At 37.3% G+C, this 57,671-nt stretch carries 28 protein-coding genes (1 of these 28 running past the window's edge); 12 read left to right on the top strand and 16 right to left on the bottom strand.

The window, feature by feature from the left end; translation table 11 throughout:
* From LV89_RS20200 to LV89_RS20175, 6 genes are all read right to left on the bottom strand, one after another.
* Positions 1-475 carry the 5' portion of a helix-turn-helix domain-containing protein gene (locus LV89_RS20200; RefSeq protein WP_109744738.1) on the bottom strand. 434 nt of this gene lie to the left of the window's left edge, so only the first 475 of its 909 coding nucleotides appear in the window; the start codon lies at positions 473-475; the stop codon falls past the left edge of the window.
* A gap of 77 nt (positions 476-552) precedes the next feature.
* Entirely contained in the window at positions 553-2,874 is a 2,322-nt protein-coding gene (locus LV89_RS20195; protein ID WP_109744737.1) for a glycoside hydrolase family 3 protein, read from the bottom strand.
* Between the two features lie 129 nt (positions 2,875-3,003).
* Positions 3,004-3,762, bottom strand: coding sequence for a cyclase family protein (locus LV89_RS20190; RefSeq protein ID WP_109744736.1), 759 nt, complete (start codon positions 3,760-3,762; stop codon positions 3,004-3,006).
* A 202-nt stretch (positions 3,763-3,964) separates the two neighbouring features.
* On the bottom strand, positions 3,965-4,720 hold the full coding sequence (locus LV89_RS20185) for an SDR family NAD(P)-dependent oxidoreductase (protein ID WP_109744735.1): 756 nt from the start codon (positions 4,718-4,720) through the stop codon (positions 3,965-3,967).
* Positions 4,721-4,933: 213 nt separating this feature from the next.
* Positions 4,934-6,217: a histidinol dehydrogenase gene (gene hisD / locus LV89_RS20180; RefSeq protein WP_109744734.1), complete on the bottom strand. Its 1,284-nt coding sequence runs from the start codon at positions 6,215-6,217 to the stop codon at positions 4,934-4,936.
* A 545-nt stretch (positions 6,218-6,762) separates the two neighbouring features.
* Entirely contained in the window at positions 6,763-7,641 is an 879-nt protein-coding gene (locus tag LV89_RS20175) for a helix-turn-helix domain-containing protein (protein ID WP_109744733.1), read from the bottom strand.
* Between the two features lie 152 nt (positions 7,642-7,793).
* On the opposite strand from LV89_RS20175, the gene pcaH reads away from it, so the two are divergent.
* The 5 genes from pcaH (at position 7,794) to LV89_RS20150 (ending at position 12,823) form a co-directional block, all read left to right on the top strand.
* On the top strand, positions 7,794-8,501 hold the full coding sequence (pcaH, locus tag LV89_RS20170; RefSeq protein WP_109744732.1) for a protocatechuate 3,4-dioxygenase subunit beta: 708 nt from the start codon (positions 7,794-7,796) through the stop codon (positions 8,499-8,501).
* Between the two features lie 79 nt (positions 8,502-8,580).
* Positions 8,581-9,120 (top strand): protocatechuate 3,4-dioxygenase subunit alpha, encoded by a 540-nt coding sequence (pcaG, locus tag LV89_RS20165; protein ID WP_109744731.1) that lies wholly within the window; start codon positions 8,581-8,583, stop codon positions 9,118-9,120.
* Positions 9,117-10,439 carry a 3-carboxy-cis,cis-muconate cycloisomerase gene (pcaB, locus tag LV89_RS20160; RefSeq protein ID WP_109744730.1) on the top strand — a complete coding sequence of 441 codons (1,323 nt, stop codon included), beginning with the start codon at positions 9,117-9,119 and terminating at the stop codon, positions 10,437-10,439. The genes pcaG and pcaB overlap by 4 nt, the downstream gene beginning before the upstream one ends.
* A 64-nt stretch (positions 10,440-10,503) precedes the next feature.
* Positions 10,504-11,640: a bifunctional 3-oxoadipate enol-lactonase/4-carboxymuconolactone decarboxylase PcaDC gene (gene pcaDC, locus LV89_RS20155; RefSeq protein WP_109744729.1), complete on the top strand. Its 1,137-nt coding sequence runs from the start codon at positions 10,504-10,506 to the stop codon at positions 11,638-11,640.
* Between the two features lie 4 nt (positions 11,641-11,644).
* Positions 11,645-12,823, top strand: a complete 1,179-nt coding sequence (locus tag LV89_RS20150; protein ID WP_109744728.1) for a 4-hydroxybenzoate 3-monooxygenase — start codon at positions 11,645-11,647, stop codon at positions 12,821-12,823.
* A gap of 1 nt (position 12,824) precedes the next feature.
* On the opposite strand, the gene LV89_RS20145 is transcribed toward LV89_RS20150, so the two are convergent.
* Together LV89_RS20145 and LV89_RS20140 are read right to left on the bottom strand one after the other, a co-directional pair.
* Positions 12,825-13,211 (bottom strand): HNH endonuclease, encoded by a 387-nt coding sequence (locus LV89_RS20145; protein WP_109744727.1) that lies wholly within the window; start codon positions 13,209-13,211, stop codon positions 12,825-12,827.
* Complete coding sequence (locus LV89_RS20140) at positions 13,208-13,447, bottom strand: hypothetical protein (protein ID WP_109744726.1); 240 nt, start codon at positions 13,445-13,447, stop codon at positions 13,208-13,210. The genes LV89_RS20145 and LV89_RS20140 overlap by 4 nt, the downstream gene beginning before the upstream one ends.
* Before the next feature lie 53 nt (positions 13,448-13,500).
* On the opposite strand from LV89_RS20140, the gene LV89_RS20135 reads away from it, so the two are divergent.
* On the top strand, positions 13,501-14,847 hold the full coding sequence (locus tag LV89_RS20135) for a 3-oxoacid CoA-transferase (RefSeq protein ID WP_109744725.1): 1,347 nt from the start codon (positions 13,501-13,503) through the stop codon (positions 14,845-14,847).
* 87 nt (positions 14,848-14,934) lie between these two features.
* Entirely contained in the window at positions 14,935-16,143 is a 1,209-nt protein-coding gene (pcaF, locus tag LV89_RS20130; protein ID WP_109744724.1) for a 3-oxoadipyl-CoA thiolase, read from the top strand.
* Positions 16,144-16,352: 209 nt separating this feature from the next.
* On the opposite strand, the gene LV89_RS20125 is transcribed toward pcaF, so the two are convergent.
* The 3 genes from LV89_RS20125 to LV89_RS20115 form a co-directional block, all read right to left on the bottom strand.
* Positions 16,353-17,051 carry a hypothetical protein gene (locus LV89_RS20125; RefSeq protein WP_109744723.1) on the bottom strand — a complete coding sequence of 233 codons (699 nt, stop codon included), beginning with the start codon at positions 17,049-17,051 and terminating at the stop codon, positions 16,353-16,355.
* Between the two features lie 107 nt (positions 17,052-17,158).
* Positions 17,159-18,361: a hypothetical protein gene (locus LV89_RS20120; RefSeq protein WP_109744722.1), complete on the bottom strand. Its 1,203-nt coding sequence runs from the start codon at positions 18,359-18,361 to the stop codon at positions 17,159-17,161.
* A 92-nt stretch (positions 18,362-18,453) separates the two neighbouring features.
* Positions 18,454-18,990: an RNA polymerase sigma factor gene (locus LV89_RS20115; RefSeq protein ID WP_109744721.1), complete on the bottom strand. Its 537-nt coding sequence runs from the start codon at positions 18,988-18,990 to the stop codon at positions 18,454-18,456.
* Between the two features lie 1,008 nt (positions 18,991-19,998).
* Here LV89_RS20115 and LV89_RS20110 point away from each other — a divergent pair.
* The 3 genes from LV89_RS20110 (at position 19,999) to LV89_RS20100 (ending at position 37,151) form a co-directional block, all read left to right on the top strand.
* Entirely contained in the window at positions 19,999-33,129 is a 13,131-nt protein-coding gene (locus LV89_RS20110; RefSeq protein WP_109744720.1) for an SdrD B-like domain-containing protein, read from the top strand.
* A 179-nt stretch (positions 33,130-33,308) separates the two neighbouring features.
* Positions 33,309-34,307: a PorP/SprF family type IX secretion system membrane protein gene (locus LV89_RS20105; protein WP_229201562.1), complete on the top strand. Its 999-nt coding sequence runs from the start codon at positions 33,309-33,311 to the stop codon at positions 34,305-34,307.
* Positions 34,308-34,631: 324 nt separating this feature from the next.
* Positions 34,632-37,151: a carboxypeptidase regulatory-like domain-containing protein gene (locus LV89_RS20100; RefSeq protein ID WP_109744718.1), complete on the top strand. Its 2,520-nt coding sequence runs from the start codon at positions 34,632-34,634 to the stop codon at positions 37,149-37,151.
* A 64-nt stretch (positions 37,152-37,215) separates the two neighbouring features.
* Here LV89_RS20100 and LV89_RS20095 read toward each other — a convergent pair whose 3' ends face one another.
* Positions 37,216-37,791: a Crp/Fnr family transcriptional regulator gene (locus LV89_RS20095; RefSeq protein WP_109744717.1), complete on the bottom strand. Its 576-nt coding sequence runs from the start codon at positions 37,789-37,791 to the stop codon at positions 37,216-37,218.
* A 114-nt stretch (positions 37,792-37,905) separates the two neighbouring features.
* Between LV89_RS20095 and LV89_RS20090 the strand changes: the two genes are divergently transcribed.
* Positions 37,906-38,490, top strand: coding sequence for an HD domain-containing protein (locus tag LV89_RS20090; protein WP_109744716.1), 585 nt, complete (start codon positions 37,906-37,908; stop codon positions 38,488-38,490).
* Between the two features lie 58 nt (positions 38,491-38,548).
* Here the strand turns inward: LV89_RS20090 and LV89_RS20085 are convergent, their stop codons facing one another.
* From LV89_RS20085 to purU, 4 genes are all read right to left on the bottom strand, one after another.
* Complete coding sequence (locus tag LV89_RS20085; RefSeq protein ID WP_109744715.1) at positions 38,549-40,294, bottom strand: tetratricopeptide repeat protein; 1,746 nt, start codon at positions 40,292-40,294, stop codon at positions 38,549-38,551.
* Positions 40,295-40,888: 594 nt separating this feature from the next.
* Positions 40,889-42,031, bottom strand: a complete 1,143-nt coding sequence (locus LV89_RS20080) for an amidohydrolase family protein (protein ID WP_109744714.1) — start codon at positions 42,029-42,031, stop codon at positions 40,889-40,891.
* Between the two features lie 370 nt (positions 42,032-42,401).
* A complete protein-coding gene (locus LV89_RS20075) occupies positions 42,402-44,123 on the bottom strand; it encodes a tetratricopeptide repeat protein (protein ID WP_109744713.1) in 1,722 nt (573 codons plus the stop codon).
* 464 nt (positions 44,124-44,587) lie between these two features.
* Positions 44,588-45,424 carry a formyltetrahydrofolate deformylase gene (gene purU, locus LV89_RS20070; RefSeq protein WP_109744712.1) on the bottom strand — a complete coding sequence of 279 codons (837 nt, stop codon included), beginning with the start codon at positions 45,422-45,424 and terminating at the stop codon, positions 44,588-44,590.
* 237 nt (positions 45,425-45,661) lie between these two features.
* On the opposite strand from purU, the gene LV89_RS20065 reads away from it, so the two are divergent.
* The coding region (locus LV89_RS20065) for a DUF11 domain-containing protein (protein WP_109744711.1) at positions 45,662-57,671 on the top strand (12,010 nt) is incomplete at its 3' end.

Below are 57,671 nucleotides of genomic sequence, written 5' to 3'. Positions count from 1 at the left end.
ATAAAAGACGTTCTAAAATAGACTCAATGTGTTTCTGAGTTTCGGGCGAAATATTGATGATTGGGCTTGACTGAAATTGGAAGAAAATATAATTTTCGTGAAGATAATTTTTAGGTAAAAATTGAAAAATCTTTTCGTCGAAATGACAAAAAAAACCTTCACAATCGTGACTTATTTTTTGATGTTGGGTAATTTGATAGGCTGGAAGAAAAAAAACGGATGATTCGCCAAATTCATAATTACTTAAGCCTTTACTTCTTTGAGAATTCCCTTTTTTTATATACAAAAAATCGCAAATAGTTTTGCGATGTGGAGGCAATGGAAATGTCATTTTATCGACAAAATTCTCTAAGCGATTGACATGAAAATATTGATGTTTGGTGTTAGAAATTACAGGTTGCCAATCAATGGTATGCGAGTGAAAACTCGTCATGTCTGAAGGTTTGAGCGTAGGTATTTTTTCAGTTTTATTCATTGTTTGGCAAGTGATAAATGGTTTTTAGCACGCAGATGAGACGAGTCTCATCTGCGTGCTAAAAAAGCCAATGAAAACTATTTCTTAAATTTCACAGTACGTTCGTCTTTGATGATACCTTTCCAGTTCATGCCAAAGCCGAAATCGTAAGAATTTCCTTCGCTATCTTTATAGCATTTCAAATCGTAAGGAACGTCTTCTGCTTGTTTTTCTACCGTAATCATATCGGCAGGCATTTGCATTGGAAGAAGTGCCGCTGGCTCAGATTTCCCTGCAACGATTTCTAAAATGGCTTGGTCTTGAACGCCAAAACTCAATAAAAGAGTAGATGAATTTTTCTCAATCTCGCTGAAAATCATTGGGTTAGTCGTATTAACTGAAACCACAACAGGCTTACCTTTCATCTTTTCTTTGGTTTCAGTTACCAAAGTCATATCTGTAATATTCGATGTTTTTGCTGTTTTGTTTTTGTAAGAACGGTTCGTGAAATTTTCCATTGGGTCACCACCTGCAATACTTGTTTCACGAGCTTCAGTAGCGGTATAATCTCCGTATTGCAAACTGATTGGAATGTATCCGTTTCCGCCATTTTTCAAATCTTCTTTGTCATAACCAATCGTTGCCGATGGGTTTTGAATAAAAACTAAAGCAAAATCCGCTTCATCAGCATTGTCAGTTACGTTGTAATATTTCTTAACGATGTCAATACTTACAGGATAATCCGTTGAAGCAGGAGATTCCATTCCTAAGAAATTATGACTTGCAGGTACAAATCTTTTTGGCACATAAACCGTCTTTTTAGCTACAATTGGCAAGGTAGAATGTTGATTTTTCAACATCACAATCGACTGTAATTGAGCTTCATAACCTGCTTTCATAAACTCAGGTTTTCCAACGGTCGCTTTGGTTTCTTCTACATTCAAATATGGGTTTTCAAAAACACCAACTCTGAAAATATTACGCAACAAACGCACCGCAGATTGTTCCATTCTGGCTCTCATTTTAGCTTCTCCGTGTTCTTTTACACCCATTTGGTAGGCTTCCATAACAGGTTTAGCATCATTATTTCCTCCGTATTGGTCAACGCCCGCCATCAAAACTTTGTAGTGACGTTCTGCCAAAGAAAGTTTTTCAACGCCCCATGATTTTCCGTCGATAAAAACATCCATTGCTTTGTGGTCGCCTGTAACGAGCCAGTCGGTACAAACTACGCCATCGTAACCGTATTTTGTTCTTAGTAAGTCGTTGATAATGTACTTGTTATAATTGTTTGCTACATTTTCGCCGTTCTTTTTATCCTGATTCCAAGAAATAGTATAGTAAGGCATTACAGCAGAAGCCATCCCTGTTTTACCTTTCAATTTGAATGCTCCGTTGATAAAAGGAATCAAATGTGCGTCAAAATTATTACCCGGATAAACCGCAAATTTTCCGTTTGCGTAATGTGCATCACGTCCTGCTTCGCCAGCACCGCCACCGGGCCAGTGTTTTACCATCGCATTTACGCTACCCAAACCCCAACCGTTCGCAATTTCTTTTGCTCCGAACGACGTTTGAAAACCGTTACAATATGCCTGAGCCATTTCTGCTGAAAGGGCTGGACTTTCGCCAAATGTTCCGTTAAATCTGCTCCAACGTGGTTCTGTGGCAATATCAACTTGTGGAGAAAGTGCCGTTGTAATACCCAAAGCACGATATTCAGCAGCGGCTACTTGTCCGAATTTCTCAACTAATTCTGGTTTAAAAGTGGCTGCCATTCCCAAAGAACTTGGCCACATCGAAATTTCACCACCCGAAGCCGCATCATATTCGGCTTTGGCTTTTGTGCCATGACGTGGGTCTGTACTATTGTTGGCAGGAATACCATTGCCCACACTTTCGCAATAGGCTTGTAATTTGTTATTCCATTTGGCAGCCACTTCTGGCGACTGAACCGTAGTAACCAACACATGGCGGAGGTTATCATCTTTCAAGAACTGTTTTTGCTGGTCAGTTAAGTCAGAAGGGTCAACTTCACCTTCTTTGTATGGCTTTCCGTTGTAAGTTCCTGCAAAATATCCTCCCGCACGTGCAGGTAAAGATTGATGCGAAGAATAAAGCATCAATCCCGCAATTTCTTGAACACTGAGTTTTGAAGCTAAATCTTTGGCACGTACATCAATGGGCAAACGCCAGTCCTCAAATTTATCTAACTTTCCGTTTTTGTTTAAATCTTTGAAGGCTAAGCCGCTGACTGTCAAAACTTTTATGCCTGAATTGGGCGAATATCCCAAGGTCTGCCCACCTTGATTTTTGATGATATTAAAAGTTCCGTTAGTTGTTTCTGTCCATTTCTTTTGGGCAAAAACGGGTTGCAAGCAACTCGATAAAATGAGGGCGGTAATAATACGTTTTGTCATTGGGTATGTGTTTGATTTTGAAATTATTATACTCCGTTGGAAGTACATAGTTTCATTTGATTTTATAATTTATTCGTTCGATAAAATTAACTTAAAATTCAACGAATTAAATTTTTTCTTCAAAAATCACTATTCAATAATGGCTACGGCTCTTGTCCAACCTGCACTTGCTGCTTTGATTTTGGCAGGGAAACAAGAAACTTTAAAGCCGAATGGAGGTAATTGGTCTAAGTTTGCCAATTTTTCAATCTGACAATATTCTTTTTCAATTCCGACATAATGAGCTTGCCAAATTACGCCATCTCTTGGATTGGCTTTGTAATCTGCCGCTTGAATATGCAAGGGAATATCCCAACCCCAACCGTCAGTTCCCATTACTTTAATGCCTTGGTCAATCAACCAATGTGTAGCTTTGGCGGAAGCCCCCACGTGGATTTTTACAAAGTCATCATCATGCAGTCTTTTGTCTGCATCGCAACGAATTAAAACAATATCAAAAGGTTTCAACGTATAATTAATCGCTGCTAATTTTTCTATTAAATCCTCTGGCTCAAACATATAGCCGTCTGGTTTGTCCGTAAAATCAAGCACAACGCCATCGTGAAAAAACCAATCTAAAGGCATTTCGTCAATGGTTCTTGATGGTTTGCCTTCGCAAGTTGGGTAATAATGGTAAGGAGCATCTACGTGTGTTCCGCAGTGACTTGTTACCGTCAGGAATTCGCCCGCAGGTCCATTTCCATTGATGAAAACATCACCTGCGATGCCTTCAAACAATTTTCCACCCATTTTTTTAGCTCCTTCTTTATGGTCTTCATAGACGATTTTGGTAGGAAGTGGCTCTTTAATTTCTTCTGAAATGGTTACAGAAAGGTCGATTATTTTCATATTGAGTCCCGTTTGGGAGGTTAATGTTTTTGATTTACAAGTAGTACAGGTTTTTAACCTGTCAATAATATCTAATTTTATCCAGTAGGACGGGTTTCCAACCTATCACGTCCATTTGACAGGTTTAAAAGCGTTTACCGTTTTGCGAACTTATCTTAAGTTTCCAACCTATCACGTCCATTTGACATGTTGAAAACCTGTCCTACTTCAAAAGCCTTCCACCATCAACTGTAATGATATTTCCAGTAGAAAAAGTCAGTTGCGTTGCGACGGCAAAAACGGCGTTGGCTACGTCTTCATTCATTGCAAAACGTCCGAGTGGTGTATTTTCCTTTTGATTTTGTAAAAATGCAGGGTCAAAATTCTTGGTATATTCACCTTCCACAAATCCGGGAGAAACCGAAACCACTCTGATTTTCGGAGCTAAAGCTCTTCCTAAAGAACGAGTCATAGAATCAATAGCGGCTTTTGAGGCACAATACGCTACATTTGAGCCAATTCCATAAATACCTGCAATAGATGAAATATTGACAATCAGAGCAGTATTTTCTTCTGATTTCATCAATAAATCTTTAAAAGCTCTATTCATGGCAAACGTTCCTCTGAAATTGGTTTGCATAATTTTGTCAATCCATTCATCGCTTAATGCTTCCAAATCATCATGGGGAACAGGCGTTGTGATGCCTGCATTATTCACCAAAACGTCTAATTTTCCGTATTTCTCAGCCACCAAATGTTTCAAAGCATTTACTTTTTCTGCATCGGTATTTGGAGCATGAAAAATCGTATGATTTCCTTCAGGCAAAGTGCTTAACAGAGCTTCTGCTTTTTGAGAATTTGAGTTATAGGTAATGACAACATCAAAGCCATTTTCTGCGAATTTTCTACAAATAGCAGAGCCAATTTCGCCTGCTCCGCCTGTTACTAAGACGATTTTTCTTGATGACGATTTTTCCATAATTTAAGATTTTGAAGAGTATTTTATACCAAAGTTTTGTTCGATTAAATATAGTGTTTAATAAGTTTTAAGGGAACTTCCCGAAAGTAAAAATAACTTTCGGGAAGTGAAGTCGGGGCTTTATACTTCTCGAAAGTTTCTTCCACTTTCGAGAAGTTCTTTCAGAAAATTAGACTTCCCTAATAACTTATTAAACAGTGTATTCAATCGAATTTACGAAATAGCTTTATATCTTCTCACTCTAATATCCGCTTGTTCTTGATGTCCTGCAAAGTTTTCAATAGCACATAATCTTGAACAATATTCACCAATCATAGCACTTGCTTCTGGCGTTCTTACTTCTTGATACGTACACGTTTTCATGAATTTTCCTACCCATAAACCACCTGTGTATTTTGCTCCGTGCTTGGTTGGAAGCGTGTGATTTGTTCCAATTACTTTGTCTCCGTAAGCTACGTTGGTATATTTTCCGAGAAATAAAGCTCCGAAATTGGTCATTTTTTCCAAGAAATAACGTGGGTCAGCAGTCATAACCTGTACGTGTTCGCTTGCAATGATGTCGGCTTCTGCTACCAATTCATCAATGCTATCCACCAAAATAACTTGTCCGTAGTCTCTCCAAGCGATGCTTGCCACATCAGCCGTTGGTAAAATAGTCAATTGGCGTTCAACTTCTTTGATAGTATCGTAAGCCAATTGTTCGCAATTTGTCAATAAAATAGCAGGGGAAGTTGGTCCATGTTCCGCTTGTCCGAGTAAGTCAGTGGCACAGATTTCGGCATCACTGGTTTCATCGGCAATCACTAAAGTTTCGGTTGGCCCAGCCAATAAATCAATGCCGATTTTGCCAAATAATTGTCTTTTTGCTTCTGCAACGTAAGCATTTCCCGGCCCCACAATCATATCAACTGAGTCAATTGTTTCTGTTCCCAAAGCCATTGCCGCAATTGCCTGTACGCCACCTAAAAGATAAATTTCGTCTGCACCTGCCAAATACATAGCTGCCACAGTTGCCGCTGGAATTTCGCCTTTGATGGGCGGAGTACACGCTACAACACGTTTCACACCCGCAACTTTAGCGGTAAGTACGCTCATGTGTGCGGAGGCAACCATCGGATAACGTCCACCCGGAACATAGCAACCTACGCTATTGACAGGTACATTTTTGTGTCCCAAGAAAACTCCGGGAAGTGTTTCGACTTCAATGTCTTTCAAAGCATTTTTTTGATGCGTGGCAAAATTTCTAATTTGTGCTTGGGCAAATTTGATGTCTTCAATTACCTGTGCTGGCAAACTTGCCATGATACCTTCGATTTGCTCTGGAGAAAGTCTAAAACTTTCGGGCGACCAATTATCTAATCTGGCAGACAATGCTTTTACGGCGGTATCTCCACCCGTTTTTACTTCGTTAATGAGGTTTTCAACGGTTTCTCTTACTTTTTTATCGTTCGACTCTGCTTCAAATAAAGCAATTGCTTCTTTGATAATTCGCTTCATAATTATTTTCAATTAAAATGTTTTGACAAGAATATTTTGAAATTATACTGGTAAATAACCGTTTGTTCAATAAATAAATCTGATTAGAAAAGCCTGTTTTTGGCATAAGTAGGACAGGTTTTAAACCTGTCTAAGCGTTTATTTAACAGATTAGAAATCTGAATTGCTTTTGTGCTTCCAAACCATTTAAAAGGCTTTTTGAACTTTATTATTGTAGTTGAACCAATAATTTCAAAAATGATAATCCAATAATGAATTAAAATGTCTTGCAAAATTCAATTTTAATCATTTAAAAGTCCAATACTTGTTTCTTGAGTTTTTGATAAGAAAAAGTTATTATGAAATTGGAGAGGAAGATTTAGATTTTGAAGTTGATTATAACTAATGCAGTCAGGGGTCAAACCTGACAGCGTTCACAAAAACTACTAAATAGGATTTCTAATTCTACTAAATAGATAGCCGATTAAAATTCAAATTTATCAAGTATTTAGGGTTATTTTACGAAGACCAATCCACCAATAACTAATTTCCAGTAACCAAATTCATTACTTATTACTATTCCGAAATTCACTCGGTGATAAACCCGTTTGCTTTTTGAAAAGTCGGGTGAAATAGGCGGGGTCTTTAAAATCTAAAAAATAAGAAATCTCAGCGATGGAATGAGATGTGTTTAAAAGATATTTTTTCGCTTCATTTACCAAATATTCATGTACAATTTGTAAGGCTGATTTTTGTACCAACGATTGACAAATTCTATTAAGATGCACCGCCGTAATATTCAGTTCTTGGGCGTAATCGTTGATAGATTTTGACTCATGAAGCGACTGTTTTACACTTTTTTGGAAAGCCTGAAAATACCCAATCGTTCTATTGTCCGACTTTGAAATTTGATTGTCATTTTGCAAACTCAAACGATACAGATTCACAAAAAAGAGTTGGAAAAAAGCTCGTAATGAAATTTGTTTCTCAAGATTTTCTGTTTGCAATTCTTCTTCAATTTTGTTCTTCAAATACTGCATTTCTTCAAAACTTTTGAGGTTTGTCTCGAAAGAAAAGTTCTTCAAATTATTTAAACCCAAAGTCACGTGAGGGGAATTTTTAAAGATATTTTCAAGAAAAGATTCTGAAAAAGTAAGCACATCGCCACAGATATTTGACTGAAACACAAAACCATGTAAAGTATTGGCAGGAATCATTAAAATGGAAGGCGTATTTAAGGCAATTTTCTTGTTTTCAGAAATCAATAAACCTTCGCCCGAAGAGAAAATGAAAATCTGAATTAAATCGGTGTGAAGGTGTTCGGTAATTTCCCAATCATACACTTTACTTCTCAATTCTAAGGCTTCGAGGTGGATAAATTCGGGTAGGGGCGATGACTGATTATCCCCATATAAACCTTTAAAATTGAGCAAATTATTATTCATGAATGTTTCAATAATGCAAATTCTGGTATTATTTCAATTCAAATATTGATTAAATGTTTGAATTGTGCAATTTTTATTTCAATTTATCCAACAAGAACCTTTTACAACCTTATACATTTGCATAGAATTCAAACCAAATAATTATTGAATCAATGAGCGATATAATTTATAATCTTTTTGATAGAGAAGTTCATCCTCCGTATTTAGCACCCGAATATAAATCGACTATTTTACGGTCGCCAACCAAGCCTTTGGTGCTTTTAAAACAGTCATTATCAGAACTTTCTGGGCCTGTTTTTGGTGATTTTAATTTAGGCGAATTTGACCATGATTTAACCAAAAATTCAATCGTAAACGGTCAGCCTTTGGGCGAAAGAATTGTTGTTCATGGTAAAGTAATGAACGAAAACGGTCGCCCGATTCCGAATACTTTAATCGAAATTTGGCAAGCTAATTCATGCGGGCGTTATGTGCATAAAGTTGACCAACATGATGCTCCGCTCGACCCTAACTTCTTGGGTGCGGGGCGTTGCATGACGGATTCGGAAGGAAATTATAAATTTTATACCATCAAACCGGGGGCGTATCCTTGGGGAAATCACCCTAATGCTTGGCGACCAAACCACATTCACTTTTCTTTGTTTGGGGCAAATATTACCAATCGTTTGGTGACGCAAATGTATTTTCCGGGTGACCCACTTTTACAATACGACCCAATTTATTTGGCTGTTCCACCCAAAGGACGTGATTTGTTAATTTCTCAATTCGACTTATCAATTACCGAACCCAATTTTGCCTTAGGTTATCGTTTCGATTTTGTATTGAGAGGAAACAACGCAACACCATTTGAAAAACAATAGTTTAGAATGACGAATTACGATTTATGAATGAAAATTAAAAATAATTCAAAACTCGTAATTCGTAAATCGTAATTCCAAAATGAAACAGACTCCATCTCAAACCGTAGGTCCATATTTCGCTTATAGCCTTACGCCTGAGCAATATTTATATAATTTCAAAAGTTTAGTGGGTAACATAATGGTTAATCCAACTGAACATCCAGAGGCAATAACCATTGTTGGGAAAGTCTTTGATGGTGAGAATAATGTCATTCCTGATGCCATGATTGAGATTTGGCAAAATGATGGTGAAAATCAACTTTTTGGCAGATTCGGAACAGGAACTGACTCGCAAAGTAGATTCATTTTTCATACTATCAAACCCAAGTCGGTGAATGGACAAGCTCCGTATTTATCGGTAATAATTTTCATGCGTGGGCAGCTAATTCATTCATATTCAAGGATTTATTTTTCTGACGAAGTAGCACTTAATGAAAAAGACGAAGTTTTAAATTCTGTTGAAAAAGAAAGACGGAAAACGTTGATTGCTCAGAAAAATGGGGCAAGCGGTTCGTCGTCAGGATACGAGTTTAATATTTATATGCAGGGCGAAAACGAAACAGTCTTTTTTGAAATATGAGCTTATACTCCGAAATATTCTATTCTAACGAAATCAACGAACTGTTTTCTGATAAGAATGTAGTGGCTACAATGCTACAATTTGAAGCCGTTTTAGCGGTTTCTCAAGCTAAGGAGGGAATTATTCCTGACTCGGCTGCTGAGATAATTGAGCAATGTTGTCATACTGATTTTATCGACTTTGAACGACTAAAGTCTGATATAAAATTGAGTGGAAACGCAGCCATTCCGTTGGTAAAACAATTGACGGGAATAGTTAAAAAGAAAGACGTTGAAGCGGCTAAATACGTACATTTAGGAGCAACCAGTCAAGACGTGGTGGACACGGCTACGGTTTTGCAAATCAAAGGTTTTATTGATTGGTTGGAGGAAAGAATAGGGCTTTTAGAACATCATTTGATAGCCATTACACAAAAGCATCGCAATACTTTTATGATTGGAAGAACGCTTTTACAACAAGCAAAACCAATCACTTTTGGCTTAAAAACGGCTTTATGGTTAGAGGGTATTGTTCGTTCAAAAGCAAGAATTGAAGAAGTTAAAAAACGAGTTTTAATGCTTCAATTATCAGGAGCAGTTGGTAGTCAGAATCAGCAAATAAGCCCAAGAGTAAAAGATATTTTTGCGGTGATTCTGGATGTAGAAACGGCAAATTCTTGGCATACCAATCGGGATAATTTAGCTGAGTTTGCGGCTGTTTTAGGAATTTTGAATGGAAGTTTGGGTAAAATTGCCAAAGACATTACATTATTAATGCAGACGGAAGTAGGTGAGGTGTTTGAAGGTGCCGCAGCAGGAAAAGGGGGGTCAAGTACGATGCCCCATAAACGAAATCCAGTTACATCAACGGCAATTTTGGCAAATGCTAATCGAGTACCGCATTTGGTAGCAACGATGCTTACTGGAATGACACAGGAACATGAGCGTTCGGCAGGACTTTGGCATTCGGAATGGGAAGTTTTGACCGATATTATGCAACTCACCGCAGGAACATTAGAGCGTAGCATTGAATTAATAGAAGGTTTGGAAGTAGAGGAAAACCGAATGTTACAAAACCTCGAAATCACGAAAGGTTTGATTTATGCCGAAAACGTTTCTCTGGCTTTAGCTTCAAAAATTGGGAAATCAGCGGCTCATGAATTGGTAGAAAATGCCTGTAAATCAGCCGTTTCGGAACGTAAACATTTGAAAGAAAAACTGATAGAATTATCCGTTGATTTATCCGAAAACGAATTAGACGAACTCTTCAAACCTGAAAATTCAATTGGTTTGAGTTTGGAAATTATTGATTCAATATTGGCAATAGGCTCTAAGCAATAGGCTTTAGGCATAAGTTTCAGAAAGTAAAAGCATATAACATATAGCGTACCGCTTAAAGCATAAGATGCAAACAAACTATAAAATTCAGGGAACACCCAACAGCCCAGTATTAGTTTTTTCTAACTCTTTGGGTTCTGAAATGATGATGTGGGACGAAGTAATTCCATATTTACTTCCTTATTTCAGAGTTTTACAATACGATACTCGTGGACACGGTGGAAGCGTAGAACATGGCGTTGATTCTCCTTATACGATTGCAATTTTAGGTCAAGATGTCATTGATTTATTAGACCAACTCAATATTCAAGAAGCCTATTTTTGTGGACTTTCTATGGGTGGATTAATCGGGCAATGGTTGGGTTTGAACTATCCAAATCGTATCAAAAAACTCATTGTGTGCAATACGGGAGCAAAAATTGGGAATGATGAAAGATGGAACGGAAGAATCACAACGCTAAAAGCAAACGGAATGCAAGCTATTGTGGACGACACAATAGAAAGATGGTTTACCGAAGATTTTAGAGTGAAAAATCCTCAACGAGTAGCCCAAACGCACGCCATGTTTTTGCGAAGTAATGTAACAGGATATTGCAATTGTTGTGCGGCTATTCGTGATGCAGATTTTAGAGAAGAATTACAAAAAGTGTCCGTTGAAACCTTAGTAATTACAGGCGATGAAGACCCCGTAACTAATGTAGAACAAGCCGAATTTATTGCCAATGAAATTCCCGCTTCTCATCTTAGAGTTCTTCATGCACGGCACTTATCGGCTACCGAATTACCGAAAGAATTTGCAGAAACTATCATTGAATTTATTGCAGGGCAAACCGTTTTTGAAAAAGGAATGCACGTTAGACGTACCGTTTTAGGCAATGCTCATGTCGATAAAGCTACGGCAACTATTAATAATTTTAATGCTGATTTTCAGGAATTTATCTCAAAATATGCTTGGGGGGAAATCTGGACTCGTCCCGAATTAGCCAAGCGAGAAAAGAGCTTAATAACGATGGCAATGCTCATTGCATTGAACCGTCCAGCAGAGTTTAAAATGCACGTAAAAGCTGCCTTTAATAATGGTGTAACTGTTGCCGAAATTAAAGAAGTAATTATGCAATCAGCCATATATTGTGGCTTGCCTGCTGCCAATGATGCTTTTCATTTGGCACTGGATGTTTTCAAAGAATTATCTATAAATTATTAGCAAGATGAATCAAATTAAAACCAAAGTCGGTATCATCGGAGCAGGACCTTCTGGGCTTACGCTGGCACTTTCGTTGCATAAAAACGGCATTGAATCAGTCATTATCGAAAATAGAAGCAGAGAATATATTGAAAATCGTGTGCGTGCAGGTTTGTTGGAGCATAACACCGTAGAGGTTTTCGATAGCCTTAATGTTTCAGATAGATTACATCAAGAAGGATTAGTACATCATGGATGTTATATTAACTATAATGGTGTAAGTCAACGGATTGATTTTCAAAAGCATACGCAAAAAGAAGTGACTATTTATGGTCAGCAAGAAGTAGTGAAAGATTTAGTAAAAGCGTGTTTAGAACGCAATATATCTATCATTTTTGAAGCTGAAGCTACTAAAATTACCGACTTAGAAACCTCCAACCCGAATATCTATTTTACTCAAAATGGAGAAGAAAATGTATTGACTTGTGACTTTGTAGGCGGTTGTGATGGCTTTCATGGATTGGCTCGTAAAACCCTTCCCAAAGACTCTTACAAAGAATATAAAATCGAATACCCTTTCAGTTGGTTAGGAATTTTAGCGTATGCAAAACCCGCTTACGACGAACTAATTTATGCCTATCATTCAAACGGTTTTGCGTTGGCAAGTTTGCGTTCAGAGAAAATTGTACGTTTGTATTTGCAAGTTTCCAACGATGATTCGATTGACAATTGGTCGGATGAAATGATTTGGGATGAACTCGAAAATCGCCTTGAAATGAAACTCAATCGTGGTGAAATCTTTGAAAAAGGCATCACGCCCATGCGTAGTTTCATGATTGATAATATGCAATTTGGACGCTTATTTTTAGCAGGAGATTCAGCTCATATTGTGCCACCAACTGGGGCAAAAGGCTTGAATTTGGCGGTTGCCGATATTCATAATTTAGCCAATGGATTGGTCGATTTTTATCAATCAGGAAGTGAAGAAGGACTAAATAATTATACTAAAAAGTGTTTGGCAAGAGTTTGGAGAGTGCAAGATTTCTCAAACTTTATGACTTATCTCTGTCATAAACAAACAGAAGAAGGAAGTTTTGAAAGCCTGTTACAAAAATCAAAATTTGATTATTTGACTATTTCTGAAGCATATCAAAAAACGATAGCAGAGAATTATGTGGGACTGCCTTTTGAGGTGTTTGGATAGATTAGACGTTACGTTCCATGATTTTCTCTACTGTGTTCATTTTCAATAGTTTAATGGTTTCTTCGCCAATTGATGTCAGTGGATAAATAACTCCATAAGCTAATTCAAAATGTTCATTCCAGTTATCTAAACGTGGATTAAATAAACGAATAAATTCCATATTTGGCAAAAGCATTGTGCCAATATCACTTCCTTTATTATTATTACAAGAAAAACAACTATATGCTAAGTTCTCTAATTCAGTTTTTCCACCATGTTTAAGACTAATGATATGGTCAATTTGATGAGGAATATAATTGACATCATCTTCTAAATGACAGTATTCACAACATTGAGTCGCTCTTTTAATCACAAAACTCCTATGAAGTTCAGAAATATATCTGCTCATACAAGTAATGTTTTTTTAGCTCTTTTTTTAGCCATAATAATAATATGATTAATTAGCATGAATTTATTCATTTCTTCTACTTCATCATCATTTAAAAAAGATGTTTGCTTTTTATACAGTAAATCTTCTACCCTTTTTTGAATAGATTCGGGTGCTTTGTATGCCAAAACATCTTCGGGTTTCGGAAATGAAGTGATGAAGTTAATAACCTCATCAATAGGACGATAAGTAACCATGATGCTGCTTTTTTTACTAAATTATTGAAATTAAATCAAAAACACAATCTTTAATGAAACAAGTTCCGATTATAGATTTAGAAACCGCCGCCAAAATGGTGAAAGATGGCGACACCTTGCTACAAGGTGGTTTTGGTATGACAGGAAACCCCGTTCACTTAATGCACGCATTGGCTGAAATCGGTACAAAAAACTTAACTTTTATTGGCAATAATACAGGAGAAGCAGGACTTGGCGGAGGGCGTTTATTAAGAAATGGACAACTCAAAAAGATGATTGGTTCATTTTTTACGTCCAATCCAGATGCCGTAAAAGCAGCTCAAAGTGGACAAGTAGAATATGAACTTCTCCCACAAGGAACCCTTGCAGAGGCGATTCGTGCGGGTGGTGCTGGTATTGGTGGATTTTACACGCCAACATCAGCAGGAACGTTAATTGCACAAGGTCGTGAAACCAAAATTATTGATGGTGAAGAGCAAGTTTTTATTAAAGGAATTCGTGGAAATGTAGCTTTTATTCGTGCTTGGAGAGCCGATACCGCAGGAAATTTACAATACCGAATGACCGAAAATAATTTCAATAAAGCAATGGCAACCGCTGCCGACTTAGTTATTGCCGAAGTGGAAGAAATTGTACCCGTTGGCGAAATAGCTCCCGAATTTATCCATACACAAGGTTGTTTTGTAGATTATTTAGTCGAAGCCAAAATCACGCTTGAAGATTTAGGTTCGTCAGCTTCTGTTTCATCTTCCAAAAAAGTAGATGAAAATAGGATGAACATGGCAAAACGTGCTTTGCAAGAATTACAAAAAGGAGATGTTGTGAATTTAGGAATCGGTATTCCAACCTTAGTTGCTGATTTAATTACTGAAGAACACGGTATTATTTTACATACAGAAAACGGAATGTTGGGTGTTGGTCCAGTCCCAACCGATGGAGGAGGAGCAATGGATTATCCCGTAAATGCAGGTAAAATTCCCGTAACAGCTTTGAAAGGAAGTAGCTATTTTGATAGTGCGGATTCTTTCGCTATGATTCGTGGAAAACACATCGATGTTGCCATTATGGGCGGTTTGGAGTGTGACGAATCTGCCAATTTAGCCAATTGGGCAGTACCTAATAAACCGCTTTTGGGCGTTGGGGGTGCAATGGATTTAGCCAAAGGGGCAAAGCGTTTAATCATCACTATGACGCACACAAATCCAGATGGTTCTGCTAAAATTGTGCCTTCTTGTGTATTGCCACTAACTGCCGCAGGCGTTGTTGATTTAATCATCACAGATTTAGCCGTTTTTGCTTATCCAGCAGGGAAATTGACACTAATTGAGTTGATGCCGAATGCGATTTTGGAAGACGTAAGAGCGAAAACGAGTGCCAATTTTATTGAGAAATTAGGGTAGTGTGTATTGCAAATTTGGAATAAAAATTAACTGTCGACAAACTTCCCGAAAGTTCTAAAACTTTCGGGAAGTTAATACAAGAAATCAATGAATCAATCATATATCATAGATGCCGTCAGAACGCCCATTGGTAGTTTTGGAGGAAGTTTATCAACTGTCAGAGCTGATGATTTAGCGGCTTTGACCATCAAAGAATTAGTCAAAAGAAACCCGAATATCCCCGTAGAAATGATTGATGAAGTCATTTTAGGCAATCATAATCAGGCGGGAGAAGACAACCGTAATGTAGCTCGTATGGCAACATTATTAGCGGGTTTGCCGTATTCTGTGCCTGCTCAAACGGTCAATCGCCTTTGTGCTTCGGGAATGTCGGCGGTTGTTGATGCGTCTCGAAGTATTCAAGTGGGTGATGCCGAAATCATGATTGCGGGAGGAATGGAACACATGACCCGTAGTCCTTGGGTAATTTCTAAAACTTCAAAACCATTCGGGAACGACGCTCAAATGTTTGATTCAAGTTTTGGTTGGCGTTTTATCAACCCCTTAATGCAAAAAATGTATGGAACAGATGCGATGGGAATGACTGCTGAAAACTTGGTTGAAATGTATAATATCAGCCGAGAAGACCAAGATTTATTTGCGTATAATTCACAACAAAAAGCTGCAAAAGCACAACAATCAGGTAGATTTTCCGAAGAAATAATTGGTGTAGAAATTTCTCCGAAAAAAGGAGAAACAATTGTTTTTAATAAAGATGAATTTGTAAAACCAAGTTCAACACTCGAAAAATTAGCAACTTTAAAACCTGCTTTCAAAAAAGAAGGAGGGAGTGTAACCGCTGGAAATGCCGCAGGATTAAATGACGGTTCAGCAGCCATGTTTTTAGCTTCAGAAAATGCTATTAAAACTTATAATTTAGCACCAAAAGCAAGAATTGTATCTTCGGCAATAGTAGGAGTAGAGCCTCGCATTATGGGAATTGGACCCGTTGGTGCATCTCAAAAAGCACTCAAAAAAGCAGGTTTAACCCTTGATGATATGGATATTATTGAGTTTAACGAAGCCTTCGCAGCTCAATGCTTAGCCGTTACTCGCAATTTAGGAATTGCTGATAATGACCCAAGAGTGAATCCAAACGGTGGGGCAATTGCTTTAGGGCATCCACTCGGAATGTCAGGTACTCGCATTATTCAAACCGCAAGTATTGAACTACAAAAACAAAACAAAAAATACGCTTTAATTTCAATGTGTATTGGCGTAGGAATGGGCTATGCCGTTATTATTGAGCGAGTTTAAATCAGTAAAAAATAACGGACTTATATACTTATTGACGCAAATTTAGCTTGCGTCAATAAGTATATAAGTCCGAAAAATAATGAAAAAGGGTTTGAAATGTTAAATAATATTTCAAACCCTTTTTACGTTTTCTACAAAAAATAAACGTCGTGGAGAATCTCTACGACGTTTACAAAACACTTAAACTCTATATTATTAAAACTTGATTTTTACTTCTTGTTTTTTCCAAATTGATAAGCTAATCCCACTCTCAATGCAACCCCTCCGTTCGATGTGGAATTATCAAAAGGTAATTGATAAGAAACTTCTCCAATAGCAAGTAATTTCTTAGCAAGTACATAATTTAAGCCAGTTCTTGCATACGCAAATCCTTGAACTCCTCTACGATTAAAATCATTATCAAATGGTCTTGAACCTCCACGTCTATCATCATCAAAACGCCCGAATCCATATCCATCTCTTCCAATACCCGCACCTGCTCCAAAAAACGGTTGCAATCTTCTACTTTTAAATGGCATCCAATTAATTCCTAAAGAAGATTGACCTCTTGAAAATGTAGTATTGTTGATTCTATTTCCTTGAAAATCAGCTACTAATGAAATTCTGTTTGAAAAGCCATATTCAATTCTAAGCCCAATTGTTCCTCCAACATTATCATTACTTGAATTATCAAATGCAATTACGCTTCCTCCCATCGCACCAATTCTGAAAAAAGCAGGTTTTAATGGATTAAATGGCGTATGTTTTTTAGATGAATCCTTTAATATTTTTCTTTCTAACACAGTTCCAAAAATCGGTTCTGGCTTATCCTCTTTTTTATTTTCTTTGACTTCTTGAGCTTGCGTATTGAACAAAACACTAAGCAATACAATGCCAGTCAAGGTCTTTTTTAGACTTGAAATATTCATTTTGTTGACTTTATGGTTAATGATTAGATATTTAAGAATTGAGAATCTTAAAAAGGCAAAGCCTTAAATAAACTTTTGAGATTGAATATGACTAATAAATATAGAATTTAATTGCCAAAACGATAACTTAATCCAACTTGTCCTCCCAAAACAGTTGTAGCATTGAAAATTGGATTTGTTTCATGCAAAAACTGAGATTGGAAGTATAATTCTCCACTGGCTACTAACTTTTTTGTCAAGAAAATATTTGCACCTGCGTTTAAACCCAATAAGTGCATTGTTGATTCTTGCTGAAATATTTTGCGAGGCTTCAAATAATCCTCGAACTCATAATCGCCAAAACCTTGTGTTGGAATTTGGATATTCCAACTTGTTCCAAAATATGGGCGGATTTTATCACTGAATAATAAATTGTATCTTAATCCTAACCCTATTTTATAGGATGAAAAACAAACATTTACTTTCTCTAATCTTGGATTACTTCCATTGGGTTTAGGGTTTGTTTTTGGTGGAAGTCCTAACTTATCAATATCCTCTTTTTTGTCAATATCAAAAGAGGTATTACTTTGTTGATAATCCAAGACAATTCCCCAACGTTCTTGCCCTTTCTTATTGTGATACCCCAGAACAGTTTTTCCTCCAAAAGTATTACCACTACCATTAAAAAAATCACCCATTGGTAATTGTAAACCACCCACAAGCCCTACACTAACAGATTTTGGAATTAACGAAAAATGATTTTCTTCTACAACCGAGTCTTCCGGAAAACTCTCACCTTTGTATTTAGAAAAGTCATTTGTTATGCCAATATTTGTTTTACTTAAAATTGGACTTTTTCCTGACAATTGATGAATGTCAACAAACTTTTCTCTTTCTGTAATTATTTGATTCTCAGTAGAGTTATCTCCATATTTTTCGTAATAAATATTGTTTTGATTATTGGTTAGTTCTGGATTTTGAGAAGTATTCTCATGGACTATCTGTCTAATAATTACCTGTTTATAAATCGTATCATGTATAATTATTTTTTGTGGACTAATCTCAGACTTATTTCGCTGTTGTTGATAAGCACTTACCAGTCTGTTTTCCAGTGTTTTGACTTGTTCTCGTGTTCTATTTAATTGATAATATAAAACACTTGATACCGCCAGCATGATTCCTCCTATGGCAGGCAACGCCCACATCAATTTTTTTAGTTGGCGTTTAAGGTCATGTCGTTCCAATTGTCCCTCCAACGCCCGCCAATCATTGTTGGCAAAGTTGGGGAGTTTTGAACTATATAAATTGTCAAAATCTTCTTGCTCCTCCATTTTAAGAGATATTTGAAATGTTGTGCATTGTCACTGTGATTTAATATTGAACCTGCTTAAACACGTTCATTTTTATTAATAACGTAAAACGCTCAATCTTCACTATATAAAATTAATTCTTGTAATTTTTTTCTTGCTTTGTGTAAATTAGAGAGGGATGTCCCAACAGTAATGTTTAACATCTCTGCAATTTCTTTATGTTCATATCCTTCAATGACGTGTAAATTAAACACTGTTCTATATGCAGGAGATAATTGCTGAATCAAATGCCCAATTTCTTCTACCGAAAACTTACCAAACAAATCCAATTCAAAACCTACATCTTGAGCCTCCAATAATTCAGCAGTAGGTACATTTTGATGAGACTTCCTTAGATGGTTGATGCAAGTATTAATCAGAATTCTTTTAAACCAACTCACAAAGGGGTACTCGGGTTTATATTGGTCAATATTAGTAAATACTTTCATAAAGCCATCATTCAATAATTCTCTGGACGTATCAATATCAGCTACATATCGTAAACATACCGACAGCCCAAAACGGTAAAAGCCTTCATAAAGCTCCCGCTGTGCATTTCGGTCGTTCTTACGACATTTTTTTAGAGTTTGTATTAATTGTTCAGTACCCATCTATACAAGATTACACGTTTTTTTTTTATGCTATTGCTTGTAAGATGAAAAAAAAAGATTTTTTTTAGAAATTATGTTGAATAAGTACAAAGCCACCTGGAAACAGTTCGTTTGAACACTTTTTTGTTTTTAAAATAGTTGAATTAATTTTATTGTGAAATTGTTTTTAAATTATTGATATTTAGGGGTTTATGTATATTTTTTTTGATTATATTCAATATTGAAGCCAATTTCCTTGCTATATTTTAAAGTTTCTGTGCTTTGGTACTTGAATAAAAGATTCTCAGCCGTTTTGTAAGCACTTGTTTTTGCGTCCCTACTTAAATATAAAATGATGAAATTTTATTACACGTAATTTTTTAATAGAACAACACGTCTTTATGTTGAATTTTAAAATTGTGTTTGCAATTGTAAAAAAAACTTCTTTTCTTTGTACTTGAAAGCATACAACCGTTAGGGAAAGCCTTCGCTCGCATATAAAACTTATATTTTTTCGTATTATTCCTTCCTTTACCTTAAAAGGTATCCTGCTTTTATTGTGCTTATTATTAAGGGCAATTTAAGGCTGTAACTCCCTTTTTATTTTATTAGTTATTCAGATTCTATTTAGAAATCTGCTGGTATTTTTTTGGCATAATTTTCGCTAAACCAGACAATTCTATTTTTGACTTAACACAAGCTATACGTTTGTGGAATTTAGTCATTGGAGATATTGAGTGATTATTTTTAAGTTAATAGGTGATATGCTTTTAAGGTATTAATTATCAGTGCTTTAGAAGCGTTAGGTCGTTTATTTATTGTAGCCAATTAAGAGAATTTTTCTTTTTGGCACAATTTTGGAGGATTATTTATGGAGTCATTGTACTATGCTATGATGTCTCAATTGTTTCTTTTGTACCTAAAACATCAAAAAGGTATTATTTTAGAATACTATTTTGGATACAGAAAAACACCTTAGCCCTAAATATATAATATGTTTAGAACATTAATTTATTAACAAAGCAACAGATGGAAGGAACTTCTACGTTCACTGATGGTGCAAGCAACCAAACGAACCTTACTATTTCATTACAATCTTTACCTAAGAAAAGTGCTTTTCTTGTGGCTAAAGACTTGTTCAGGAAAGTCAAGAAGCTATTTGTTCAGGAAGAAATATCTGAACCAGTAGTTGAAACTGTATTTATAGAAGAATCAATAAATACAATTCAGCCACAGCCAAACGCAGTGGTTGAATCTGCTATTCCTGCTGTTGTGGTTAAGAAAAAATCACAATTCTCGCATACAAATTATCAATTAAACATACAGCAAATGAATCTTTTTACTTACCTGAGACGAGCGATTACGAGTAGTGAGGAGTCGCTTAGTGGGCAGTTCTTGGAGAAATTTAAGAACTTTCTATCGGTAATAGTCGGTACCGCCCCCGATAATAATGCCCCTCTTGGCTCCGTCAAGCGGGATTTTAGCATTTTATCGCATTTGGGTGGTTCACAACTACTCAGCAGTAAATTATTTAACCAGCAAGGCATGAGAACTTGGATGGGCGTAGTGTTTTTGACGCTTTTTACAGCGTTTGGGGCATTATCCCAAGCCGTTTCATTGACTACCAATCCTGATTTATCGGTTAAAAAGACGATTGATAATCAGAGTCCAGCTTTGGGTGCTGATGTTACTTATACCATTAAAGTAAACAATGCGGGTGCAGCAGCTACGGGTGTTGAACTTACAGATGTATTACCAGTTGGTGTAACATTGAAATCTGTAAATGTTTCAGGTGTTGGAACAACATCTAATTCTACGGTTGGAGGTGTAACTTCTATTAAGTGGAATATTGGTAATGTAAGTGCTTCAGCAGACTTGACGATGACAGTTGTTGCAACTGTTACTTCTCGTGGTCTTTCATTTAATGTTGCACAGATTACAAAAGAGAACGAAGTTGACTACGATTCAAGTCCAAATAATAATGACCTCAACGAAGACGACCAAGACGCTGTATGTTTGTCAGTTGCAGATTATTTTTATAAAGGAGACGAATTTAAAATTGGATTGCCAGCAGGATATACAAATATTAATTGGACTGTAAAAGTTGGAACTGGTGCAGCAACTGCTATTACTGCAAGTACACCGGGTGTTTCACTTAATGCTGCTAAAGATACTTTAACAGTTTCAAGTATTACTGCTTATACAGAATTTGCATTTACAGCAACCAATAAAAATTGTCCAGCAACAGGATGTTGTCCAGCGAAATTTATTCCTGGCCCACTTGGTTCAATAGGAGATTATGTATTTAATGATATTAATAAAGATGGTATTCAAAATTCTGGAGACACTCCAGTGTCTGGCGTAAAAGTATATTTATACAAAGCTGATGGAGTAACAAAGTTAGATTCAACAACAACTGATGTCAATGGTAAATATTTATTCGATTCTTTATATACAGATAATTACAAAGTAAAATTTGTTCTTCCTGCGGGAAATACATTTACTACTTCAAAAGTTGGTGTTGACGGAACAGACAGTGACGCAGGTACTGATGGCTTTACGGCAGTGATTCCAATTGATGTTGAAGGAACAGGGAAAGCTAAAGATAACATAGAGGTTGATGCTGGTTTGATTGGCAACTTAGGTTCAATCGGAGATTTTGTATGGCGTGACGATAACTCAAACGGCATTCAAGATGCAGGAGAACCCGGAATTGAGGGAGTTGTCGTTAACTTATATAAAGGAACAACATTCCTTACATCAACTACTACAAGTGCTACGGGTAAATATAATTTTGGTAATTTAACTTCAGGAGCATACCAAGTAGAATTTATTGCTCCTACACAAAGCAAATTTACCAAAGCAAATCAAGGCACAGACGATACTAAAGATAGTGATGTTGGGGCAGCAGGAAAAAGTCAAATTATTAATATTGACGTAACCAAAGCTACAACCGATACACTTCGTAACAATCCTCAGATTGATGCAGGTATTATTCCATTGGGTTCTATTGGAGACTATGTTTTCAATGATAATAATGGTAACGGTATTCAAGATGCAGGTGATACGCCAATCGCAGGCTTGAAAGTTACTTTAACAGATAAGAATGGTGTAGTTATTTCATCTTACACAACAGACGTTGATGGTAAATATGAATTTATTGTACCAGCAGGTCAGTATATTGTGGTATTTGACAAACCAGCAGGTTCTACTTTCTCTCCAACAGGAGCAGGTACTACGGCGACAGATTCAGATGCAGGTACTGACGGAAAATCAGGAATTGTTACCATTGATACAACAAAACCAATTGGAGACCCTGCTCGTAATAACACAACAATTGATGCTGGTTTAATCCCGAACAAAGGAACAATTGGAGATTTTGTATGGGTTGATGCAAACGGTAATAATAAACAAGATGCAGGAGAAACAGGAGTTTCAGGTGTAACAGTTGAATTATATGACGGAACAGGTACTACGAAATTACAGTCAACAGTAACAGGTACTAATGGTCAATATTTCTTTACGGACTTAGCATCAGGTGCTTATAAAGTGAAATTTATTTTACCTTCTGGTAAAACATTCGTAACGCCAAATACTGGAACTTCTACTGAAGATTCAGATGCAGGTGTAGGTGGATTCTCAGGAGTAATTAATATAGATGTTACAAAACCACTTGGAGACATTGGTCGTAACAACTTAACAATTGATGCAGGTATCAAGGCTGATTGTAATATTAATGCAGGAACATTGGCAACAACAACGCCTAATTTATGCTTACCAGCAACAGGCGGAGTAGTATTGACGGCAACAGTGGCAACATCTCCAACTGTTCCAACAGGATATTCTGTTAAATATGTTTTAACACAAGGAACGAATTTAGTAATTCAGCAAATTTCAAACGCTCCAACATTTACTGTAAATGCAACAGGAAGTTATACAATTCATACATTAGTATTTGATGGTAACTCTGCCAATGGAAGCTACCTTGATTTATCAACTGTTGTTTTAGGAACTACTAAAGCAAGTGATTTAGCAAGTACAATTTCAACGAAAAATTTATGTGCGGCATTAGATGCAACAGGTGTTAAGTTTAATGTAAATCCAATTTCAAATGCACCAATAGCAGTTAACGAAACAATTTGTGCTGGAACTCAAGTCTCTTTAGGAGGTTATCGCTCAAAAACTAATAGCAGTTCAAAATGGTATTCATCTTTGACTTCTACTACTCCAATCAAGACAGATTCAATATTGATTGTTAGTCCATCATTTACAACAAAATATTATGTAACTAATACTGATATTGGAAGTACTTGCGAGAGTGCAAGAACTACTATTACAGTAACAGTTAATGCTAAACCAAGTAATCCTGTTGCGAAGTCAGCTATTTCAAATGATTGTTCTAAAAACTTAGAAACAGTTAATTTAGCAGATGCAATTACAACAATTCCAACAGGAAGTACAATTGAATGGCATGTGTCTAATTCTGTAAATTCAGCAATTATTACCAATACAACAACAGTTGGTGCAGGTACATATTATGCTTTTGCAAAATCAACAGCAGGATGTTATAGCTCAAGTGTATCTGTGACGGTAACAATCAATACTTGTAATTGTGTGAATCCAGCAACGGTTTCAGTAGTGCCTTTAGCGGTTATTTGTGGAAATACAACTACTCCAGTACAATTAACAGCAACGATTGGTGGTGGTGCAACAAGCGGAAAATGGACTTCAACAGGTACAGGAACATTTGATAATGCCAATAGCTTAACAGCTAAATTTACTCCATCGGCAGGTGATGTAGCTAACGGTACAGTAGAATTTACCTTTACTACCAACGACCCAGACGGAACAGATACGAAATGTAATGCAGCAATCGCTAAAACAACATTGACTATCAAAGCGAAGCCACAAGCACCTTATAACTTGAAGTGTGATACGTTAGTTTGCTTAGGCGAAAGCAGCAAGTTGTTTGCCGTTAGTCCAGGAAATACAGTAAGATGGTATTCTTCTTTAACAAGTAATACGGTACTTGCAGTACTTTCAACAGAGTCAGAAATGCAAGCAGGATTTATCCCAACTGCACCAAATGCAGAAGGAGTTTATACTTACTATGCAGAAGCAACAACGCCTGATGGTTGTGTAAGTGAACGTTCTTCAATTTCATTCAGAGTTAAGAGATGTTTTACAGATTTAGCAGTAATCAAGAAAGTTGTTGATGCACCAGATGCACAATCAGCTCCTTCTTATTTGTTAGGTCAGACGGTTTCGTATTCAATTCAAGCATTAAACATTGGAACAGCTAAGGCTACCGATGTAAAAGTAGAAGATATTCTTCCTGCAGGAGCTACTTATGTAAGCTCAACACCTTCAGGAGCTTATAATAATGTTACAGGCGTATGGTCAATTGGTGATTTAACTGCTGGTTCAGACAAATCAATATTGATTCAAGTAACATTCAATAAAGTAGGTAATACAGTCAATACTGCTAAGATTTCAGGTTCTAATGAAGACCCAACAAAATTAGACAATAATACTTCGACCGTAACGACCCCAGTAATTGACATCGCAGACTTGAGCTTAACTAAAACAGTAAGCAAAACAGAAGTCAATGTTGGCGAAACAGTTGAATACACAATTACGGTATTGAACTCAGGACCAAATACAGCGACGAATGTTGAGGTTAAAGATAAATTACCTGCAGGTTTAACTTTTGTAAGTTCATCTACATTAACAGAAAGTGCAGGTATATTGACAGGCACAGTAGCAAGCATTGCGAAAGGAGCTTCAACTAACTTTACTTTCAAAGCTAAAGTTACGGCATCTGGTAAAATCAAAAATATAGCAGAAGTTAGTAAGTCTGACCAAAAAGACCCAGATTCAACACCGGGTAATGCTTCAACAAAACCTGATGAAGATGATGATGATAGCGTAGAGATTAACGCTACTTTAGTTTGTAATCTTGATAAACCTACAATTGCTTGTGGATGTACTCAAAAATCAGTTTGCTTAGGTGGTAGCGTAACATTAACAGCAACTGGTTGTGAAAACTCAACATTTGTATGGAGTAATGGAAGTTTAGGAGCAAGTATTACAGTAACTCCTAAAACAAACCAAACATATACTGTTTACTGTAAGAAAGATGATTGTAAGAGCGAATCTTCAAATGCAGTAGAAGTGAAAGTAATTGTGGTTGATAGCCCATTATTATCAGCAGCACCAAGTAAGATTTGTGCAGGAGAATCTACAACATTAACAGCTAAAGGCTGTGGAGGAGTAATTGAATGGCAAACTTCACCGAAACAAACAGGTCCACAAATTACTGTAACGCCTACTGTTTCAACAACATATAAAGCCGTTTGTAAAGAGTACGAATGTGTTAGTGCAGAGGCAACAGTTGATGTAATTGTTACACCAGCTCCAACTGCTCCAACAATTGTATGTTCAAAAGGTGAAATTTGCCCAGGTGAAACAATCACATTAACAGCTATTAACTGTAATGGACAAGTGAAATGGAGTACAGGTCAGGAAACGACAACAATTACTGTCTTCCCAACTACAACTACTAATTATACAGCTACTTGTTCTGTAAATGGTTGTACAAGTGCTTCGTCAACTCCTTATGTATTGACAGTGAAACCAATTGCAGTACCAACTATCTCAACAGCAAATACAACAATTTGTTTAGGAGGTTCGGCTACATTAACGGCAGATGGTTGTACAGGAAAAATTACTTGGTACTATGGCGACAAAACTTTAACAGGTGCAACTGTAATCGTACAACCAACCACAACGACTACTTATTATGCTACTTGTAGCTCAACAGTATGTCAGTCTGAGAAATCATCACCATTAACAGTACAAGTTGTAAATCCAACTCCGCCAATTGTGAGTTCAGGAACATCAACAATTTGTTCAGGTTCATCAGTTGAGTTAACCGCAACAGGTTGCGAAGGTGGTGTAGTAACATGGTCTGATGGCCAGAAAGGTTCAGTAATTACGGTGAAACCATTAGTATCTACTTCATACACAGCAGTTTGTTCAATCGGAACTTGTGTGAGTGAGGCATCAATTAAGAGAAATATTACAGTTACAGATTTTGCTAAACCGACTATCACAGCAGATAAGTTAACAATTTGTGCAGGACAGTCAATTATATTAACTGCTAACGGATGTAACGGAACAGTGAAATGGTCAGATGGTGTAACAGGTTCTCCAAGAACAATTACTCCAGCAGCTGACGTGAAATATACAGCAACTTGTGAGTCAACAACTTGTAAGTCTGATAAATCAAATGAATTATCGGTTAAAGTAAATACAGCAGGTCCCGCACCAGTTGTTTCATGTGCTAAAACTGAAATTTGTGCAGGAGAAAGTGTAACATTAACGGCAGCAGGTTGTGAAGGTGGAACAGTTAAATGGTCTGACAATAGTACAGGAACATCAATAACTGTTAAACCAAGTGTAACAACTACTTATACTGCAACTTGTGTAACGAATACTTGTGAAAGCGTTAAATCAAACGAAACAACAATTAAAGTTAATCCAGCAGTTGTGTTGAACTTGACTGCTTCAGCAAGTAACGATAAGATTTGTTCAGGAACAGAAGTAACCTTAACATTAGCAGGCTGTTCAGCAGGTACAGTAACATGGACAGGCGGTTTGACAGGGGCAAGTGTTAAAGTAAAACCTACTGAAACAACAACATATACAGCTACTTGTACGGGAGTTGCTTGTGCAAAAGATGCTTCAGCAAGTGTGAAAGTGACAGTATTACCAGGTGCAACAGCACCAAACATTACGCCAACAAATACACAAATTTGTGCAGGTTCAGAAGTGACATTGACAGCTAATAATTGTAACGGAACTTTATTGTGGAGTAACGGTGCAACAACGGCAACAATCACAGTGAAGCCAAGTGTAACAACTATTTATTCAGTACAATGTAAAGTAGATGGTTGTGGAGAAGCTAAAACATCTGAGCCAGTAACTGTTAAGGTAGGAACTCCAGATGCACCAACAGTAGTATCTACTCCTCCAAGTGTATGTGCAGGTGGTTCAGTAGTATTAACAGCAACAGGTTGTACGTCAGGAACAGTTGTTTGGTCGAATGGTAAAACAGGCGTATCAATTTCTGAAACAGTAAATGCAACAACTACTTATAGTGCAGTTTGTAAATTAGGAACTTGTAATAGCCCTGAATCAAATAAAGTAACAGTAACGGTAATAGTACCAAGTGTACCAACTATTTCATGTGCTACAAGTACAATTTGTGCAGGAAGCTCAGTAACATTGGTAGCATCAGGTTGTGAAGGGACTGTGAAATGGTCAGACGGTCAGACAGGAACAATTATTACTACTGCTCCAACTAAAACAGTAGATTACACAGCAACTTGTACGATTGGAACTTGTACTTCAGCTCCATCAAGTGTGGCAACAGTTAACGTTGGAAACCCTCCAGCACCACACATTACTTGTAATGCAACATCAATTTGTCAAGGTATCCAAATTACATTGACAGCATCAGGATGTGACGGAACAGTAATCTGGAATGACGGTCAAGTAGGAAATGTAATTACAGCAAAACCAAACGCAACAACGAAATATACTGCGATTTGTAAATTAGATAAGTGTGAAAGTGGTAAATCAAACGAAGTTACAGTTACAGTAGGAGCAGGTCTTAGCACTCCTAAAACTAAAAACTTGACTAACGTTTGTCCATTCTTAACTGTTGATTTAGCATCAGGTGTAACATCAGGTTTATCAGCAGGTGGAATATTTGAATATCATACAGGTGTGTTACCATCATCACCATTGGTAACAAATCCAAATCCAAATGCAGTAGGAACAGGAACATATTATGTATTTGAAAAAACTGCTTCAGGATGTTATTCTGCTCCGGGTGTAATCAATACATATATCAACACAGATTGTACTCCTAAAGATTGTGCTAAAACACCATGTACTGTAAGTGCAGGTGCAGATGCAACAATTTGTGCAGAGAAAGTATATAAACTAAGTGGAACATTCGGCGGAGCTGCCACAAGCGTAACTTGGACAACAACAGGTACAGGTACATTTGATAATCCTTTATTACCAACTGCAACATATCGTTCATCATTGGCAGATGTGTTAGCAGGAACAGTGAAATTGATTATCACTACAAATGACCCAGACGGAAGCGGTTCATGTAAATCAACAGCAGATACAATGGTGTTGACAATGCAAGGGGTGAAATTCAAACCATTGGTATCAGTTAAAGGTAACTTAACTACTTGTGGAACAGATACAGTAACATTGACAGCAACAGCAGGAAACTACGGATATAAGTGGTTTAAAGTAGGCTCAACAACTGAAATTGCTTCAACAAGAAGTATCACAGTAAGTTCGTCTGGTTCATACTACTTCAAATTAGTAGATGCTAATAAGTGTTGTTCAATTGAATCTGATACTGCAACGGTTAATTACTTAACAGCACCTTCTGCACCAGTAGCAAATAGTGTGAAAATTGATAGAGGAACAACAGTTGACCTAAGCAAATTAGTGGTGAGTAATACACCAACAGGAGCAACCTTAGTATTTAAAACAGGTGCAAGTGCAGGTTCGACAAATATTGCAAATCCAAGTGCAGTAGGAGCAGGAATTTACTATGCTTGTTACAAGTCAGCACAAGGTTGTTTCTCAACAGCAACGAAAATTACAGTTGAAAATAAAACAGATGTTTCATCTCCAACTGACTCAGATATTGAAATCGTAGTAACTACTGAAAACAATATCGCTCTTGATAGTACAGTGAAAGTAACAATCAAGGTTACTAACAAAGGACCAGCAACAGCGAAAGGAGTATCAGTATCAGCACCGATTCCAGCAGGATTAACGTTTGTTTCTCAAACAGGTGGTTTAGTAAGAAATGGTAACTTATTAAGTGGTTCAATTGATAGCTTGATAAGCGGAGGAGTGAAAACTTATACATGGATTGGTAAGATTTCTGGAACAACAACTTCAGTAACAGTTGGAGCAACAGGAGGTTCAAACAACCCAGACCCGAATCCGAACAATAATAATGGTAGTAACCCAGGTGGTTCATCTACGGTTACTGTTCCATCACCAACTTCGGCTGACCTTGTAGTTACAATTACAACTGATAAAGTAAATTATGCAGTTGGTGATACCGTAACAACAACGATTACGGTAAGAAATCTTGGACCTGCAACCGCTAAAAACGTAACAGTTTCAAGTACAATACCTGATAAATTAACTTACGTATCACAAACAGGTGGTTTAACGAAAGCAGGAAGTGTATTGACAGGTAAATTAGATAGCTTGGTTAAAAATGATGTTAAAGTTTATATATACAAATCAGTTCTTAACGGAGCAGGTCCAGTAGTAATAGGTGGAACAGGTACTTCGAATAACCCAGACCCTAATCCGAACAACAATAACGGAACAGGAACAGGTGGTTCAGTAACGATTAACCCAACTTTACCATCAGGTGCTGATGTGATTGTAACAGTAACGACAGATAAGTCTAACTACTCAATTGGTGATATTGTAACAACAACTATTACAGTTAAAAACCTTGGGCCACAAACAGCAAAAGGAATTAACGTAAGCTCAACACTTCCTTCAATCTTAGAATACATCGGTCAGACTGGTGGATTAGCGAAAGCAGGAAGCGTATTATCAGCATCAATTGACAGTTTAGTGAAAGACGGTGTGAAAGTTTATACTTACACGGCTAAAGTAACAGGAAATGGTACTGCAACGATTACAGCATCAAGTACAAGTACAACAACTGACCCTAACCCTACTAATAACAGTGGTTCTGGTGCAGGAGGTGCAACAATCGTAGTAGGTTCAACACCACAAACAGGTGCAGATGTAGTCATTACTATTACAACTGATAAGGCATCATACGCTAAAGGTGAGACGATTACAACAACCATTACAGTTACGAATCTTGGACCACAAACTGCGAAAGGTATTAATATCGCTTCGGTAATTCCAGGAACATTTACTTATGTATCTCAGACTGGTGGCTTAGTGAAAAATGGTAGCTTGTTAACGGCAACGCTTGATAGCTTAATTAAAGGTGATGTGAAAGTTTATACTTACACTGCTACTTTAAATACAGATGTTGAAACAACCATCGCAGCAGGAGGTACAAGTATCACTGCTGACCCTAACCCAGGTAACAACAACGGTTCGGGAGCTGGTAAAACGATTATTAACGTAGGTAAAACGAATAGTACAGTAGCTGATGTAGCAGTTGTGATGACTTCTGATAAAACAACAGCGAAAGTAGGTGAGAATGTTAACTTCTTGTTGACACTTACTAATAACGGACCAGCAACGGCTAAACAGGTTGTATTAACGAATTCAATTCCAACGGGAATGACATTCGTATCAAGTTCAACTGGTCAGACGCTTACTTCGGGTGCAGTTATAGTAAGTCTTGATTCATTAGAAAAAGGACAAACAAAAACGTATGCTTATGTTGCTAAGATGAATGTGAAATCTAATGTGACGAATACGGTATCAGTTAGTTCATTGTTAGACAACGTAGGGCCTAATAACTTCTCGTTCGTAACAATTAATGGAGATACAACAACAGTAGTAACACCTCCAGCAGGAACAGGCAAACTTGACTTAGCATTAGCATTTACCGCAGATAAGCAATTAACTGCCTTGAATGACGAAGTAACGTTCACATTAACTGTGAAAAACAACGGGCCAGCAATAGCAACGAATGTAGTGGTTGACAATTTGTTACCTAAACATTTAAGCTTCGTTTCAGGTGACCCTGCTAAGAATGGAGATACATTAAGAGTAGCCATTATCTCTATGCCAGTTGGTTCATCGCAAGTATTTACTTACAAAGCGAAAGTGTCTAAAGATACCATTATCTATAACACTGCTAAGATTACGAAAATAACACCGACAGACTCAGTCTTGACGAACAATGTTGCCACAGTAGTTTTAGTACCTGCAAGCGATACAACTTATGCTGACTTAGGTGTCTTAATTACGGCTAACAAAGCAACTTATAAGAAAGGTGAAAATGTAACATACACAGTAACATTGACAAACAATGGAGCTGGTAAAGCGAAAGATGTGAAATTGTGTAATCCATTACCAAGTGGCTTAACATTTGTGTCAGGAACTGGCGTAGTGAAAGCAGGTGATAGTTTAACAATTGCAGTAGATACCATTAGTAAAGGACGTACACGTACATTTACTTATACAGCTACTCCATCTAAAGCAGGTACATTTACAAATACAGTGAAAATCTGTAATACAAGCAAGGTTGACTTAATTACGACGAATAACTCAAGTACATCAACTATCACAGTTAGTGATACTTCAGTAGCGGTTGATTGTAAACTTGGCTTAGCAATGGCAGTAATTGATACAGCTAAAGTTTCAGAAGGAGTTTATAACGTAACTTATCGTTTGATTGCTAAAAACTTCTGTAATGATACATTGAGAAATGTAACTTTAACGAGCAACTTAGCCAATACATTCAAAACACCAGTAACGTGTGAGATTGTAGGAAAACCAAACACAGGTGTAAGTACAAACTTGATTGTAAATGATGCGTTCAGTAAAACAGATTCAAGTTTAGTGAAAGTAGGTAGCTTCATGTTACCAGGTGCTTCTGATACAGTGAAATATGTAGTGAGAGTTACCTTGAATGGAAATAAAGGACCATTCTATAGCCAAGCTACCGTAACAGGTAAGAAACCAGACAACACTGTTCTTACTGCAAAATCAAGCGATGGCTCTAATGTAAACGGAACGCCAAGCAGAACGGTATTACGCTTCGACTTACCAAATACTCGTATCGGTGTGGCGAAAGAAGTAGTTGTAACAGCATTGAAAAATGACTCGACAACATTCTGGACGGTACCATACAGAATTCGTATTGTGAACATGGGAGCAAATAATATCACTAAATTGAGCGTGAAAGATAGTCTTGATGCAGTATTCACAGCTAAGGGAGCAGTACTCGTTGGAACACCAATTCTTATTGCAACACCTGGCTTGAAAGCGAATCCAAACTATACAGGTAAAGGTACTAATACAGACTTGTTACTTCCTGAAGAATCAACATTGTTGAAAGGAGATACAGCAATCATTGACTTAACAGTAAGAGTAAATACTGCGGCGTCAACAGACCCTGAAAATATCTTTAACAACGTAGCAGTTGGTACTGCAACAGGTACAGATAACGCTACTTATAAAGACATTTCAACAAATGGTAATAATCCAGATACAAATGGAGATAAAGACCCGTCGAATGACAACGTAGCAACACCAGTACAGTTGAAAAATGTAAATAATAGCGAAGTATCAATTGGTTTAGCATTAGCAGCAGTAACTGATACGATTCCATTAGCAGATAGCACTTACAATGTAACATTAGTAATGACCGCTAAAAACTACGGAAAAGTTAACTTAGCTAAGGTTCAATTATGTACTAATATCGAAAACTCAATTGGTAAGCAAGTAGAGTCTTGGAAATTAGTTGGAACACCAAGAGTTGTGAGAGGAAATGCAATTATCAGCTCAAGCTTCAACGGTAAAGCTGATTCAACATTGACTAAAACAGATAGTACATTCTTAGCAGTAGGAGATAGTATTGTGGTAGCTTATATGGTTAACATTAAACGACCAGTAAATGACACAATCTTCACACAAGGAATTGCTAAAGCAGTAAGTGCAGTTGATGGAACTAAGTCAACATCTGATATTTCAGTAAATGGTATCAATCCTGACCTTAACGGAGACGGTAAACCAGATGAAGCAGCTCCAACACCAATTATTTTCAAAGGTGAAGTAATATTGTCAGAATTGTTTATTCCAGAAGGATTCTCGCCAAACGGTGACGGTGTCAACGATAAGTTTGTTATCCAAGGTGTTAATAAGGATACAGAAAAAGTAGAGTTAATTATCTTCAACCGTTGGGGTGGTGTAGTGTACGCAAGTCAAGATTACAAAAATGACTGGGCAGGTGCATCTAACCAAGGTGTGAAAGTTGTAGGAGATGGTCAAGGCTTACCAGATGGAACTTACTTCTACTCTGTAACTCGTTCAAATAGAGCTACTGGAGAGAAAATAGATGTAACTCCGAAAGTAAGATACATGACAATTTCAAGATAGTAATTAAGAGTAAAACCCCTGACAAGTCTAAACGCTTGTCAGGGGTAAATAAAAGGGAAAGTCCATCAAGGAAAGGCGTAGTTTTATATTTCACAACTCAAAAAGAAATAGAGTTACCATTACTGGTGAACTGCCCCTATCCTTACAACAACATTAAAATCATTTAAACATTTTATCACATGAAACTCCAAGGTTTGCTTTCAAGAGTTCGATACATGACAGCACTGGCTTTTGCTACGTTGGCAGGTGTTCAAACCGTTCATGCACAGCAAGAGGTTCAATACTCGCAGTATATGTTCAATATGTTGGCAGTAAACCCTGCGTATGCGGGTAGCAGAGATGTATTGAGTATGACGGGTCTATATCGCCAACAATGGGTAAACATTGATGGTGCTCCAACAACTCAGTCTTTCACTATTGATATGCCAATCAAGAAAGAGAAAGTAGGGATTGGTTTACAAGCTTACAATGACCAAATTGGAGTTTTCAAAAATACAGGAGCGTATCTTTCGTATGCTTATCGTGTTAAAGTTTCTCAAAGAACAACCCTTTCAATGGGTGTACAAGGTGGAGTAACAAACCTTACAGGAAATTTAACAGGTGTTCAACGTACATTAAGTGGTACAGATACTGACGCTGCCTTTACTGGTGATATCAGTAAATGGCTACCAAATGTAGGTGTAGGTTTGTATTTGAGTAATGACCGTGGATACATCGGTTTATCTTGCCCAAGCCTTATTCAGAACCGTTTGAAAGATGGAGAAGCTACCAAATCAAGTGATGCAGTAGCTCGTCAAGAACGCCATTTCTTCTTAATGATGGGTTTTGTACTTCCTTTGGGACGTTCATTAGCCTTAAAACCATCAATCTTAGCAAAAGCAACTCGTGATGCTGCCGCTTTCGACTTTAACCTAAATCTTTGGATTAAAGACCGTATTGCACTTGGTGGTTCATGGAGAACCAATAACAAAGATTTTAATTCGCCATTTAACAATCTTAACGGAGATGCAGCAATTGGTATGCTTGAAATTCAAGCAACTGACCAATTCCGTTTAGGTTATGCCTATGACTTTATGCTCAATGGTTTGAGAGGAAAACAAGGTGGTTCGCATGAAGTAATGCTTCGTTATGAATTCGGATACCGCAAAGCTAAGATTCTTACACCAAGATACTTTTAATCAGTTAACAGTAAACAGTTAGCAATTAACAGAAAGCACTTTATCAGGAAATAGATTAAATTGTTAGTAGTAACATAGAAGAGGTATCAGTAAGCGGACAAACATTATTAACACTAATTTGTGAGTAAGAATAAGGTTAAAGTTTTGGAACTTATCATTTAAGATTCAAATTGATGATAACTGATAACTGATAACTGATAACTGATAACTGATAACTGATAACTGATAACTGATAACTGATAAGCGGAACGCCGCCCGCTGTAACTGATAATATACAATAACCCCCACCCGCCTTTAATAACGTAGTAAAACTTTCTTAAAACGATGATTAATTTGAAGAAAACTGGACTAATGCTTATGCTGGCATTGTTGGTAGTTGCCCAAACTTTCGCTCAGTCTCTTAAAGATGCAGAGTATGAGTTTAGTAAAATGAGCTACCTCAACGCCGCCGAAATGTTCGAGCAGGTTTTGAAAGGAAAACTTTCAGATTCAGAAAAGCAGTCGGCTCGTTTGAAATTGGCGTATGCCTATCGTCAAATTCGTGATACACAAAACGCTGAACGTGTTTACAGAGAATTAATCAGTGGAGGTTCAGAACTTTCAGGTGATGCCTCGAAAGCATATTTGTATTATGCCCAAGCTTTAGCTTCAAATGGTAAATACAAAGATGCCCAAGATGCTTATGAAAAATACTCAAAAGTAGAAGCTGCTGACAAGCGTAGTGGTGGATTTCAGAAACTCTATAAAAATGTAGAGTCTTTGAATAAAAATGCTACTTGCTATAAAGTAGATTATCTTTCTATCAACTCTGATAAGGCTGATTTTAGCCCAATGTATTATAAAAACGGCTTAGTTTTCAACTCTGGACGTACAGAAGGTACAGGATTGAAACGTGTTTTTTGTTGGGATAACTCTCGTTTTTTAGATATGTATTATCTAAGCGATATTAGCCAATTAACATCTTCTGCTGCGGGTTTAGGTGGTGCAGATGCTAATAAAATTAAATCAAGAAGTACAGAAAGAACCGTTGGCTCTGACGAATATACAGCTCCGACAGCCAATGATACCAGAACCGTAGGAACTTTTGGTGGAACAAATATCTATCAAGGATACGGCTACTCTGAAACTCCAGCAACAAAAACATCAGTTTTTAGTAAATCTCTTAATACCAAATATCACGAAGGTCCAATGACTTTTACAAGTGATGGGAAAAAAGTGATTTTTACGAGAAACAACTTTAATAATGGTAAATTCAAAACGTCTTCTGATAAAATCAATAAGTTGAAAATTTACACAGGAGATGATAAAGGTGTTGGACAATGGGGAAATATCAAAGAAGTTCCATTCAATAGCGATGAATATTCTACTGGACACCCTTCATTGACGAAAGATGATAAATTAATGTATTTCGTTTCTGATATGCCAGGAGGTTTTGGTGGTACAGACGTTTATGTGGTACAGTATAACGGTGGAAGTTTTGGAACACCTGTAAACTTAGGCCCAGAAATTAATACAGCAGGAAACGAAATGTTCCCATACGTTGACGAAAGAGGAAACCTTTATTTTTCTTCTGACGGACATCCCGGACTTGGAGATTTAGATATTTTTTATGCACAATTAACAGATGGTTCAAAGTTAAAAGGTAAAATTAAAAACTTAGGAACACCTGTAAATTCAAGCAAAGACGATTTTGGTTTTATTGCTGATGGTGAACGTAAAGCAGGATATTTATCTTCAAACCGTAAACGTGGTGGAACTGATGATGATATTTACAGATTCACTCGTGAGTGCGATGAAAAACCTGATTGCCAAGAAATTCAAGTAATTGTTTATGATGTAGAATCTAAAATGCCTTTGGATAATGCAGACGTAGCAATTATAGTTGATGGAAATACAGAAATGAAAAAAACCGACTCTAACGGTACATTTAAAGTATGTTTAGAAGAAGGTAAAGACTACGAGTTTAAAGCAAGTCGTGAAGGATATGTTTCAAATACGGTAAATTTCTCTACCAAAACAGAAACCGACCAAACCACACTTGACATTCCGTTATCAAGAGTTAAAGAAGTGGTGGCTGACAGTACCGCTAATGCAGGAACAACCACAACAGATGGTTCTTCAACGGTGGCAACAACTACCGATGGTGGTACAGTTGTCGATGGAGCTACTCAGGGGTATCAAGGAACAACAGGAAATGCTATTCCATGTCCAGCTACCAAAACTATTCGTGGTCGTGTAACTGCCAACAAAGACAAACGTCCTTTAAGTGGTGTAAATGTTACCTTGAAAAACGAATGTGATGGTTCAGTTCAAAGTTTTGTAACAGGTGAAGACGGACGCTATCAGTTTGATATTTGCGAAGGTTGTGACTACTCAATTGAAGCCGCAAAAGAAAACTTTGGTTCTCGTGGAAACAAAATCAAGAAATTGGGCAAAGGTGGACCGAAAAACATCAATGCTAACTTGAGTATGTTTGAAGAAGGAGACGTTGTAACGATTGAAAATATTTACTACGATTATGGTAAATGTAACATTCGCCCAGATGCTTCTCGTGAGTTAGACAAATTAGCAATCATGCTGAAACGTTATAAAGGTATGAGAGTTGAAATTCGTTCACATACTGATAGCCGTGCAACAACTGAGTTTAACCAAAAAGTATCAGAAGGACGCTCGCAAGCTGTTAAGAAATACTTAGTTAAACGTGGTATTTCAGCAAGTCGCTTAGAAGCTTCAGGATACGGAGAATCTCAATTATTGAACGAATGTGCCGATGGCGTAGAATGTACAGAAGAACAACATTCAGCAAACCGTCGTACAGAATTCAAAGTAATTCAATTGAAATAGACATTGTACAGAATAATACAAGCAAAACGCCTCATATCGAAAGATTGAGGTGTTTTTGTTTATATTAAAATAGATACCTCTCTTTCAAATCATTAAGCGTTCTGTTCAAACTTCTTAATGTAATTCCTAAATAATTAGCAATATCTTGTTTGGGAATGACATTAATAAAATCAGGGAAATCTCTTTTTAAACGTAATAAATTGGACTCCACAGGGTGTGATTGATGATAGGAATGTCTAATGGCTTTATATTGGATTTTAGAACATAAAGCCCTTAGAATTAAATGATTAAATGTTTTGTCGCTATCAAGTAGTTGCATGAAAATATCTTTCTGGATTTTGAAAACCACTACACTGGTGATAGCTTCAATATTTGCTACCGTTAAATGACTATTGATAACTTCAATTTCCCCAACAATTTCACCCTTCCCGAAGAATTCTTCGATAAATTCCTTTCCATTATCTTCTATTAAAAAGCATTTAGCGATGCCTTCTTTAAAAATATAAACATAATTTACCCGCTTATCGTGTGAGATAATGGTTTCTTGAGGAATATAATGCTGTTCAATTACTACATCGTGAGGTTCAATCTGATGAAGTTTGATGATATAATTTAATAATTCTTGGTTTTGTCGTATCATTTTGGGGCTGTTTGGACAATTGTCCTTTTTGCGAAATGAAATTAGCTGTTCTTTTGTAAAATAATACCAATGAAAAAGGCATTCATTGAAATTTAAAGATAAAAACAAACAACAATGCACTCGGATAATCTATCAAAACAGATAAATTTCATCAAAGAGATTGATAAAATTAAGTACATTCAACGAAGAACGAAGCTATTTAATAGCAATCGTCATGAAAATGACGCCGAACATAGTTGGCATTTAGCAATGATGGCAATTGTATTGGCAGAACATTCAAATACACCGATTGATATACTGAAAGTAATTAAAATGGTGTTGATTCATGATATTGTTGAGATAGACACAGGCGATGTTTTTTTACACGATACCACGTTGAACCATACCAATACAGAGGCTGAAACGATTGCCGCAAAACGTATATTTGGGTTGTTGCCACAGGAACAAGCAGAGGAGTTAATTAGTATTTGGGAAGAATTTGAAGCAGGACAAACTAATGAAGCCAAATTTGCAAAATCAATGGATAGATTTGAGCCTTTATTGCAAAATGCGTCGAATCAAGGAGGGACTTGGGCTGAATATAACGTTAGCTATGACAAAGTATTTGATACTGCCAAGGGTATTAAAAAAGGCTCTGAAACGATTTGGAATTATACAGAAAACTTGTTGAATGAATCAGTTGAACAAGGAATTTTATAATACAGCCTTTAGCCTGTTTTTTGTTGGAACAGGCTAAAGGCTATGATTGAGAATTCTGTTAAGCTTCATGAATAGTAGTAATAAACTTACTGAGGCTATCTTCTGCTGATAAATTGAGTTTCTTTTTGATTCGCATACGTGCTTTTTTGACAGCGTCAGGGGTAATATTGAGTAAATTCCCGACCTGTTTGGGACTAAGATTGATTTTGATGTAAGCACATTGCCGTAATTCCAATTGTGTAAGATTGGGAGAAAGCTGACTTAAAATGGTGAAAAATTGAGGGTGAACTTGTTCAAAATGAATTTTAAACGTATCCCATTCGTATTGATTTTCAGTATTTTGAGAGACAATTTTTAAAATTGCTTTACTATCACTTTCTGAGATATTGGGCATCTCTTGAAGTTTTTCTTCTAATTTATGCTTAATATTTAACCAAAGAACATTCTTTTGGTCAGCAACCATCGCCATAGAAGTCAATTCTCGGATATTATTATCAATCTCAAATTGCATTTTTTCACGCTTTTGCTCTTCATTTTTTGCAGTTTCATCTAATAATTTAAGGTTTAATAAATTGTTCTTTTGTTTTATGTAGAGCATTCTAACCACCAAACCCAATACACAAAATAAGGTTGCTGATAAAATTAGATATTGGCGTCTGCTACCTTCCACTCCATCCAACTGAAGTTGTTTTTTTTCTAAATCAAATCTGTGTTGTAAACTCTGGACATTTTTCACTTTTTCTTTTGAAAAAAGTTTCTCTTTAAGATTATGATAATTCTTTAGAGCTTCAACACTCTTTTTGTAATCGCCTATTTTATAATAGATTTTAGATAAAGTATTTTCAAGTTCTGATAAATTTTCAGAATTCCCTGTTTTTGATACTTCTTTATAAGCTTTGAGTGTATATACTAATGCTTTTGAATATTCATGACGAGCCAAATAAATAAGCCCAAGAGAGGTATTTATACTGCCTACAAAATCAAAAGCAGGTGTTTTTTCAACTTCTTTTTGAATACTTAAACATAGTTTTTCTGCTTCATCCAACCGATTTAAATGAATAAGAATATTTGCCTTTTCTTGAAAATTCAAGATAGAGCAAGTTTCTTTATTTTTGATGCCAAGCGGAATTGCTTTTTCCAAATATTCAAGTGCTTCATTTAGTTTTTTTTCACGCCTTTTTGTTTCAGCCATCGTTGAGTATAGGAGCCATAAACCATGAATATTGTTCGTTCTTTTTGAAATTCTTACCCCTTCATTAAATACCAAGTATGCTTCACTGTAATTTTCAAAATAAGAATAGTATTCCATTAATTGAAAATAAATAATGGGTAGGTATTTGTCAGGATGGGTTCTATGAGCAAATGTTCGTGCTTCATTGAGCATATCAAATGCCTCTATGGTTTCGCCTACAAACAAATAAGCATCTATCAAATGTGTGTAAATGGCATAGGTTTCATCATAAAATTCTGTTTCAAGAGCCAAACTCAAAGCTTTTTTATAAAGTTGTGCCGCCTTTTCTTTTTCATGTAAATGTTCCATATAATACCAACCTAAATAATGAATGCCCTTTATCTCTCCGAGGTCATATTGATTTAGCTGAGCTTGTTTTATCGAATGGATTAATAGGTTCAACGCTTTTACAGTATCAGGAGGTGCCAAGTATCGGGCGTATTCAATTGCAGCGTTAATTTTGTTGTTTCCTTCAGCTTTTTGATAGACTTGAAATAAACTATCTTTTGTGCTTAGAGCCAACCCTGAAGACGAAAAAAACAGGATAAAAGGAATGATTCTTAGGTATTTCATAAATTTAAGTATGGGATTGCAAGAAATTATTGACATTATTCATGTCAGAAGTAAGTTCGATAAATACTAAAAAATTTCCAAAAAAATACGAAATAATTTGATGGAATAGGTCTTTAAGTGTTAAGTGTTTGTAAATGAGTGGATTATAGTTGTTTTTAGAGAATGAAATGAGGCAATATATTACCTGTCCTCTTTTTGTCCCCTGTATTTCCCCTAATTGTACCCTACTAAATATTGATTTTCACCATTTGAATAATATAAATTTGATTTAACAATCGTAGGTGGTTTGGGGGAGCAGTTATCTTTGACTTAACCATTTTTCGATTGAGTATGTAGAGTAGCGGTTCTACTTACTAAATTCAACGAAGCGATAGTGTGGCGGCACTATCGCTTATTTTTAGTCTTAAAACTACGAAGTTTCCATAAAGCTATAAACGGGTTCAACATAAAAAAGTCTCGTTAAAGAATACAGAATTTCTTTAACGAGACTTTTTATGTGTTTTTGGCAATAGACTTCCTACGAAAGTATTTTATGATTGAACAAAGATGTTTTTTACGACTTAAAATATTTTCGTAGGAAGTCTAATGAAAAAATTACTCAGGAAATTTACTTTTATCTAAGCCTGGAATAATTTTTAACGCATTTTTGTAATATATCTTTTTTAGAATTTCATCGGATAATCCAATTCCGTACATTCTCCAGAAGGCATGATATTTTTTATGATAAGGGAAATATTCGTCTTCCGTTTCTAAAACTCTAAAGTAGGTCTCGTATTCATCTGGAATGTAAGAGTCTTTCCCAAATAATACCCTATCCTGACGTTTTTCGAAGAACTTTTTAGCAGCTCTTGGCTGACGTCCCAACTCGGCAATAACCGCCCCAATTTCAGCATACATATTTGGATATACGTCCATTAAACTATCCAATTTTGCCAAGTTGTTCGGATACCAACCCATGTGAGCATTAATAAAAATCGTTTTAGGGTGTTTTCTGAAAACGTTATGTTGTTGTTCTATCAATTGTTCCCAAGAATAATCCCCTTTGTTGGTTTCTCTTTTACGTTCTTTATGAGTTTTCAATTCAAGCCAACGTTCATTGTACGAGTCCACAGGTTGCCAAAAAGGAGCAGGGTCAGCCGTGTGAATAATTACGGGAATGCCCAATTCGCCACATTTTGCCCAAATTGGGTCAATTCTTGGGTCATCCACAGGTACAATTTTATCTTTATCCTTTACACTAAAGCCAAGACTTTTATAGATTTTTAATCCTTTTGCTCCATGATTTTTTACGTCATCGTTCAATTTAGCCACCGCTTTTTCTGTCCAACCCGCTTCATCCATTTTCGAGAAGTCAACATTGGTAAAAATAGTAAAGCGATTTGGATAATTCTTTTTGGTAAATTCTATTTGATTGTATAACGTTGCGTTACTTCTTGCTTCGTCAGCACCCCAACCACGTCCGCTCAGGTTAACCATCATTCCCATATTGAGTTGGTCCATTTCTTTCACAAGTTTGGCTACTTTTTCTGGACTTTCCATTTCCCATTGGTGGTTGTGGACATCAATAAAAGGAAATTTTGCTTTTTTTACAGAATGTTGAGGTACAACCAATGTTGATTTAGGTTCGTATTCTTCAAAAGTTATGGTACCATTATTATCACCAATTTTAACATTTTGAGCCAACGTTGGTACAATTGTTCCCAAGGCGATGAGAGAGGTAAAAAGTGTTTTTTTCATTCGTGTTATTTTTTGGCTAAAGAAAGAGTTTATGTTGAAGATATTTTAAAAATTAGACTTCCTGCGAAAGTGTTTTATGATTGAAAAATGGTATATTTTCGAGTGAAAATAGCGGGAATTTTGAAAGCATAGCAGAGAAATGGGGGATGCCCAATCTTGAAAAATTTTCGCTATTTGTAGCCGAAAAGATGTTGTTTTACGACTTAAAACACTTTCGCAGGAAGTCTAATAAATATTCCATAAAAACAGGACTACTGAAAGACCGTTTTTTCTTTTAAATGTTGCAAATTTAGTCTATATTTTGAAATTTGATAAGTCATTAATAATCAAACTCATGGTGATACTAAATCCTAATCCCTTTCCTTAACAGCTAAGCCATTTTTAGATTAGCTATAAATTTAGACAAATTGTCTTCTGTGGATAAATTGAGTTTTTTCTTAATTCTCATACGTGATTTTTTGACAGAATCAGGCGTGATATTCAGTAAGTTACCCACTTGTTTGGGAGCTAAATTTATTTTGATGTACGCACACTGACGTAGTTCCAATTGTGTAAGAGTAGGGGCTATTTGACTTAAAGTAGTAAAAAACTGAGGGTGGACGCTTTCAAAGTGAAGTTTGAAAGTGTCCCATTCGTGTTGGCTATCATTATCTTGAGAAATGATTTTGAAGATAGATTTAATTTCTTGTTCCGAAATGGAGGGCATTGCCGACAGTGTTTCCTTTAATTTTTGTTGAACGTTTTTCCAAAGGATATTTTTTTGGTCGATAGCCATCGCCATAGAAGTTAGTTCTCGGGTTTGGGTTTCCATTTCAAATTGCATATTCTCTCTAATTTGTTCTTCATTTTTAGTGGTTTCGTTCAACAGTTTTACTTTGAGTTCGCTATTTTTCTGGGTAATGATAAAAACAATCGTTCCGAGCATCAGCGTTAAAAACAAGATAATTGAAATCAGAATATATGCCTGTTTAATTCGTTGTTCTGCCTCAATTTGTTTTTGTTTTTTATCCATATAGTGGCGATATTGTACATTTTGAAACTGCTTGATTTTATCTTTTGAAAGTAATTTTTCATTGAGTTCTATAAAATGACTGCTATGCTTGAAGGCGTTTTCAAAATCTCCTAATTTTTTGTAGATAATAAATAAGGTACTATCCAATTTTATCAGATTCTCTTCATTGCCTGCTTTGAGTGTTTCTTTGTAAGAGTCTAATGAATATTTTAGGGCATTTCCATAATCTTTTCGAGCCAAATAAATATTTCCTAATGAGGCGTTGTTTGTCCCTACAAATTCAAAAGATTCGATGGTTGACATTCTTTTTTGGATACTCCTACACAAGGTTTCTGCTTGGGTGAGTTGATTTAACTTTATCAATAAATTTACTTTCGACTGTAAGTTCAGAACATTATAGTATTCTTTTGTTTTGATACCTACTTCAATGGCTTTATTCAGATATGCAAGAGCTTGATTTATGTTTTTCTGCTGAAGTTTTATCTCTGACATCGTTGTGAGCAGTAACCAAATAGTGTGTAAGTCGTCAATTTGTTTTGATAAAAGCATTCCTTCGTTAAAGGTTTCGTTTGCTTTTTTGAAATCTCCCACACCTCCATAACATTGGAGTAAACCTGCATAAATAGGAGGTAAATATGTATGCAGGTTAGCTTTTTCAACGAAATCTTTTTCTTCGTTTAGCACATTAATCGCAGTTGTAAAATCTGATAAAAATACATGAACATCTTTTAGGATGGCATATACCCAAAACGCCTCATCATAGTTTTTATGTTTCAGTGCCAAATTGATGGCATTTCGATATAGTGGAATGGCTTTATTGGGGTTATGTAAGTTTTCAAAATAATACCAACCCCACCAATGATTAGCCCTGATTTCGCCTTGAGGATATTTATTTTTTTGTGATTGAGATAAAGCTTCTCTGAATAAAAAGATAGCTTTTAAAGAGTCGGGAGGAGGTAGTTTACGGGCAAAATCTATCGATGCCTCGATTTTTATATTGCCTTTTGCATTGAGATATACCGTTTTGATACTATCAATTGACTGATAATAAGCAGAACTACTTATGCTACATAGAAGCATAGATAGGAACGTTAAAAAACATTTCATATTCAAAACGAAAGGTTGAAATAATACCAGAAAATATGCTCTTGTTTTAAATGAAGTAATTTAGAGATAAGCGAAATGTTGATTTTAAAGTTTGTAAAAAAATGATAGAAGTCCCCCTTTTGTCACCCCATCAGATGGAGGTATTTAGAGGTAATACAATTAACTTTGATTTAAGTTATTTATGATTACAGAAAGTGTAATTTAACTAAAAGAGTAAAGATGATTATTTCATTATCTTTTACTGGAGTTGGGTAGAGTGGCGGCTCTGCCCGCTCAAATAAAAGGAGCAATTGTGTGGCGGCATAATTGCTCTTTTTATTTGGGGTATAAGTATTGGTAAGAATTAAGCGGTTTGCCGCTACGATTATGTTTGACTATGTTACAATATTTTGATTAACAGGGAGTGCCAACACTAATGCCCAACAACTAAATCCTACTTATTCAAAAATAATGGTTTTGTTTCCATGAATAAATACCCTATCCTCTAATACTAATTTTAGGGCTTTTGCCAAAACAATTTTTTCAACGTCACGTCCTGCTTGTGCCATTTCTTGTGCATTTTTTGTATGATTTACTCGTGTTACATCTTGAAAAATAATGGGGCCTTCATCCAAATCGTCAGTAACAAAATGTGCGGTTGCTCCAATAATTTTTACACCACGTTGGTAAGCTTGTTTATACGGATTTGCTCCGATGAAAGCAGGTAAAAACGAATGATGGATATTGACGATTTTCTTACTGAATTTCTCGGTGAACTCAGACGTTAGAATTCTCATAAATTTGGCAAGAATCAAATAGTCTGGTGAATAACTTTTTACTAATTCTTCAATCTGTTTTTCATGTTCTGCACGAGTGATATTTTCGGCAGGTAAATAATGAAATGGAATATTGAATTTTTCAGATAAGTCACGCAACGTATCATGATTACCGATAACTGCTAAAATATTAAAAGGTAAATCTTTGAATTGGTTTCTCACCAACAAATCAGAAAGGCAATGGTGTTCTTTGGTTACTAAAACAACAACATCTTTAATTTGTTTTGTGGTAAGGTCAATATTTGAATTGTCGGGAAGAATTCCTCTTAAACCATCTTCAATTCTCTCAGGGTCACAATTACCAGAAAAAGCAATACGCATAAAAAACAGATTATTTTCTACGTCCACAAATTCATCTGTTCTTTCAATATTTAGGTTATTAAAAAATAATACCCCCGTGATTTTATGTACAAGTCCTTTCTCATCTGGACAGTCAATTCTTAAAATATAATCAGTCATTTTAATGTTTTAAGTGATTCATTTTATAAAGTTTACAAAAATCCGAAATTTCAAATCATTTCCGCACAATTATTTACTTTTTATCATTCAATCATCTCATAAATTATGGGATACAGTCATTCTATGAAAAGAGACTCTATACTTAAAAAGGCTTTTTTGGCATCATTTTGGTAATCCTACGATTAAGTGCTATGAATTTTTATAGACTTTTCTCATAAAACGCTGAAAATCACCGCCATGATTAAAGTAGTTCCCCGTCCCGCAATAGCGATACTTTGTAATTGCTTATTTAGAAATACCTCAAGAAAGGCTTTAGTATTTAGCCTTGCTGCATTTTTATGTGTATTTTTTCCTTCTATAATTCAAGCTCAGAATTGTACGGTTAATGCCAATGTTGATGCGTCCTATTGTGCCAATCAAACGGTACAATTAGCGGGAACTGCCTCTTCTGCGGTAGCTGGTTATACGCCAATGATTACATGGACACAAGTTGGAGGTCCTTCGGTGGTCATTTCAAATCCTAATATTGTTAATCCTATCATTCAGGGAGCAACACCCAATCAGACTTATACATTTCGTCTGACGGCTGTTTGTGAAGATGAAGAGACGGTTTTTGATGAAGTTAAAATTACTGTAAAGCCCATTTCAATAGCTAATGCAGGGGCGGATGCAACCTATTGCCCTGGTACGTATAGTGTTACAGGAAATACGCCTCAAAATTCGGGAGAAACCGTAACATGGGCAATTATTGGAAGTAATAATGCAGGCGTTTCGTTAAGTAGTACAACGATTTCAAACCCATCAATTACGCTTTCACAAACCAGTGCGGGGTCAACAACATTAAGATATACTATTACAAGTACCAATGGATGTATTGTTACTGATGATGTCATTATTACTAATCGTGGTGGGGTACTTACCGTGAGTGCTGGGGCTGACCAAAATATTGCGTCTAATGTAGCGTGTTATTCAGTTTCTACTTGTGCCAATTTGAGTGGAACTTTTGAAGGTAATGGAACTGGTGGGCAAACAACGGTATGGTCGCAGGTGAGTGGCCCAACGATTGCTACATTTTCAAATACTGCTATTCGTAACCCACAAGTTTGTAATTTAAAACAAGGAACTTATGTATTCCGTTTAACGGCAACGGGCCCATGCGTAAATGGCTCGGATGAGGTAACTATTGTAGTACCTGCTCCATCACAGTCAATTACACAAGCAGGAGCAATGCCTGATATTACCTTTTGTGATGGTCGTACTTCTGTTGTTTTGAATGGAACAGTACCTTCGTTCACAGGAGAAACCGTAGCATGGACAATTATAAATAATGGTGGAGGTTCACCAGTGATTGTATCACCAACATCGCCAACAACTACTGTAACAGGTTTAGCTTCGGGAGCCTATTATCAATTTAGATATACTATTACAAATGCCACAACGGGTTGTTCAACCACGAATACTGTTCAGTTATATAATCAAACAACGCCTTCAATTAATGCAGGTACAGACCAAGTGTTGGCTTGTAATGTAACTTCGGTTTCATTGCCATATACCCAAAGTGGAGGACTTTATACGCAATATCAAATTATTTCAGGACCAGCAGGTGTAATGGCTTCACCTGTGAATGCTACCAATAGTCCGCAAGTAATTTCGGGATTAACCGTAGCAGGAGAGTATATCATTCGATTTACAAGAAACTCTTCAGCAAGTTCAACTTGTCAGACGGCAACAGATGATGTTAAAGTAACTATTTCAATAACGCCTTCGGGTTCAAATGCAGGGACAGACCAAGTAGTAGCCTGTGGTGTAACAAGCACTACTTTGGCAGGAAATACGCCTGCCGCAGGAAAAGGAAAATGGTCGCAAGTTTCAGGGCCATCAGTAGCCGTATTTTCAAATAATACGTTAAATACTTCGGGCGTATCCAATTTATTAACAGGCGATTATACTTTTAGGTGGACTATTGATAACGGTATAAACTGTCCGAAAACGTTTGATGATGTTTTGGTAACAGTTCGTGTACCACCACTGGCAGATGCAGGAGCAGACCAAGTGCCAGTTTGTATTGGTACATCGGTACAATTAAAAGCCAATGCTCCATTGAGAAGACAATTAGGAACTTGGTCAGTTGTCGGACAATCGCCATCAGGTACAGCACCCGCATTTACCAACGTAAATGACCCTAATGCAAAACTGACCAATCTTGTGGCAAATACTACTTATCAGTTGCAATGGACAATGGTAAGTACGCCAGCAACGGGTTCGGGTGGTTGTGCAACGGCTTCGGATATTGTGGTGATTACGACCAATAGTTCACAAGGACCGGGTGATGCCAACGCAGGAGTTGATATTTGTGCTGCTACGGGTAGCACTTCAGTAACCTTAGGAGCTTCTGCACCTGCTTCTGTTACCACAACAGGTACATGGACAAATGTAAGCAAGCCCGCAGGAAGTGCTACGCCCACTTTTAGCCCCAATGCAAACCTCAGAACTGCTCAAGCTCAAAATTTGCAAGCAGGAACGTACAAATTTGTGTGGACAATTACCGACGGGGTTTGTTCTTCAAATGATACCGTACAAGTAACGGTAAATTCGGCAATGCCAACGGCATCGGCAGGGGCAACGCAAACACTTTGCGGAACTTCGGCAACGCTTGCAGGAAATAATGCAGGAGCAGGTATTGGAACTTGGACACAGGTTTCGGGCCCTTCGCAGGCAAGTATTACCGATGACAATAATCCAACAACAACTGTAAATAGTTTAGCTCCGGGCGATTATGTTTTCCGTTGGACGATTACAAATGGTTCTTGTTCAAATGGAACGCAAGCAGATGTAACGATTAGGGTTTCTGAGCCAATCAGTGTGGCAAATATTGCTGCGGCAAGTGTACAGGTTTGTCCAACGGCAAGTAGTGTAAGCATAACTGCGGACGCTATAAACTCAGCCAGTACAGGGGCGTGGTCAATCGTTGGAAATGCTCCGTCTGCCATTAGTTTTTCAAGTAATACATCGCCAACAACAACCGTTTCGGGTTTAATACAAGGAAATTATAAATTAAGATGGACGGTTTCGGGAGGAACGAACTGTGCCATTACTTCTGACGACATTGATGTTTATGTTCAGGAGGCTTCAATTGCAGGTGCTGACCAAAATGTTTGTTTGAGTAATTCGACCACTTTAACAGGAAATGGCCCTTCGGGAACTTGGACAAAAATTTCAGGGCCGGCTACACAAACAATTACACCAACGGCTTCGCCATCTAATGTGGCAGTTGTTACAGGTTTGACTACGGGACAATACGTTTTTGCTTATACAATTATCAAAAATGCGAATGCTACTTCTTGTCCTGCTCCAACTGCCGACCAAGTAACTATAAACGTTTCAGCCGCAGGAAGCACACCAAACGCAGGAGCAGATAAACAAATTTGTGAAGGTTCAGCAATTAGTTTGAATACTGGAGATGTAACGCCTAATCCTGTTCCAGCAGGACAAACAGGTTTATGGACGATATTGTCTCAACCAACAGGAAGTTCAAATGCTACTTTAACAAATCCTACATCACCAAGTGCTACTTTAAATATTGGTTCAACAAGTAAATATGGTTTGTATTTATTAAAATGGACAATTACTAACGGAACTTGCGTAATTGGCGATGAAGTAAGAATTGAGAATTTCCAAACGCCAACCGTAGCCAATGCAGGAGTGGATAAAACGGTTTGTCCGCCAACAGTTAAAATGACTGCCAACGTACCAACCGTTGGACAAGGTATGTGGACTTTGGTTTCAAAAACACCAACAACTTTACCAACGCCAACGATTCAAAACCCACAAGTTGCCACCACTGATATTACAGGTATTGATGCGTCGGGTAGTTATGTTTTTAGATGGACTATTTCAAATGGCCCTTGTACAGTTTCGACAGATGATGTTACGATAAATGTTCCAGACCCTGCTCCAACAACTGCCAATGCAGGAATTGACCAAACAATTTGTAACGGAACTGCCGCCAATATTACAGGAAATACACCAACGGTAGGCACAGGAGCATGGTCAAAAACACCTGATTCGCCTTATTCTGTATTTTCTCCTGCTTCGGGTACAAGTCCTGCCACAACGGCATTGAGTTTATCCGCAGGAACTTATAAATATATTTGGACGATTACGTCTGGTCAGTGTATTTCTCGTGATACAATGATTATCAATAACTTAGCTGTGCCAAGTACCGCTAATGCAGGAGTTGACCAAATTGTTTGTCAGTTTTCACCCGTAAATTTAAACGCAACTGTTCCAACGGCAGGAACAGGAACTTGGACGCAAATTTCAAAACCTGCGGCTAATCCAAATGTAACTTTCTTATCGCCCAATTCGCCAACTTCGCAAGTGGTTGGAACAGATTTGGGTCAATATACTTTCCGTTGGACGGTTTCGACAGGCGTAAATTCTCCCAACGATTGCCAGACTTCTGTTGATGATATTGTAGTAAATATTGTGGCTTCGCCAACGCCAGCTTCGGCAGGGGCAAGTCAAGTAATTTGTGAAGGCTCAACCTTAACAATGGCAGGCAATACCCCCGCCGTCGGAACAGGAACTTGGTCGAAAGTGGCAGGGCCATCGGGTTCACCAGAAGTAATTACCAACGTCAATTCTCCAACAACCACAGTAACAGGTTTATTAGCAGGAACTTATAAATATCGTTGGACAATTGGAGCATCAGGGAATTGTACTTCTTATGATGAAATGACGGTAACGGTTCGTCCAAAACCAACGCTTTCATCGGCTACGCCTTCGTGTGTGGGTGGTGCAGGAACGGGCGTAATTACCGTAACAGGGGCAACCAATCCAACGGGCGGAACCTTGAATTATGCCTTAAATACAGGAGCATTTCAAGCCTCAAATGTATTCAATAATTTGGCCAACGGAGCTTATACCATCACGATAAAAGACGTAACAACAGGTTGTGTAAATACAACAACTGCCAATGTAAGTTGTAATGATAATCCAGTAATTGGTCTTTCAAAATCAGCAGGAACGCCTGTTTTAGTAACCAATGGCGTTTACGATGTGCCTTATACAATTACGGTGAAAAACTTGGGTAATGTTGCTTTGGCAAATGTTCAAGTAACAGATAATTTGAATACTACTTTTGGCAGCCCAATCACGTATTCAATTACCACAAAATCAACGGCTTCACCGCTAACTATTAATAGTGCTTTTGACGGAAATACTGTTCAAAATTTATTAACGTCCACTTCCTCAACCTTAGCAATTGGAGCAACGCAGACGATAACTTTTACCGTTAGAGTTAATCTGAATGGTTCAACGCAAACACTTTTCAATAACTCGGCTTCGGCAGGAGCAACCAATGCGAGTGTTACGGTAAGTTCGCCTTCGGATATTTCGAATAATGGTGGAGCAAATGCCATTGACCCGAATGGAAACGGAAATCCAAAAGATTTTGGCGAAGATACCCCAACGCCTGTAAGCATCGTCAATGGTAATATTGGTGTAACAAAATCAGCAGGAACGCCCACAAAAGTTTCAGATGGCGTTTATGATGTGCCTTATACGGTTACGGTAAAAAACATCGGAAATGTAACTTTGACAGGCGTGCAAATAACGGACGATTTATCGACTGTTTTCCCAAGTCCAGCTACTTATACAATTTCGCAAGCACCACAAACACTTGCCCCTTTGTCGGCAGAAAGTGCTTATAATGGTACTTCGGCATTGAATTTATTATTGGTAAATGCTTCAAATACTTCAACGTTAACGGCAGGGCAGGCTCGTGTCATTACGTTTACAGTACGAGTAACCTTGAACGGTTCGACGCAGACCATATTTAATAATCAAGTAACCGCAACAGGGACAAATCCAACGGGAGGTACAGTTTCTGATTTGTCAAATAATGGCTTAGAAGTAGCCATTGACCCCAATTCAAATGGTTTTGCAGGAGACAACGGTGAAAATACACCAACGCCTGTAACGATTTCAAACCCAATTATTGGTGTGGCAAAATCGGTGGTAGGTTCGCCTACTTTGCAAGCTGATGGAAGTTACAATGTTGTTTATCAGGTTGTAACGAAAAACTACGGAAACGTTACCTTAAATAATGTTCAAGTAACGGAGAATTTAGCAACTACTTTTCCTTCACCAATTACTTATACGGTTACGGCTAAATCAGGGGCAGCAGATATTAATGCAGGGTTTTTAGGAACGCCATCGGCACAAAATCTTTTGACAGGTTCGGGAACATTAGCCGCCAATACGAGCAATACATATTCCTTTACGGTAAATATAAAATTGAACGGTTATACAGGAAGCAACACTTTCTTGAATAACGTAACAGCTTCTGGTACAGGTACAACGGGTGGAAGTACGTCTGATGTTTCTAATAATGGAACTGACCCGACACCAACAGGAAGCACGCCAACGCCCGTAACGATTCAGAATCAGGCTGATTTGAGTTTGACCAAAACGGTTTCAAAAACAACTCCAAATGTTGGTGAGAATATTACTTATACCATTACGGTAAATAATGCAGGGCCAAACACCGCTACCAATGTGGAAGTGAAGGACGTTTTGCCCGCAGGTTTACAATTTGTGAGTTCTTCGACTTTAACAAATGTTGCAGGAACATTAACAGGAACGATTTCAAGCATTGCGGTAAATGGTTCAGCCTCAGTAACTTTTGTTGCCAAAGTTTTATTAGCAGGTGTGACAAGCAATGCGGCGGAGGTATCCAAAGCTGACCAACCAGATTTGGATTCACCGCACGGAAATGGCACTGCCAATACCGAAGACGATAGAAGTTTGGTAGATATTAATGCCCAACAAGCGGATTTAAGTTTAGTAAAAACGGTTTCAAAAACGAACCCAAATGTAGGAGAAAATATCACTTATACCATTACGGTTTCAAATGCAGGACCTTCAACGGCAACAAATGTGCAAGTGAAAGACATTTTGCCAACGGGTTTAACGTTTGTTTCATCAGGAACGCCTGCCGCTCCAAATTTCACCAACACATCAGGAACGTTATTGTCAAATAATATTGCTTCGATTGCGTCGGGGGCTTCAACGACTTTAACTTTTGTAGCAACGGTTACGCAAGCAGGAAGTATTTTGAATAAAGCAGAAGTGTCAAAATCTGACCAATATGACCCAGATTCTCAACCAAATACAGGTACAGAAGACGGTCAGGATGATACAGGAGGCGTTTTGATTGGTGGTCAACAAGCAGATTTGAGCTTGCAAAAATCGGTATCGAATGTGAATCCAAATGTAGGGGATATTGTAACTTATACCATTACGGTTTCAAATGCAGGACCTTCAACGGCAACTAATGTGACGGTTCAAGACATTTTACCAACGGGTTTACAATTTGTTTCATCAACTAACTTCACTAATACATTAGGCACGTTAACCAACACAACGCCATTAACCGTTTTAGTTGGAACGCCAATCAATTTAACATTTACAGCAAAGATTTTAACTCCTGCAACAAGTACAGCTTTATCAATAAATAATAAAGCAGAAATAAAAAATGCCGACCAATACGACCCAGATTCTCAGCCAAATACAGGAACTGCTGATGGTCAGGACGATACTGACGATGCTCCTTTAACTATACAAACTGCCGATTTATCATTGGTGAAAAATGCTTCTCCATTATCGGTAAATGTGGGCGATAATGTAACCTATACGATTATTGTAAGCAATGCAGGAGCAAATACTGCTACCAATGTGGAGGTAAAAGATTTGTTGCCAGCAGGTTTACAATTTGTATCAAGTAGTGATTTTACGGCTTCGGGACAACAATTGACAACAAGTGGTTTAACCATTGCTTCGGGAACTTCAAAAACATTAACGTATATAGCAAAGGTTACAGCATCGGGAGCATTGAAAAATGGAGCAGAAGTAACAAAATCTGACCAATATGACCCAGATTCTCAACCAAATACAGGAACTACCGACGGACAAGACGATACAGGAAATATTACCGTAGCAGGAAAATTAGCTGATTTAAGTTTGGTGAAAACCGTTAATAATTCGGTCGTGAATCCAAATGATGTGGTTACGTTTACCATTACGGTTTCTAATGCTGGTCCAAATGCGGTAACAACAGGAACGGTGTCTGATGCTTTGCCAGTGGGTTTAGAATTTGTAAGTTCGTCAACGCTGATAAATAACAACGGAATTTTACAGGGAACATTTACTAATCTTCAACCAAATACAAACGTAGCTTTCACTTTCCAAGCGAAAGTGACGGGTACAGGAATAATTACCAATAAAGCACAAATTGCAAGTAGCGACGTACCAGACCCTGATTCTACGCCAAACAATGGAACGGATAATGGAGAAGATGATACTGAAAACGAAGCAATTCGAGTTCGTCAGGCGGATTTGGAATTGACCAAAACGGTTTCTAAAACCAATCCAAATGTTGGCGAAAATATTACTTATACGATTACGGTTACGAACAAAGGAACGGATAATGCGACCAATGTAAAAGTAAAAGACGTATTGCCTGTGGGATTGACCTTTGTAAGTAGCACAGACTTTAGTCTGTCAAGTGGAACATTAATTTCTAACAACATTCCATCAATCACTGCGGGCGGACAAAAAGTATTGACTTTCGTAGCAACGGTTACGCAAGCAGGAAGTATTTTGAACAAAGCAGAAGTTTTAGCTTCCGACCAATTTGACCCAGATTCTCAACCAAATACAGGAACAGAAGATGGTCAAGATGATACAGGTGGTGTTTTGATTGGTGGACAACAAGCAGATTTGAGCTTGACAAAAGCGGTTTCAAATGCCTCACCAAATGTTGGAGATAATATCACGTATAGCATTACCTTAAGCAATGCAGGGCCAAGTGTTGCTACCAATGTGGAAGTTCGTGACGTATTACCTGCGGGAATCAATTTTGTTTCAAGTACAGATTTTACCAATACTTCGGGAACATTGACCGCAACAGTAGCCAATATTCCAGTGGGTACGTCAAAAGTATTAACATTTGTAGGTGTAGTACGGACAGCCTTGTCCGTAGTGAATAGTGCAGAAGTATCAAAATCCGACCAATTCGACCCTGATTCTCAGCCAAATACTGGCACAACCGACGGTCAAGATGATACAGGAAGTGCGACAATCACGCCTAAACAGTCAGATTTAAGTTTGACAAAAGTGGTTTCTAATACCGCTCCGAATGTTAATTCAAACATAACTTATACGATAAATGTAACCAATGCAGGGCCAGATATTGCGACCAATGTGGAGGTAAAAGACGTGTTGCCAGCAGGTTTACAATTTGTAAGTTCAAGTGATTTAACGAATACTTCGGGAACATTGACAGGAACGGCGGGAGCAATAGCCGTTGGAGCAACAAAATCGTTTACGTTTGTGGCAGTAGTACAGACTGCCCAGTCTGTATTAAACAAAGCCGAAGTAAGTAAATCCGACCAATACGACCCAGATTCACAGCCTAATACAGGCGTAAATGATGGACAAGATGATACAGGCGGTGTTTTGATTGGTGGTCAACAAGCAGATTTGAGCTTAACAAAAGCGGTTTCAAATGCCGCACCAAACGTTGGTGATAATGTAACTTATACCATTACCATAACCAACGCAGGACCAAGTATTGCAACCAATGTGGAGGTAAAAGATATTTTGCCAACAGGTTTATCATTCGTTTCAAGTCCTGATTTCTCGAACTTAAACGGCACATTAACTTCGCAAATTGCCAGTTTAGCCGTTGGAACAAAAACACTGACATTTGTATGTGTAGTACGGACAGCCTTGTCCGTAGTCAATAAAGCGGAACTAAGTAAGAGTGACCAATTCGACCCAGATTCACAACCAAATACAGGAACAGAAGACGGTCAAGACGATACAGGAAATGCAATACTTACGCCCAAAACAGCCGATTTAAGTTTGACGAAAGCCGTTTCTAAAACCAATCCAAACGTAGGCGAAAATATCACTTACACAATAACGGTTAAAAATGTAGGGATAGATGCCGCAACTAATGTTCAAGTAAAAGACGTTTTACCAACGGGTTTGACCTTCGTTAGCAGTACCGATTTTATCAATACATCGGGCGTTTTATTCTCAAATAATATCCCAACGATTTCATCAGGAGGCATTGTAACACTTACTTTCGTAGCACAGGTTACACAACCTGTCGCTATTCTAAACAAAGCTGAAATTAGTAAATCGGATGTTTATGATATTGATTCACAGCCAAATACAGGGACGGAAGATGGACAAGATGATACAGGTGGCGTATTAATTGGTGGTCAGCAAGCAGATTTAAGTTTGACAAAAGCAGTATCAAACACATCACCAAATGTTGGCGAAACAATAACTTATACCATTACCATAAATAATGCAGGGCCTTCTATTGCCACTGGTGTGGAGGTGAAAGACTTATTGCCATTTGGCTTACAATTTATCGGAAGTACAGATTTTATAAATACCTCAGGAGTATTAACTGCAAGTAATTTGACAGTTGCTGTGGGAACACCCAAAATCTTGACTTTTGTAGGTGTAGTACGGACAGCCTTGTCCGTAGTAAACAGTGCAGAAGTTTCAAAATCTGACCAATTTGACCCAGATTCACAACCAAATACAGGCACAGAAGATGGACAAGATGATACAGGAAATGTTAGCATCTCCCCACAAGTAGCCGATTTAAGTTTGAAGAAATTAGCAACGCCATTATCGGCAAATGTGGGCGATAATATCACTTACACCATTCAGGTAAGTAATGCAGGTACATCAACCGCAACCAATGTGGAAGTGAAAGATATTTTACCAGCAGGTTTGAGTTTGGTAAATGCAGGAAATTTTACCAATAATGCAGGAACATTGACTGCTACCATTCCAAGTTTGGCGGCAGGTGTAACGCAAAATTTGACTTTCACGGCAAAATTAACACAAGCAGGAAATGTTATCAATGCGGCAGAAATTACGAAATCTGACCAATTTGACCCAGATTCTCAGGTAAATAACGGTACAGCAAACAACGAAGATGATACCGATAAAATCACCGTAGGAGGTGTTTTAGCCGATTTGAGTTTGGTTAAAACGGTTGATAAAGCAGTTGTTAATCCAAATGAAGAGGTAGAATTTACAATAACTGTAACCAATGCAGGACCAAACGCCGTAAACTCTGCAAGTGTGCGTGATGTATTACCGTCAGGTCTGACTTTTGTGAGTTCAGGTACTTTCGCTAATACCAATGGAACATTAATTGGACAAGTTTCAAACTTAGGCGTAGGACAAAGTCAGGCTTTGAAATTTATTGCAAAAGTGACTGGTACAGGTAAAATTACAAACAATGCACAAATTACCTCCAGTAGTGTTCCAGACCCAGATTCATCACCAAACAATGGAATTTTAAACGGTGAAGATGATACAGATAGTACAAGCGTGCGAGTGCGTGTAGCGGATTTGAGTTTGCAGAAATTTGTGAGCAATGCCAATGCTAATGTAGGTGATGAAGTGGAGTTTACGTTGTTGGTGAATAATGCAGGAATAGATGCCGCAACCAACGTACAGGTAAAAGATATTCTACCTGCGGGTTTACAGTTCACAAGTAGCACGGATTTCGTGAATACTTCGGGCGTATTGTTGTCAAATAATATAGCAACTATTCCTGTAAATGGTTCAGCGTCATTAAAATTCAAATCCAAAATCACTGCTTCTGGTACAATTACGAACAAAGCAGAAATCATAAAATCCGACCAATTCGACCCAGATAGTCAAGTAGGTAGTGGAACAGAAGACGGTCAGGATGATGTAGGAGCAGTTTCTTTGAACGGTCAGCAAGCAGATTTAAGTTTGACGAAATCCGTTTCAAATACAACGCCTAATGTTGGCGATAACGTAATATATACCATTACGGTAAGCAATGCAGGACCAAGTACGGCAACGAATGTGGAGGTAAGAGACGTTTTACCTGCGGGAATTACGTTTGTGAGTACAGGAACGCCTGGCGGTTCCGATTTTACCAATGTAAATGGAACATTGACGGCAACAGTAGGCAGTATTGCGGTAGGTACTCCAAAAGTATTCACGTTTGTAGGTGTAGTACGGACAGCCTTGTCCGTAGTGAATAGTGCAGAAGTCTCAAAATCTGACCAATTCGACCCTGATTCTCAACCAAATTCTGGCACAACCGATGGTCAAGATGATACAGGAAGTGCGACAATCACGCCTAAACAGTCAGATTTAAGTTTGACAAAAG

Origin of the sequence: Arcicella aurantiaca (genome assembly GCF_003148625.1) — a bacterium.
Taxonomy (GTDB): domain Bacteria; phylum Bacteroidota; class Bacteroidia; order Cytophagales; family Spirosomataceae; genus Arcicella; species Arcicella aurantiaca.
The sequence above is the reverse complement of the archived record's forward strand: the minus strand, read 5'-3'. Positions and strand labels throughout refer to the sequence as shown.

Coding starts and splice junctions, on each gene's coding strand:
- LV89_RS20110 (WP_109744720.1), top strand. CDS start 19,999: ATGGAAGGAACTTCTACGTTCACTGATGGTGCAAGCAACCAAACGAAC.
- pcaB (WP_109744730.1), top strand. CDS start 9,117: ATGAGCTTATACTCCGAAATATTCTATTCTAACGAAATCAACGAACTG.
- LV89_RS20080 (WP_109744714.1), bottom strand. CDS start 42,031: ATGAAAAAAACACTTTTTACCTCTCTCATCGCCTTGGGAACAATTGTA.
- pcaH (WP_109744732.1), top strand. CDS start 7,794: ATGAGCGATATAATTTATAATCTTTTTGATAGAGAAGTTCATCCTCCG.
- hisD (WP_109744734.1), bottom strand. CDS start 6,217: ATGAAGCGAATTATCAAAGAAGCAATTGCTTTATTTGAAGCAGAGTCG.
- LV89_RS20100 (WP_109744718.1), top strand. CDS start 34,632: ATGATTAATTTGAAGAAAACTGGACTAATGCTTATGCTGGCATTGTTG.
- LV89_RS20140 (WP_109744726.1), bottom strand. CDS start 13,447: ATGGTTACTTATCGTCCTATTGATGAGGTTATTAACTTCATCACTTCA.
- LV89_RS20150 (WP_109744728.1), top strand. CDS start 11,645: ATGAATCAAATTAAAACCAAAGTCGGTATCATCGGAGCAGGACCTTCT.
- LV89_RS20195 (WP_109744737.1), bottom strand. CDS start 2,874: ATGACAAAACGTATTATTACCGCCCTCATTTTATCGAGTTGCTTGCAA.
- LV89_RS20075 (WP_109744713.1), bottom strand. CDS start 44,123: ATGCTTCTATGTAGCATAAGTAGTTCTGCTTATTATCAGTCAATTGAT.
- LV89_RS20185 (WP_109744735.1), bottom strand. CDS start 4,720: ATGGAAAAATCGTCATCAAGAAAAATCGTCTTAGTAACAGGCGGAGCA.
- LV89_RS20175 (WP_109744733.1), bottom strand. CDS start 7,641: ATGAATAATAATTTGCTCAATTTTAAAGGTTTATATGGGGATAATCAG.
- LV89_RS20135 (WP_109744725.1), top strand. CDS start 13,501: ATGAAACAAGTTCCGATTATAGATTTAGAAACCGCCGCCAAAATGGTG.
- LV89_RS20125 (WP_109744723.1), bottom strand. CDS start 17,051: ATGAATATTTCAAGTCTAAAAAAGACCTTGACTGGCATTGTATTGCTT.
- pcaG (WP_109744731.1), top strand. CDS start 8,581: ATGAAACAGACTCCATCTCAAACCGTAGGTCCATATTTCGCTTATAGC.
- LV89_RS20115 (WP_109744721.1), bottom strand. CDS start 18,990: ATGGGTACTGAACAATTAATACAAACTCTAAAAAAATGTCGTAAGAAC.
- LV89_RS20120 (WP_109744722.1), bottom strand. CDS start 18,361: ATGGAGGAGCAAGAAGATTTTGACAATTTATATAGTTCAAAACTCCCC.
- LV89_RS20085 (WP_109744715.1), bottom strand. CDS start 40,294: ATGAAATACCTAAGAATCATTCCTTTTATCCTGTTTTTTTCGTCTTCA.
- pcaDC (WP_109744729.1), top strand. CDS start 10,504: ATGCAAACAAACTATAAAATTCAGGGAACACCCAACAGCCCAGTATTA.
- LV89_RS20090 (WP_109744716.1), top strand. CDS start 37,906: ATGCACTCGGATAATCTATCAAAACAGATAAATTTCATCAAAGAGATT.
- purU (WP_109744712.1), bottom strand. CDS start 45,424: ATGACTGATTATATTTTAAGAATTGACTGTCCAGATGAGAAAGGACTT.
- LV89_RS20145 (WP_109744727.1), bottom strand. CDS start 13,211: ATGAGCAGATATATTTCTGAACTTCATAGGAGTTTTGTGATTAAAAGA.
- pcaF (WP_109744724.1), top strand. CDS start 14,935: ATGAATCAATCATATATCATAGATGCCGTCAGAACGCCCATTGGTAGT.
- LV89_RS20190 (WP_109744736.1), bottom strand. CDS start 3,762: ATGAAAATAATCGACCTTTCTGTAACCATTTCAGAAGAAATTAAAGAG.
- LV89_RS20095 (WP_109744717.1), bottom strand. CDS start 37,791: ATGATACGACAAAACCAAGAATTATTAAATTATATCATCAAACTTCAT.
- LV89_RS20105 (WP_229201562.1), top strand. CDS start 33,309: ATGAAACTCCAAGGTTTGCTTTCAAGAGTTCGATACATGACAGCACTG.